Raw genomic sequence first — 57,138 nt, forward strand, 5'->3', positions numbered from 1 at the left:
CGGTCGTCGCGGCGCGCACCGGGCAGCGGCTGGTCGTGGACGACCGCGCCACGGTGTCGTCCTTCGTCGCCGCGCAGCATGTGGCGGAGCGGGTGCACCGGGGGCGCGTGGTGCTCCTGGGCGATGCGGCGCACGAGGTGAGCCCGATCGGGGGTCAGGGCATGAACCTCGGCTGGACGGCTGCGCTCCGGCTTGCCGCCGTCCTGCGCGACACCGAGCCGGGCGACAGGCCCGACCTCGACGCCTTCGCCCGTCGCACGCGGACGGCCGCCGCGCGGGCCCAGCGGCGCTCGGCGTTCTTCATGGCGATGGGCGCCCCCGCGCCGGTGCCGGTCGTCGCGGGCCGGGAGTCCCTGGTCCGCACGCTCGGCTCACCGGCGCTGCGCGCATGGACGACCGGCCTCCTCACGATGCACGGTCTCTGACGCACGAAGGCCCGGTCCGTGAGAGCGGACCGGGCCTTCGTGTGCGTGCGATCAGAAGTTGATCATGTGGCCGGCGAGGCCGTGGAAGCCCTCCTGCAGGGCCTCCGATAGCGTCGGGTGCGTGTGCACGTTGCGTGCCAGCTCGAGCGCCGTGAGGTCCCACTTCTGGGCGAGCGTGAGCTCGGGCAGAAGCTCCGACACGTCGGGGCCGATCATGTGCGCACCGATGAGCTCGAGGTGCTCGGCGTCGGCGATGAGCTTGACGAAGCCGACCGGCTCGCCGAGGCCGTGCGCCTTGCCGTTGGCCATGAACGGGAACGTCGCGACCTTGATCTCGCGCCCCTCGTCCTTCGCCTGCTGCTCGGTGAGCCCGAACGACGCGACCTGCGGCGAGCAGAACGTCGCGCGCGGCATCATCCGGTAGTCGCCCAGGGTCATCGTCTCCGCGCCGCCGATGGTCTCGGCCGCGACCACGCCCTGCGCCTCGGCCACGTGGGCGAGCTGCAGCTTGGCCGTCACGTCGCCGATGGCGTAGATGCCCTCGACGTTGGTGCGCATGTGGTCGTCGATGTCGATCGCGCCGCGCTCGGTGAGCTTCACGCCCGTGTTCTCGAGCCCGAAGCCCTCGACGTTCGGGGCGAATCCGACCGACATGAGCACCTTGTCGGCCTCGATCGAGCTCTGCTGGCCGTCCTTGCCCGTGTACGACACGGTGACGGACGAGCCGTTGTCGACGACCGACTCGACCTTGGTGGAGGTGAGGATGTCGACGCCGTAGTTCTTGTACTGCTTCGTGATCTCCTTCGACACATCGGCGTCCTCGTTGGGGAGCGCACGGTCGAGGAACTCGATGATCGTGACCTTCACGCCGTAGTTCGTCATCACGTAGGCGAACTCCATGCCGATCGCGCCGGCGCCGACGATCACGATGGACTTCGGCAGCTCACGGGAGAGGATCTGCTCCTCGTACGTCACCACGTTGTCGCTCAGCTGCACGCCCGGAAGCAGACGCACCTTGGAGCCCGTCGCGATGATCGCGTTGTCGAACGTGACCTCTTCGGTCGTGCCGTCGGCCTTGGCCACCGAGATGGCCTTCGGGCCGGTGAACGTGCCGCGCCCGTCGTACTCGGTCACCTTGTTCTTCTTCATGAGGAAGTGGATGCCCTTGACGCGCCCGTCGGCCACGACGCGGCTGCGGTCGAACGCCTTGCCGTAGTCGATGGTGAAGTCGCCGGAGATGCCGAAGAAGTCGGCCTTGTGCTTCAGAGTGTGCGCGAGCTCCGCGTTCTTCAGGAGCGCCTTGGAGGGGATGCAGCCGACGTTGAGGCACACACCACCCCAGTACTTCTCCTCGATGATCGCGGTGGACAGGCCGAGCTGTGCGCTGCGAACCGCAGCGACGTATCCGCCAGGACCTGCACCAAGGATGACGACGTCGTAGTGTGGCATGCCTTAAGCCTATCGCTCGGTGGGGGCGTCGGAATCGGACGGAGCGGTGCCGCCGCGACGGCGCATCGTCAGCCACACGGCGACGCCGATCACGATCAGGACGGCGAGGACCACGAGCACCCAGATCCACGCCGATGCGCCCGCGTCGTCGGGTGCCGTCGGGGCGGGGGATGCGGGCGTCGGGGTCTGCTCGGTCGGGGCCGCGGTGGCGGGAGCGGTGGTCGCGGGGGCGGTGGTCGGCGCGTCGGTCGCTGCCTCGTCGCCGGCGGTGACCGTGAAGGAGAACTCGCCGGAGGTGGGATGACCGTCGCTGGACACGACCTTCCACACCACGTGATAGGCGCCGGCGGGGCCGCTGCCGCTGAGCGGCTGCGTGACGATCGCGCCGTCCACGGTCGCCGGCCCTTCGGTGACCGTCGCGCCGGAGGGGTCGGTCACGACCACCTCGGTCGCGCCCTCGCCGTCGATCAGCTTCGCGCTGAAGGTGAGGGTGAGTTCGGAGGGAACCGTCTCGACCGAGGAGTCCGCTGCGGGCGACGACGACACCAGGGCGTCGTGTGCCGAGGCGGAGAGGGGGGAGAAGAGCACGAGGAAGGCGGCGAGGAGGGCCGCGGCGAGGGCGATCGGGGTGGCCGGGTGGCGCAGGGCTTTGGTCTTCACCCCTCCACCCTATGAATCACCGGTATGCGACGGCTGAGTGCGAAAGCGACCTCCCCGGGGGCCTGCGGCATCCGTTAGTCTGGACAGTCAGGAGGGCACAGTGACAGACAGCGACAGCCGACCGGCCGGTGAAGCCGCCATCCATCGCTCCGGCGACCAGAAGCACGATGTGACGCAGACGTTCGGACACGACTCCGACCTGTCGTTCGTGCCGTTCGGCGTGGAGTTGACAGATGTCGAGCAGTCGGCCATCTCGGCGCTGCCCTCCGGCTCGGCTTTGCTGCTGGTCCGTTCGGGCGCCCTGGCCGGGGCACGCTACCTGCTCGACACCGACGTGACCACCGTCGGCCGCCACCCCGAGGCCGACATCTTCTTCGATGACGTGACCGTGTCTCGTCGGCACGCGGAGATCACGCGCAACGGCGCCGCGTTCGAGATCATCGACCAGCGGTCTCTCAACGGCACCTACGTGAACGGGGAGCGCGTCGACCGCAGCACGCTCACCGACGGTGCCGAGCTCCGTGTCGGCAAGTTCCGGCTGAACTTCTTCGCCTCGCCCCTCGATCGTCCGGCGGCGAACGCCTGATGGCGGCGACTTCCGCCCGCGAACGCTCGTCGTCCGCGGGCCTGCTGAGTATCGGTCAGGTGCTCGCTCGCCTCACGCCGGAGTTCCCCGACCTGACCTCCAGCAAGCTGCGGTTCCTCGAGGTGCAGGGCATCGTGCGCCCGTCGCGCACCGAGTCGGGGTACCGCAAGTTCTCCACCGCCGACATCGAGCGGCTGCGCCTCGGGCTCACGCTCCAGCGCGACCACTACCTTCCACTGAGCGTGATCCGCGAGCAGCTCGACCAGGCCGAGGAGACCGGCGATGCCGCTGCCCTCGTCCCGCCGCCGTCGATCTCACCCGCGCCGCGTCGGTACCGCCGCGATGAGCTCCTCGCTGCCGCCGGCGCCGGCCCGCAGCTGCTCAACGACGCCATCAGCACCGGCGTCATCACCGCGCAGGAGACCTATCCGGAGAACACGGTGGCGCTCCTGCGGGGACTCGTGGCGCTCGACCGGCACGGCATCGAGCCGCGTCACCTGCGTTCGCTGCGCCAAGGGGCGGAGCGGGAGGTGTCGCTGATCGAGTCGGCACTGTCGACACTGCTCCGACGCACCGACGCGCCGTCGCGCGCGCGGGCGAGCGAACTGGCTCCGGAGCTCGCGTCACGGATCGACGACGTGCGGGCGCTGTTCGTGAAGGACGCGCTGTCGCGCATCCTTTCGTAACGAACTGATTGCGACACACCTTCGGCCCCGCGCGGATGTCGTTGCCGGTGCCGGGGCACTGCTCTACCGTGGAGATAACCGTTCCAGGGAGGATTTCAGATGAATGCGGATGAGCTCGCAGGCGACCCGCGGTTCGTGACCGAACTCCTCTTCACCGACGGTCTCCCGGCCATGGATGACGAGGTCGGCTACCGCGGCGCCGTGGCCGCTCGCGCCGCCGGCATCACGTATCGCCAGCTCGACTACTGGGCCCGCACCGAGCTCGTCGTGCCCACCGTCCGTGGCGCCAGTGGCTCCGGATCGCAGCGTCTGTACGGCTTCCGTGACATCCTCGTCCTCAAGCTCGTCAAGAGCCTGCTCGACACCGGCATCTCCCTGCAGCAGATCCGCACCGCGGTGGAGGAGCTGCGCCGGGCCGGTATCCGCGACCTCGCGGGAACCACCCTCATGAGCGACGGCGCCTCGGTCTACCTTTGCACGTCCAACGACGAGGTCATCGACCTGGTCAGTCGCGGGCAGGGCGTGTTCGGCATCGCCGTCGGCAAGGTGCTCCGCGAGGTGGAGTCGACACTGGTCGCATTCGACCCGACCGCACCGGACCCCGTCGACGAACTGTCGGCCCGCCGGGCGAAGCGCACCGCCTGAGCGGCGCCCCCGCACACCAACGAAGAACGGCCACCCTCGAAGAGGATGGCCGTTTCGTCGTTCGTGCGTGTGTCAGCTCTGCGGACCGCTCTCCGGGACGGGGATCCGTCCGGTGCGGATGATGCGGTCGAGCAGCTGATCGAAGTCGGCCGCAAGCTCCTGTGCGGAGTCGCCCGGCCAGATGTGCAGCGGCTTCGCCGCGCCCTGCGCCTGCTGCAGCGACGTGCGCTCGGGCAGCTGGGGGGAGAGCACGAGGGGACCGAACATGTCGCGCAGCTCCTTGATGCGGAACTGGTGCTCGATGGACTGCGGGCGCACGCGGTTCACCACGATGCCGAGCGGCTGGAGGCGAGGTGACAGGCCGCGACGGATCTCTTCGATGGCGCGCAGCGCGCGGTCGGCCGCCGCCACGGAGAAGAGCCCGGGCTCGGTCACCACCATCACGCGGTCGCTCGCCGCCCACGCGGTGCGGGTCAGCGCGTTCAGCGACGGGGCGCAGTCGATGAGCACGAGGTCGTAGTCGGCCTCCACGGCCGCCAGCGCCTCCTCGAGCTTCCAGACGTCGCGGACGCTCGGGTGCGGTCCGTCGAAGTTGATGGCGGACGGGCTGCCGATCAGCACGTCGATGGTCCCGGGGTGGACCTTGGCCCAGCCGCTGGAGGTGATCGCCTGACGGACGGTCTTCTCCTTCGGGTTGGCCAGGACGTCGGCGACGTTGAGTCGCCCGGCGACCTGGATGTCCATCCCGGTGGAGACGTCGGACTGCGGATCGAGGTCGACGACGAGCGTCCGGACGCCCCGAGCGAAAGCCGCGGAGGCCAGCCCGAGTGTCACGGTCGTCTTGCCGACGCCCCCCTTGAGAGAGCTGACGCTGAGTACGTGCACGGACACCACGTTACCTTCCCCTAGGCTGGGGGAACACTCAGCCCCGCCCATGCGCGTGCGTCGACGCCGCGCATCGAGCTCTCAGAGGTGTGCATGTTCCAGAAGATCCTTGTGGCGAATCGCGGCGAGATCGCGATCCGGGCATTCCGAGCGGCAGTGGAGGTCGGGGCCCGCACCGTCGCGGTCTTCCCTCATGAAGATCGCGGTTCGGTGCACCGGCTGAAGGCCGACGAGGCGTACGAGATCGGTGAACGCGGCCACCCCGTCCGTGCGTACCTGGACGTCGACGAGATCATCCGCGTCGCCCGCGAGTCGGGCGCCGACGCGATCTACCCCGGCTACGGCTTCCTGTCCGAGAACCCGGAGCTGGCGGAGAAGGCTGCCGCGAACGGCATCGTCTTCATCGGGCCGCCCGCGAAGGTCCTGGAGATGGCGGGCAACAAGGTCGAGGCCAAGCGCCACGCGATCGAGGCCGGGGTGCCGGTGCTCCGATCGACCGAGGCCTCCGACGACGTCGACGCCCTGGTGGCGCAAGCGGAGGACATCGGGTTCCCGCTGTTCGCCAAGGCGGTCGCGGGTGGCGGCGGTCGTGGCATGCGGCGCGTCGAGACCCTGGGCGACCTCGCTCCGGCGCTGGCCGAGGCGATGCGTGAGGCCGGCAGCGCCTTCGGCGACCCCCGCATGTTCCTGGAGCAGGCCGTCGTGCGGCCACGCCACATCGAGGTGCAGATCCTGGCGGACAAGACGGGCGAGACCGTGCATCTGTTCGAGCGCGACTGCTCGGTGCAGCGACGCCATCAGAAGGTCGTCGAGATCGCCCCCGCGCCGAACCTCGACGACGACGTCCGGCACGCACTGCACGGGTACGCCGTGGCCTTCGCACGCTCGATCGGCTATGAGAACGCCGGCACGGTGGAGTTCCTTCTGGAGACCGCGGGGGAGCGGGCCGGGGAGGTCGTGTTCATCGAGATGAACCCGCGCATCCAGGTCGAGCACACCGTGACGGAGGAGGTCACCGACGTCGACCTCGTGCAGAGCCAGCTGCGCATCGCCGCCGGACAGACCCTGGCCGAGCTCGGTCTGCAACAGGAGAACCTGCACCTGCGCGGTGCGGCGCTCCAGTGCCGCATCACGACGGAGGACCCGACGCAGGGCTTCCGTCCCGACACCGGGAAGATCACCACCTACCGTTCGCCCGGTGGCGCGGGGATCCGGCTCGACGGGGGAACCGTGCACCAGGGCGCGCAGATCAGCCCGCACTTCGACTCGATGCTGGCGAAGCTCACCTGCCGCGGCCGCGACTTCCCCGCGGCGGTGGCCCGTGCCCGTCGCGCGCTCGCGGAGTTCCGCATCCGCGGGGTGTCGACCAACATCCCGTTCCTTCAGGCGCTGCTCGACGACGCCGCGTTCGTGCGTGGCGACGTCAGTACCTCCTTCATCGACGAGCGCCCCGAGCTCCTGCGCGGACGCGTGTCGAAGGACCGTGGCACCAAGATCCTCAACTGGCTCGTCGACGTCACGGTCAACAAGCCGCACGGCGCGCATCCCGGGGTCGTCGACCCGGTGACGAAGCTCCCCGTGATCGACCTCGCCGCGACGCCGCCGTCCGGGTCGAGACAGCGTCTGCTCGACCTCGGCCCCGAGGGGTTCGCCCGCAGCCTCCGTGACCAGACGGCGCTCGCGATCACCGACACCACCTTCCGTGACGCGCACCAGTCGCTGCTGGCCACCCGGGTGCGCACGAAGGACCTGGTCGCCGCGGCGCCCTACCTCGCCCGGCTCACGCCCGAGCTGCTGTCGGTCGAGGCCTGGGGCGGTGCGACCTACGACGTCGCGCTGCGGTTCCTCGGCGAAGACCCGTGGGAGCGCCTCGACAAGCTGCGTGCCGCCCTGCCCAACGTGGCGATCCAGATGCTGTTGCGAGGACGCAACACGGTCGGCTACACCCCGTACCCGACCGCGGTGACACAGGCGTTCGTGGCGGAGGCGGCGGCGAGCGGCGTCGACATCTTCCGCATCTTCGACGCCCTGAACGACGTCGAGCAGATGCGTCCGGCGATCGAGGCGGTACGCAGCACGGGCACGGCCGTCGCGGAGGTCGCGCTGTGCTACACCGGCGACCTGCTCGACCCGGCGGAGGAGCTCTACACCCTCGACTACTACCTCGGCCTGGCGGATCAGATCGTCGCCGCGGGTGCCCACATCCTCGCGATCAAGGACATGGCCGGCCTGCTGCGACCGGCGGCCGCGGCGAAGCTCGTGACGGCGCTGCGCGATCGGTTCGACCTCCCCGTGCACCTGCACACCCACGACACCCCGGGCGGGCAGCTGGCGACGCTCCTCGCGGCCAGCGCGGCGGGCGTCGATGCGGTCGATGCGGCTTCCGCACCGCTGTCGGGAACCACGAGCCAGCCGTCGCTGTCGTCGCTGGTGGCCGCGCTCGCGCACACCGAGCGCGACAGCGGGCTGTCGCTCGCGGCGGTGTCCGACCTCGAGCCGTACTGGGAGGCCGTGCGGCGGCAGTATGCGCCGTTCGAGTCCGGGCTGCCGGGACCCACGGGGCGGGTCTACCACCACGAGATCCCGGGCGGTCAGCTGTCGAACCTGCGACAGCAGGCGAAGGCTCTGGGGCTGGCGGACGACTTTGAGCTCATCGAGGACATGTACGCCGCCGCCGACCGGATCCTCGGACGCGTGCCGAAGGTGACCCCCTCCTCGAAGGTCGTCGGAGATCTCGCTCTGCATCTCGCCGCGGTGAAGGCCGATCCCGCCGACTTCGAAGCAAACCCGGAGAAGTACGACGTGCCGGACTCCGTCGTCGGCTTCATGGCAGGCGAGCTCGGTGACCTGCCGGGCGGGTGGCCCGAGCCGTTCCGTTCCAAGGTGCTCGCCGGGAGATCGGTGCGTGCGGGGCTGACGGCCCTCACCGCCGAGGACGAGGCGGATCTCGCCGGATCGAGCGAGCAGCGCCGTTCGCGACTGAACACGCTGCTGTTCCCGGCGCCGACCGCCGAATTCCGTGAGCGCCGCGAGCTGTTCGGCGATCTGTCCGTGCTCGACACGAGCGACTACCTGTACGGGCTCGTTCCCGGGCAGGAGCACCTGATCGAGATCGACCGCGGTGTGCAGCTGTACGTCGGGCTCGAGGCGATCGGCGACGCCGACGACAGAGGCATGCGCACCGTGATGACGACGCTGAACGGTCAGCTCCGTCCGGTGTTCGTCCGCGACCGCTCCGTGGCGGTCGACGCGCACGAGGTGGAGAAGGCCGACACGTCCGTCCCCGGTCAGGTCGCGGCGCCGTTCTCCGGAGTGGTCACGCTCAAGGTCGAGGTGGGTGCGGCCGTCAGGGCCGGGGAACCGGTGGCATCGATCGAGGCGATGAAGATGGAGGCGGCCATCACCGCCCCCGTCGACGGCGTGATCGAGCGGCTTGCCATCGCCGAGACCCAGCAGGTCGACGCGGGTGATCTTTTGGTCGTCATCCGTCCGTCGCACTAATCTTGTGCGGGCGAGGCCGCGCACTGCGTTGCGCACCCGAGGCCCCGCACAGGCTTGGAGTGACACGTGACCACGAAGAAGACAGGCGACCCCGACGAGAATCCGCTGGGGGTGCTGGACGACACCGGGTCGATCGACACGGCGGGCATCGGCATCCTCGGCGGGACCGCCCAGGTGCGGGTGACGCTGCCGATCGAGGAGGACGACGACCTCGTCGATGACGGTGTCGTGGACGGCGAGGTGGTGGGCGACCTCATCATCGACGACGTCGCGGTCGAGGGCGCCCCTGTCCCGATCGCCGCTGCGGCGATCACGATCAGCTCGACGCCCGTGACTCCGCCGGTGGAAGAGGCGACGACGGCATCGCCGGTGTCGTCCGATACGCCGCCGCCCGCCCCGGCGCCGGAGAAGCCGATCGTGAAAGCAGCGATCGACGAGGGGGCTCAGCGACCCGCCGGGTCCGAGACCGATGCGGTGCGGGAGGCGATCGTGCTCGACGACTCGTCCGCGGGCGACGAGCCCGGCTCGGACGACGTCTCCTCCCCGCACGCCGAGGAGGAGGAGGCCGCCGCCCGCTTCCTCGCGAAGGCTGGTGCGGATGCGGGGGCTGCTGCCTCCCCGTCCTCCGTCTCGCCAGGTCCATCGCCCCGGAAGGAGCCACGGATGTCCACGTCCGACAGCCGATCCGTCACCCCGTCGCCGGTGCAGCCCGCACCCGCCGCCGAGGTCACCCTCGCCTCGAAGCGCCTCGGGGAGCTCAGCGAGTCCGCGCGTGAGTCCGCCGATCTGCTGACGGCCGACCGTCTGCTCGACCCGCACCACGTCACCAAGCCCGAGCCGGAGGGCGGCTGGAGCCACTTCCTCTATACGGTGTCCGGTCGACGGATCAACATCGGTGACAGCCGACGGGCCCGCGAACGCAAGGCGCTCACGGCGCGCATCGGCGCGCCGCTGACGGGCGGTGCGCGCTTCATCCCCGTGCTGTCCCGCAAGGGCGGCGTGGGCAAGACCACCATCACCGCGCTTCTCGGCATGGCCCTCGCCGATGCCCGCGAGGACCGCGTGATCGCCGTGGACGCGAACCCGGATCGCGGCACCCTCGCCGACCGGGTCGTCCGTCCGCAGCACGGCAAGTCCGTGCGCGATCTCGTCCGTATCCGTGACGAGGTGCGCGGCTACCACGACATCTCCGCGATCGTGGCTCGTGACGCGACCAGGCTCGACGTGCTCGCGTCCGACGCCGACCCCCACGTGGCCGAGGCCTTCAGCGACACCGACTACCGCGATGTCGCCGCGGTCGCCGCGCACTACTACTCGCTCGTCCTCACCGACACCGGCACCGGCATCGTGCACTCGGTGATGTCGGCCACGCTCGATCTCGCCGATCAGCTCGTGATCGTGTCGGGTCTCAGCGTCGACGAGGCACGCCTCGCGTCCGAGACGCTCACGTGGCTGGAGACCAACGGCTACACCGAGCAGGCGCGCAACGCGATCGTGGTGCTCAACCAGTCCACGCCGGGCAGCCCGCTCGTGCGCCTCAACGAGCTGCAGGCCCACTTCGCCACCCGGGTGCGCAGCGTGGTGCGGGTCCCGTACGACCCGCAGATCGCAGGCGGAGGGAGCATCGTGTTCGCGAACCTGCAGCCGGAGACCCGCACGGCCGCGCGGGAGCTCGCCGCCCTGCTCGTCGAGGGCCTGCGGGCGAAGGCCGCCTGATGGCCGTCCGCGAGATCCGCATCTTCGGCGACCCGGTCCTGCGAACGGCGTGCGCTCCGATCGATGAGATCGACGACGGCGTCCGCGCCCTGGTGGCCGACCTCGTCGACACGGTCGCGCTCCCCGGACGGGCCGGTGTGGCCGCGAACCAGATCGGCGTCGCCGTCCGGGCGTTCAGCTACAACATCGACGGCGACATCGGCTACGTCCTCAATCCCGTGCTGACCGAGGTCCGCGGGGAACCCCAGCCCACGGGGGAGGGGTGCCTGTCCGTGCCGGGCTTGTGGCACGACGCGCAGCGCCATCCGTGGGCCAGGGTCGAGGGCATCGATCTCGACGGGCAGCCTGTGGTGCTCGAGGGCGAAGGGCTGTTGGCCCAGGCGCTCCAGCACGAGACGGACCACCTCGACGGCAAGCTCTTCCTCACCCGGCTCGACCCGGAGACGCGCAAGGTCGCGATGCGGCAGGTGCGCGAGAGCTCCTGGTTCTAGCCGCATGAAGAAGGGCCCCGCCGCGGCGGGGCCCTTCTGCGACTGAGGTGCCGCTCAGCCGCCGATGGCGACGTTGGTGGTGGCGACCGGCTCGTCGTAGATCGCGGAGATCTCGTCGGCGAAGTCGTTCATGATGACGTTGCGCTTGATGGAGAGCTTCGGGGTGAGGTGGCCGGAAGCCTCCGTCCACTCCGAGTCGAGGATCGTGAACTTGCGGATCGACTCGGCCCGCGAGACCCGCTGGTTGGCCGCGTCCACCGCGCGCTGCACCTCGGCGCGCACCGCCGGGTTGGTGGAGGCGTCGGCGAGCGACATCTTCTCGTCCAGTCCGTTGTTGGCGAGCCAGGTGGGCAGCATCTCGGGGTCGAGGGTCACGAGCGCGGAGATGAACGGGCGCTGATCGCCGACGACGACCACCTGGCCGACGATCGGGTTCGCGCGGATGGGATCTTCGAGTGCGGCGGGTGCGACGTTCTTGCCGCCGGCGGTGACGATGATCTCCTTCTTCCGGCCGGTGATGGTGAGGAAGCCCTCGGAGTCGAAGCTGCCGATGTCGCCGGTGTGGAACCAGCCGCCCTCGCTGAAGGCTTCGGCGGTGGCCTCCGGGTTGTTCCAGTACTCCTTGAAGACGTTGATGCCGCGGACCTCGATCTCGCCGTCGTCCGCGAGCCGGATGCCGACCCCGGGAAGAGCGGGGCCGACGGTGCCGATCTTGGACTTGTCCGCGAGGTTCACGGTGGCAGGTGCCGTGGTCTCGGTGAGGCCGTAGCCCTCAAGAATGACGACGCCGAGGCTGTGGAAGAAGTGGCCGAGGCGGGCGCCGAGGGGAGCCGAGCCCGACACCGCGTAGACCACGTTGCCGCCCATGGCCTCGCGCAGCTTGCTGTAGACCAGCTTGTTGAAGAGCGCGAACTTGAGCTTCATGCCGAACGGGATCTTTTTGCCCTCTTCGAGGAGGCGCGAGTGCTCGATCGCGACGTCGGCGGCTGCGCGGAAGATCTTGCCCTTGCCGCCCGCTTCGGCCTTCTGCTCCGCCGAGTTGTAGACCTTCTCGAACACGCGCGGGACGGCGAGGAGGAACGTGGGCTTGAACGAGCCGAGTGCCGGCAGCAGCTGGCGCGTGTCCGGCTGATGACCCGTGCGCACGCCGGCGTGGATGTTGAGGATCGAGATGAAGCGTGCGAACACGTGCGCGGTGGTGATGAACAGCAGCGTGGAGGAGCCGGGCGTCTGCACGACCTCGTCGAGCGCCTTCGCGGCGTTGCGGGACAGCTCGACGAAGTTGCTGTGCGTGAGCACACACCCCTTGGGGCGCCCGGTCGAGCCGGAGGTGTAGATGAGGGTGGCGATGTCCGAGGCGACGGCGAGGTTGCGGCGGCGGTCGATCTCCTCGTCGGAGAGGGACGCTCCCTGCGCGGTGAGGGTGTCGATCGCGCCGAGGTGCAGCTGCCAGACCTCGCGCAGCAGGGGGAGGTCGCTGCGCACCTCGTCGACGCGTGCGAAGTGCTCGGGAGACTCGACGATGAGCGCGATCGCACCGGAGTCCTCCAGGATCCACTGGATCTGGGAGGGGGAGCTGGTCTCGTAGATGGGGACCATCACCGCGCCCGCGTAGAACAGGGCGAAGTCAACCAGCGTCCACTCGTAGGTCGTCCGGGCGAGGAAGCCGACCTTCTCGCCGGGCTGGATGCCGGCGGCCGCGAAGCCCTTCGCCAGGGCGATGACCGCGGTCTGGAAGTCGGCGGCGGAGATGTCGCGCCACCCGTCGCCCTGGGGGACGGAGAAGAGGGGGCGGTCGGGCGTGGCGCGCACGCGCTCCGCGAGAAGGTCGGCGACGTTCGCGTCGGGATCGGCGGGGACGATCGCGGGGACTTCAAACTGGACCACGGCAGCTCCTTCGGTACCGGTCGGGCACGGGCGTTGGTCCGAGTCTAGGGCATGGCACCCGGTCGCGCTCAGGGTGAAACTGAGTCGCGCACGGCCTGTGCGAGCGGGGCTGGGGCGGACACCGGAGCGGCGCTAGACTTCACCTCGATGTTCTACTGGCTGATGAAGTACGTCGTGATCGGCCCCGTGGTCAAGGCGGTGTTCCGCCCCTGGATCGTGGGCCGGAAGAACGTGCCCGCGAGCGGTGCGGCGATCCTCGCCAGCAATCACCTCTCGTTCGCCGACTCCATCTTCCTTCCCCTCGTGATCGATCGGCCGATGTCGTTCCTCGCCAAGAGCGACTACTTCACCGGTCGCGGCCTCAAGGGCTGGTCGACGAAGTTCTTCATGAAGGCGACAGGACAGCTGCCCATCGACCGCTCGGGCGGCAAGGCCTCGGAAGCTTCGCTCAACACGGGACTGCAGGTGCTCGGCGGCGGCGAGCTGCTCGGCATCTATCCGGAGGGGACGCGCAGCCCCGACGGCAAGCTCTACCGCGGACGCACCGGCATCGCGCGGATGGCGCTCGAGGCGAAGGTCCCCGTGGTCCCCGTGATCATGGTCGACACCGACACCGCGATGCCGATCGGTCGACGCATTCCCCGCATCATGCGGGTCGGGATCGTGATCGGCGAGCCGCTCGACTTCTCTCGCTACGCGGGCATGGAGAACGACCGCTACATCCTGCGCTCCGTCACCGACGAGATCATGGTGGCGCTGCAGCGACTGGGTCAGCAGGAGTACGAAGACGTCTACGCGTCGACCGTGAAGGACCGCCTGCCCACCCGCGTCACATAGCCTCCGCAGCGCATCTCGGCACCGTCGCCGACCAGTAGGCTTGACGCATGCTCCCGCACCACATCGATGCCCTTGATGCCTGGCGCTCGCTTCCCATCAAGCAGCAGCCGCAGTGGCCGGACGCCGACCGCGTCGCCGACGTCTCCCGGCAGATCGCCGCTCTCCCGCCGCTGGTCTTCGCGGGCGAGGTCGACAATCTTCGCGACCGCCTCGCGCGTGCCGCCTCCGGCCAGGCTTTCCTGCTCCAGGGCGGCGACTGCGCCGAGACCTTCGCGGGCGCGACCGCGGAGCAGATCCGCAACCGCATCAAGACGGTGCTGCAGATGGCGGTGGTGCTCACCTACGGGGCGTCGATGCCGATCGTGAAGATGGGGCGCATGGCCGGGCAGTTCGCCAAGCCGCGCTCGAGCGACACCGAGACCCGTGGCGAGGTCACCCTGCCGGCGTACCGTGGCGACATCGTCAACGGCTACGACTTCACGGAGGGCTCGCGTCAGGCCGACCCCGGTCGTCTGCTGCAGGGCTACCACACGGCCGCGTCGACGCTGAACCTGATCCGCGCGTTCACGCAGGGTGGTTTCGCCGATCTGCGCGAGGTGCACTCGTGGAACAAGGGGTTCGCGCAGAACCCGGCCAACCAGCGCTACGAGCGCATGGCCGCCGAGATCGACCGGGCCATCAAGTTCATGGAGGCTGCGGGCGCCGACTTCGACGAGCTGAAGCGTGTCGAGTTCTTCACCGGCCACGAGGGCCTCCTGATGGATTACGAGCGGCCGATGACGCGCATCGACTCGCGCACGGACACCCCGTACAACACGTCCGCCCACTTCCTGTGGATCGGGGAGCGCACGCGCGAGCTCGACGGCGCGCACGTCGACTACTTCTCGAAGATCCGCAACCCGATCGGCGTCAAGCTCGGCCCGACGACGACGCCGGAGACGGCTCTCGCGCTGATCGACAAGCTCGACCCCGAGCGCGAGCCCGGACGACTGACCTTCATCACGCGCATGGGTGCCGGCAAGATCCGCGATGCGCTGCCTCCGCTGCTCGAGGCGGTCCGCGAGTCCGGCGCGCAGCCGCTGTGGGTCACCGACCCCATGCACGGCAACGGCATCACGACGCCCACGGGGTACAAGACGCGGCGCTTCGATGACGTGGTCGATGAGGTGCGCGGGTTCTTCGAGGCGCACCGCTCCGTGGGCACGTTCCCGGGCGGCATCCACGTCGAGCTCACGGGCGACGACGTGACCGAGTGCCTCGGCGGCTCGGAGCAGATCGACGAGGCCGCCCTCGCGACGCGCTATGAGAGCCTGTGCGACCCGCGCCTGAACCACATGCAGTCCCTGGAGCTGGCGTTCCTCGTGGCCGAGGAGCTCGAGAAGCGCTGACGCCGCGGACACTGCATGACGAAGGGGCCGGAACATCGTTCCGGCCCCTTCGTCATGCGCCGACTCAGCCGGCGAAGCCCATCGTGAGCGTGATCGTCGCGCCCTTCCGCTGCGGGTCCGTCGGACTGTACGACTCGACGCGCGTGTTCTGATTGGCCAGCAGATCCCACACCGAGTCCGGGAGACCGGTGCCGCTCGTGTACGCCCACTTGAAGCCGGCGTCACGTAGTGCCTTGGTCGCCTCGTCGCGGGACAACCCTGACACGTCGGGGACGTCGAACAGCGGCGGACCCTGGGAGACGATGAGCTGCACGGTCTCGCCCGGACGCCAGGACCCCTCCTCGCCACGCTCAGCGATACCGATGACGCGGTCCTTCCCGATCGTGTCGCTGGGCTGGTACTGGCTCTCGGCGTTGACCTTGAGGCCCTTGCTGGTGAGGGCGTCGGTCGCCTGGCTCACGGTCATATCGCTCACATCCGGCACGGGGCCGCGCGAGATCTGGATGGTGGCGGTGTCCTTCTCGAAGACCGTGCAGCCCTCGTCGCAGCCGTAGGCGTCGCCACCCGCGCGGGGGGTGATGCGCACGTTGATGACCGAGCCGTCGGCGACGTCGGTGAAGTACTCCTCGTCGTCGGTGATCTCCAGGTTCGCCCCCTCCAGGGCCGCGCGCACCTCGTCGGCAGGCACCCCGGCCACGGCGGCGATGTCGTGCGACGCGGGTCCGGCGGAGACGACGACCGCGACCGTCGCCCCCTTGTCGAGGCGTGAGCCCTCGCCCGGATCGGTCTCGATCACGGTGCCCTTGTCGACATCGACCGAGAACTCGTCGCGCTGCGTCGGCACGAATCCGGCATCGGTGAGCTCGGCGGCGGCCTGGTCGTACGTCTGACCCGCGACGGCGGGTACGGCGATGAGCGAGCCGGGGCCGGAGCCGAACCACCAGCCGACGCCGCCGGCGAGCACGGCCAGCAGCAGCACGAGGGACAGGAGGAAGGCTCCGCGGGCGCGGCGCTTGGACGCACGGCGCCGCAGGATCGTGGCGTTGTCGACCGTGCCGGCGGTGGGCGCGACAGCGTCGGGGATCACCATCGTGCCCGGCATCACCTTGGTCAGGTCGCCCGAGTCGGCGGCGCTCTGCGGGGGAACGGTCGCCCTGGTCACCGCGGGGGAGATGCCGAGCTCGCGCTCGATGTCGCGAAGGCGCTCGAGCATCTGCTGTGCATCGTCCGGCCGCTCGTCCGGCGACTTCTCGGTCGCCCACAGCACGAGCTCGTCCAGCTGCTCGGGAACGGCGGGGTTGCGCACGCTGGGGCGCGGCACCGACTCCGTGGCGTGCTGGAACGCGATCTGCATCGGCTGCTCGCCCTTGTAGGGCTGCTCGCCCACGAGCATCTCGTACAGCATGATGCCGAGCGCATAGATGTCGCTGCGTGCGTCGGCCGTTCCGCGGGTGACGAGCTCCGGCGCGAGGTAGGCGATGGTGCCGAGGAGCTGCTGTCCGGTCGCGGTGTTCGCGGTCGTCGCGCGGGCCAGTCCGAAGTCGCCGATCTTGATGCGGCCGTCCTCGGCGAGCAGCACGTTCTCGGGCTTCACGTCGCGGTGCACGATCCCGGCACGGTGCGCCGCGGAGAGCCCGGCGAGCACGGCGTCCATGATCGTGATGGTCTGCGCGACCGTGAGGCGTTTCTGCTCCCGGAGGAGTTCGCGCAGGGTGATGCCGGGCAGGTACTCCATCACCAGGTAGGCGAGCTCGCCGTCCTGGCCCTGGTCGAAGACGTTCACGACGTGCGGATCGGCCAGTCGTGCCGCGGCGCGCGCCTCCTGGATGAAGCGGCTCTGGAACGCGGAGTCGTCGCTGAGGTGCGCGTGCATGACCTTGAGGGCGATGCGGCGTTCGAGGCGGAGGTCCGTGGCGACGTATACCGTGGCCATCCCGCCGCGTGCGATTCGAGCTCGGACTCGGTACCGACCGTCGACGAGCCGCCCGATGAGGGGGTCGGCCTGCTGATTGGTCGTCACGTCAGAATTCTAGGGAGGATTGCCTGAAAGCCCCGGGAGCGCCTCACCCCTGGACCCCGTATTCCCCGGACATCTCAGCCGTACAGCGCGAGCCAGGCGTAGGCCTGAGTCTCCCACTGCCCGTACTTATCGGGGTAGGCGGAGATCTGCACGGCCTGCGCTGCCGCGGTGAACGACAGGCTCTCCCACCCGGGGATGTCGAGCAGGCCTCGGGTGACCGTGCCGTTCGGATCGCTCGGGCCGCCATAGAACACGCGGGTGCTGCGGTCGGCGTCCATGATCTGCTCCGGCGTGCCCCACCCGGTGCTCGGGCGCTGCTGGAAGATGCCGAGCGAATCCCGATCGCCCCAGTCCAGGTTGCGCAGCCCGGACTCGACCATGCCGGTCGCGAGCGCCGTCGCGATGGCGCGATCGGACACGCCGAGCTCGCGACCGATGCGGATGATGAGGGCGGCGGTGCCGGCCTGCTCCGCGGTGAGAGCGGCGCTGAGATGACCTCCCGGTGCGGGAGCGGCCGCCGGGGCTGTGGCCGGCGCAGGAGCGGCGGCCGCCTGCACGGCGATCTTCTGCCCGGGGTAGATGATCGACGACGGCCCGAGACCGTTCAGTGCGAAGAGAGCCTGCGTCGTGGTGACGTAGGACTGGGCGATCCCGTACAGCGTGTCACCGGCAGCGACCGTGTGCGTCGTCGCCGCGGGAGCGGGCGCCGAAGCCGGAGCCGGAGCGGCAGCGGGTGCCGCGGCGGGCGCAGCCGCGGGCGCGCCGATGGCGAGGCTCTGCCCCGGGTAGATGATCGAGGCGCGGGTGAGCCCGTTCGCGGACAGGACCGCATCGACGCTCGTGCCGTAGCGCTGCGCGATGGCGTAGACCGTGTCTCCCGCGACGACGGCGTGCACGGTGGTGGCGGCCGGTGCGGGCGCCGGTGCCGGAGCAGGCGCCGGAGCGGCGGCAGGATGGAGCACGAGCGTCTGCCCCGGGTAGATCACGGAGCGCCAGGACAGGCTGTTCCAGGTCAGGACATCGACCGTGCGCAGCCCGAAGCGACCGGCGATGGCCGCCACGGTGTCGCCCGGCTGGACGACATAGGTCGCCGGCGCCACCTGGGCGGGCACGCCGCGCGGGGGAGCGGTGCGCTGCCGTTCGAGCGGCGCGACCGAGGCGTCGGTCACGGCGACGGCCGGCGCGGCTGTCAGCGTTGCGGCGAGAGCGCCGGCGATCGCGGCGGGCAGCCCCAGCTGCAGGGTTCGAGCGCGGCGAGCAGCGGTCTGAAGGTTCACGACGGGCCCCCTTTTCGAGCACTTCACGCTGACACGGATGTATAGAGATGTCAACAGAAGTGACACATGTGAACAGTGTGACGCGAGTGCTGAAATGCGTCAGGGACGCCGAGGTGAGATAGTGGGCATCGTGTCTGAGAACGTTGCCGCCTCACCCGAAGCCGCCCCCGTCGAGTGGTTGACGCTGTCCGACCTCGTCGAGGTCCTCGGTGAGCCCCTGGGACGCGTGCGTCGACTGATCGACGACCATCACCTGGTCGGATCGCGTCGTACCGGTGTCTTCGCCGTCCCCTCCGTGTTCATCGTCGATGGGCACCCGCTGAGTTCGCTGCGCGGCACGGTCATCGTGCTGCAGGATGCGGGCTTCAGCGATGACGAGCTCATCGACTGGCTTCTGGCGGAGGAGGAGAGCCTCGGCCGTTCGCCCATCGCGTCGCTGCTGGCCGGCCACAAGAGCGAGGTCCGCCGACTCGCGCGCACCCTGGCCTGAGCGGGCTTCAGGCAGAGCGCACCGTCGCGGCTCGCCCGAGGTCGCGGAGCTCGCCCACGGCGGCGTTGTCGAGCGGAGCTCCGGTCAGCGCCCTGTCCGCCTCGTGGGCGTACGCGGAGATCATGTCCTCCACCCGTGCGAGCGCGCCGGAGTCCGCGATGGTCGACTGCAGAGCGGCCACCTGCTGCGCACTCAGCGCCGGGTCGCCGAGCAGCTCATCGAGGATGGTGCGTGCGGGCGCGTCGAGCGCCTCGCGGGTCAGCGCGACCAGAACCGTCCGCTTGCCCTCTCGCAGATCGTCGCCGGCCGGCTTGCCCGTCACGGTGCTGTCGCCGAAGACGCCCAGCACGTCGTCTCGGAGTTGGAACGCCATCCCGACCGGGTGACCGAAGCGTCGCAGCGCTGCGAGCTGCTCGTGGTCTGCGCCGGCGAAGGCGGCACCGAGGACGAGCGGCTGCTCGATGCTGTACCTGGCCGACTTGAGCGAGGCGATGCGCAACGCGCGTTCCGCGTGCTCCTCCGCCGGGTTGACGCTCCAGGCGGACTCCTCTGCGATGTCCAGGAACTGGCCCGTGGTCACATCGCGTCGCATGCGGGCGTACTCCCCGCGCACGGCGCTCGCGTGCGGATGGCCGTCGAGGGCGGCTTCGAGCAGGTCGTCGCTCCACGCCACCAGGAGGTCGCCGAGCAGAACGGCCGCCGCGCGACCGAAAGCCTCCGCGTCTCCGCTCCAGCGGGCGCCGCGGTGCGACGCCTCGAGGGCGCGATGGGCCGCGGGGCGACCGCGCCTGGTGTCGGAATTGTCGATCAGGTCGTCGTGCACGAGGGCGGCGGATTGGAAGATCTCGAGGGCCGCGCACAGATCCCACAGGCGGTCGTCCTCGGTGGCCGTGCGCTCGTGGAAACGGGCGACGGCACGCCACCCGGCATGACAGAAGCGCGCGCGCAGTCGCTTGCCACCCGCTAGCGTGCTCGCCGCCATGTCGAGGAACGCGCCCGCATCCGGCCCGTAGGCCGATGACTCCTCCCGCATGCGTGCGAGGAAGCCGTCCAGTCGGGCGGCGACGGCGTCGGGGACGGGAGAGGCTGACGGCACGACTCCCAGCATACGTAAAGGAAGGGAGGGGCCTGACGCTGGCCCCGGACGCCCGTCGAGCGTAGACTGGAGTGCACCATACCCGAGGGGGACGAGATGCCACTCTCCGAACAGGAGCAACGTCTGCTCGACGAGATGGAACGCCATCTCCTTCACAATGACGCCGATGTGGTGAGCGCGCCGTCCGGTGACCGCGCACTCAGCTATCGCAACCTCGTCTACGGGGCGCTCCTGCTGCTCGCGGGCGTCGGCGGTCTCGTCGTCGGTGTCATCCTCGGCGATGTCTGGGGTGTGGTGGTCGGGGTCATCGGGTTCGCGGCCATGCTTGCCGGCGTCATGCTCGCGGTCACCCCCGTGCGTCGCTCGGCGCCGGCCGAGCCGCGTCAGCGCTCGACCGCGAAGCGACAGGACTCCTCCTCCTTCATGGATCGCATGAACGATCGCTGGGATCGCCGCCAAGACGGACGGTGACCCGCCTCACCTTCTCTGAGAAGCCCGGATGCTCTGCATCCGGGCTTTTTCCGTGTGTGGACTCTTTCCTCCACTGGGCCTCCACGACCCTCCACTGACGCTCCACCCCGCTCCACCGCGTAATCACGCGGTTCTCTGGCGCGCCCGGAGCCCTTCAAGCAGAATCTACGGGCATTCGTCATAGAAAGTGGAGCAAAGTGGAGTAAAGTGGGGCGCACCTCGAGTTGGCCGGACGGAGAGGGGGTGAAGGCCGATGCTGCTGGGCACGCACTCACCGAAGCTGGACGACAAGGGACGGGTCATCCTTCCCGCGAAGTTCCGCGAGGACCTGGGCGGCGGCATCGTCGTCACCCGCGGTCAGGAGCGCTGCCTCTACGTCTTCAGCACGGCCGAGTTCGAGGCGATGCACGAGCGGATCCGTCAGGCGCCGCTCGCGAACAAGCAGGCACGTGACTTCATGCGCCTGTTCCTCTCCGGAGCAAGCGCGGAGATGCCCGACAGCCAGAACCGCATCACCATCCCCGCCCACCTGCGTCAGTACGCCGGTCTTCAGAAGGAGCTCATCGTGACCGGAGTGGGTGCTCACGCCGAGATCTGGGACGCCGAGAGCTGGAACGCCTACCTCGCCGCTGGTGAGGAGTCCTACGCCGAACTGGAGCAGGAGGTGATTCCGGGACTGTTCTGACCACGGCTGTGATGCCCCGCCGCTCCCGCCCCGACACACTTCCCCGGTGCCGGGTCGCGAAGCGGAGGGGGATCAGAGCCGAAGGTCGGACCCGAGAGAGATCATGAGCCTCCGCGACATCCACACCCCCGTCCTGCTCGACCGCTGCGTCGAGCTGCTCGCGCCCGCCCTGCAGGAGGACGGCGCCGTCCTGGTCGACGCGACCCTCGGAATGGGCGGCCACTCCGAGGCGCTGCTCGAGCGGTTCCCCGGCATCCGCCTGATCGGGCTCGACCGCGACACCGACGCGCTGCGGATCGCGGGGGAGCGGCTCGCCCGGTTCCGCGATCGCCTCACCCTGGTGCACGCCGTCTACGACGAGATCGGCCTGCATGCTCAGGGGGCCGCGGGCATCCTGTTCGACCTCGGGGTCTCCTCGCTGCAGCTCGACGAGGCCGAGCGCGGTTTCGCGTACGCCAAGGACGCTCCGCTGGACATGCGGATGGACCAGACGAAGGGCATCACCGCCGCCGACGTCATCGCCACCTACAGCGAGGGCAACCTGCGGCGCATCTTCGAGCGCTACGGCGAGGAGAAGCTCGCGGGCCGATACGCCCGATTCATCATCGAGGCGCGGCAGAAGCAGCCGATCCTGCGGTCGGGCGAACTCGTCGACATCCTCGTCGCCGCCACGCCCGCGGCCGCCCAGCGCGCTGGACACCCCGCCAAGCGGGTGTTCCAGGCGCTGCGCATCGAGGTCAACGCGGAGCTGAACGTGCTCGCCGACGCGATCCCGGCCGCGATGGACGCCCTCGCCGTCGGCGGGCGCATCGTCGTGATGTCGTACCAGTCGCTGGAAGACCGCCTGGTCAAGCAGGCGTTCGCGGCCGCGTCCGCGTCCACGGCCCCGGCGGGGCTGCCGGTCGAGCTCCCGGAGCACGCCCCCCGCTTCCGCATCCTGACCAAGGGCGCGGAGCTCGCCGACGACGAAGAGCGCGCCCGCAACCCGCGGGCGATCCCGGTGCGCCTGCGCGCCGCTGAGAAGGTGCGGGAGAGCGCATGAGCATGAACGCAGTACGCACGGCGGCCCGTCCGCTGCCCTCCGAGGCGCCGCAGCGCGCACCGAAGCGGCGACTGCAGCCGGTCACCACCCCCGCGGTCCGCCGCAAGCCGAAGCTGGCCTATGCGCTCGTGGCCCTCGCGGGCGCCGTCGCCATCGGCGCGGCCCAGGTCGGACTGTCCCTTGCGATCACGCAGGACTCGTTCACCCTCGCGGGCCTGTCGTCCCAGCAGCGGGAGCTAGATCTGCACACGCACGCCCTGCAGGAGGAGCTCACCGGCCTGAGCTCGCCGCAGGTGCTCGCCAGCAGCGCAGCCGCGCTCGGGATGGTCGTCGCCGGTTCCCCCTCGTACCTCCGGCTCAGCGACGGCGCGGTCTTCGGCACGGGGTCGGGAGCCGACTGGACCTCGACCGTCGACCCGAACGGCGCGGCGGCCGTCGGGAACGTGCTGATCACCGAGAACGCACCGCCCGCGGAGCAGACCGCGCAGGGCGAGGACGGCGTCGCGCCGCCCGCGCAGGATCTTCCGCCGGCCATCACCGACGGCCTCCCCAGCCCCACCACCCACTGATCGCAACGACCACGGAGAGATCCCATGACGACACGAGCCACGCGCGGACCGCGGCGACGCACTGTCGTCGCTCTGGCGGTCATCCTCTCGGTCCTGGTGGCGTTCGTCGTCCGCCTCGTCGACATCCAGGTCGTGAGCGCCGACGAGCACGTCTCGCAGTCGCTCGAGCACATCGGGGCGGGTTCCGCCATCCCCGGCCAGCGCGGCTCGATCGTCGACTCCGGGGGCACCGTGCTCGCATCGAGCGTCATGGTCTACGACGCCCAGCTGAGCCCGCAGGTGATCATGCTCGTCGAGGAGAAGAACCCGAAGCTGCCGTGGGCCGAGGCCTCGGACAAGATCGCCGCGATCACCGGTCAGACCGGCGAGGAGGTGCGGGCGCTGGTCTCCAACGCCCTCGCCGAGAACCCGAACAGCCAGTACGCGCCGCTCAAGAAGGGCCTGAACACCGAGCAGTACATCGCCCTGCGCGACCTCGGCATCGGCTCCTACCTGTCGCTCAAGCCGCGGGAGACGCGGGTCTACCCGAACGGTGCGGTCGCCGGGAACATCCTCGGCTTCCTCGACAACACGGGGGAGGCGAAGGCCGGCGTCGAGCAGCTCGAGGAGACGTGCCTCGCGCCGGTCGACGGTGAGGAGACGTACCGCAAGGGCAAGGATGGCGTCGTCATCCCGGGCAGCGAGAAGGTCGTCGACGCCGTGGACGGCGGCACCGTGCAGCTCACGATCAACAGCGACCTGCAGTGGTACCTCCAGCAGATGATCGGCGAGGAGGCGCAGAAGCAGGGCGCCAAGGGCGGCACCGTGACGGTCGTCGAGGTGGCGACGGGCAAGATCCGCGCTGCGGCCGAGTGGCCGGCGATGGACCCCAACGACCTCGACTCCTCCACGCCCGAGACGCGCTACAGCCAGATCTTCCACCGAGACTTCGAGCCGGGATCCACGTTCAAGGCGATCACCGCCGCGGCCGCGATCGAGGGCGCGGGTCTCACGCCCCTGAGCACGGTGACCGCCTCGTCGCGCGAGACGTTCCCGAACGGTGCCGTCATCAACGACGCCTTCTCGCACCCGGCCTACAACTACACGCTCGCGGGCGGCCTGATCGACTCGTCGAACGTCGCACTGTCCAAGTTCGGCACCATGGTGTCGCCCGAAGTGCGCTACGACTACCTGCAGCGGTTCGGCGTCGGCCAGAAGACGCTCGACTTCCCGTCCGAGGTGTCCGGCCTGCTGCACCCCGTCTCCGACTGGGACAGCCAGTCGCTGTACACGACCACGTTCGGCCAGTACTTCACGGTCACCGCGCCGCAGCTCGCCGGCGCATACCAGGCGATCGCGAACGGCGGCGAGAAGATCGACCTGTCGCTGGTCGAGTCCTGCACCGGTGCGGACGGCACGGTCTCCGAGCTGAAGAAGCCCGAGCACGAGCAGATCGTCGCACCGCAGACCGCGGCCGACCTCACCCGCATGCTCGAGAACGTCGCCGTCCAGGGCGGCAACGCCGATCGCATCCAGGTTCCCGGCTACCGCGTGACGAGCAAGACGGGTACCGCACAGGTCTCCGACGGCAACGGCGGATACAAGGCCGGCGTGTACTACACGAGCATGGTGGGCTTCGCTCCGGTCGACGATCCGCAGTACGTCGTCGTGGTCACTCTCGACGAGCCGACTAAGGTTGTATCGTCCGCGGCCACCGCATCCGCCTTCCAGAAGGCGATGACGCAGGTGATGAAGACCTATCGCGTGATGCCGTCCTCTGTCCCGATGGACGCGCTCCTCCCCAAGTTCGGATAGTCGGCGAGAGCCGCGCATGGAGATGACATGATCGCCCTGACGCTCGCTGAGATCACCGCCGCTGTCGGCGGTGATCTGCGTGTGGCCGGAGAGCACACCCCCGAGACCGTCGTCGACGGCCTGGTCGACACCGACTCGCGCACCATGCGGCCGGGATCGATCTTCGTGGCGAAGCCCGGCGCGGAGACCGATGGACACCGTTTCGTCGGTGCGGCGGTCGAGGCCGGTGCCGTGCTCGCGATCGTGGAGCATCCGGTCGACGTGCCCGTCAGCCAGATCGTCGTCTCCGACGCCGTGGTCGCACTCGGCGAGCTGGCGCGCGAGGTCGTGGGCCGCGTGCGCGCGGGCGGTGGGCTGCGTATCGTCGGCATCACCGGGTCCAACGGCAAGACCACGACCAAGAACTTCCTCGCACGCATCCTCGCCGACGAGGGGGAGACCGTCGCCCCGATCAACTCCTTCAACAACGAGGTCGGTGCCCCCGTCACGATGCTCCGCGTGACCCACGACACCCGGTACCTCGTGAGCGAGTTCGGGGCGGCCGGCCCGGGGAGCATCGCCCGCCTCGCCGGGCTCGTCGAACCCGACCTCGTCGTCGTGCTCATGGTCGGACTCGCGCACGCGGGCGGCTTCGGCGGCATCGAGGCCACGGCCAAGGCGAAGTCCGAGCTCGTGTCGGCGGCGCGGGTTCCGGGCACCGCCGTGCTCAACGCGGACGACCCCCGGGTGTGGGCGATGCGCGAGCTCGCCGAGCACCGCGGCCTTCGCGTCGTCGGCTTCGGTCAGTCCGACGCGGCCGAGGTTCGCGCCCACGACATCGTCGTGTCCGCCTCCGGGACGACCTGCACGATCGAGGTCGCGGGGGAGCGCCGCCCGCTGCGGCTCCGCGTGCTCGGCGCTCATCACGTGACCAACGCGCTGGCCGCTCTCACCGCGGCCGTGCAGCTCGGCGTGGCACCGGCCGATGCGATCGCCCGCCTGGAGACCGTCGAGATCGCCGAGCGCTGGCGCATGCAGCCGATGGGCAACGATCGCGTGCGCATCATCAACGACGCCTACAACGCGAGCCCCGACTCGATGGCCGCCGCTCTGCGCACGCTCGCGCAGATCACCGGCCCGGACGAGCGCACGGTCGCCGTCCTGGGGGCCATGAGCGAGCTGGGCGACAGCGCGGGCGAGGAGCACGACCGCATCGGCCTGCTCGCGGTGCGTCTCAACATCCGCCGCATCGTGGTGGTGGGCCCTGAGGCGCGCCGCCTCTACCTGGCCGCGGTCGGCGAAGGCTCCTGGGACAGCGAGGCCGTGCATCTGCCCGACCAGGATGCGGCGTTCGAGTACCTGCGCACGGAGCTGCGCGACGGCGACCGCGTGCTGGTGAAGTCATCCAACTCCGTGGGCCTGCGGCATCTCGGCGATCGTCTGGGAGAATTGTTCTCGTGAGGTCACTCATCATGGCGGCGGCGATCTCGCTCGCCTTCACCCTGTTCCTGACCCCCGTCTTCCTCCGGCTCTTCCGGAAGTGGGGCTGGGGGCAGGTCATCCGCACCCCCGAGTCCGTGCACAACCCCAGCCACGAGGCCAAGCGCGGCACCCCGACCATGGGCGGCGTGATCTTCATCCTCGGCTCCATCGTCGGCTACTTCACGGGCGTCCTGGTGAGCGGGGAGACGCCCGCGCTGTCCGCGATCCTGGTGATCTGGCTCATGGTGGGCTTCGGCGCGGTGGGCTTCATCGACGACTACATGAAGGTGCGCAGTCAGCGCAGCCTCGGCCTCTCCGGCTGGCGGAAGGTGATCGGCCAGCTCCTGGTCGTCATCCCGTTCGGCATCGTGGCGTTGAACTTCCCGAACCGGTGGGGACAGACGCCCGCGAGCGCCTCGATCTCGCTGTTCCGCGACATCACCTGGCTCAACCTCTTCGCCTTCGGTGTGGTCCTCGGCTGGATCCTGTACCTGGCGTGGATCGCGATCATCGGCGTGGCCACGTCCAACAGCGTCAACCTCACCGACGGCCTCGACGGGCTCGCGGCCGGTGCCGGCGTGCTCGTCGTCGGCGCCTACAGCGTGATCGCGTTCTGGCAGTTCAAGCAGCCCTGCATCGGCGGCGACCCCGGCGCGCTCGGCGGATGCTACGAGGTGCGCGACCCCTTCAACCTGGCGATCATCTCGGCCTCGTTCGCCGCGAGCCTCATCGGCTTCCTGTGGTGGAACGCCCCGAAGGCGAAGGTGTTCATGGGCGACGTGGGCTCGATGGCGATCGGCGGCGTCGTGACCGCGATGGCGATCCTGACGCGCACCGAGCTGCTGCTCCTCGTGATCGCGGGCGTCTTCGTCCTCTCGTCCGGCTCGGTCATCCTGCAGCGGGCGTACTTCAAGGTCACGCGCGGCAAGCGGCTGTTCCTCATGAGCCCGTTCCACCACCACCTCGAGATGCGCGGCTGGTCGGAGGTCACGATCGTCGTGCGCATGTGGATCATCGCCGGCCTGCTCGCGGTCTCGGCGATCGGACTGTTCTACGTGGAGTGGCTGACCCGTGTCGGCTGAGCGTCTGGCCGGACTGACCAGCTGGAACGCGGACTGGTCGGGGCTGCGCGTCGCCGTGCTCGGACTGTCGATGACCGGCTTCTCGGTCGCGGACACCCTGGCGGAGCTGGACGCCGACGTGCTCGTGCTCAGCGAGTCGGCGGACGAGGAGTACGCGCGCCTGCTGCCCGTGATCGGCGCGGCCCTCGAGCTGGGGTCGCTCGCCGAGGTGCCGGAGGCCCTGCGCGCGTTCGAGCCGGAGGTGGTGATCGCGTCGCCGGGCTTCTCGCCGTCGCACCCCGCGATCCGCTGGGCGCAGGACGCCGGCGTCGCGCTCTGGGGGGACGTCGAGCTCGCGTGGCGGGTGCGGGACAAGGTGCTCCGCGCCGACGGGACCCCGGCCGACTGGGTGCTCATCACCGGCACCAACGGCAAGACCACGACCACGCAGCTCACCGCGACGCTGCTGGTCGAGGGCGGCCTGCGTGCGGCCCCGTGCGGCAACATCGGGGTGCCCGTGCTCGACGCGGTGCGCGACCCGGCCGGCTTCGACGTGCTCGTGGTGGAGCTGTCGAGTCATCAGCTCTGGTACCTCGGGCTGTCGCAGCCGGAGGGGGAGCTGTTCCCGTACTCCGCCGTGTGTCTGAACCTCGCCGACGATCACCTCGTGTGGCACGGCAGCGCGGAGGCCTACCGCGACGCGAAGGCCCTGGTGTATCGCAACACGCGCGTGGCCTGCGTCTACAACAAGGCCGACGTGGCCACGCGCCGCATGGTCGAGGAGGCCGAGGTCGTCGACGGCGCCCGCGCGATCGGCTTCGACCTGGGCATCCCCGGCCCGAGCGACCTCGGCGTGGTCGAGGGGCTGCTGGTCGACCGGGCGTTCCTCGATGACCGCGCCCGCAGCGCCCTCGAGCTCACCACCGTCGCCGAGCTCGAGTCCGCTGGACTCTCGGCGCCGCACATCGTGCAGAACATCCTCGCCGCCAGCGCACTCGCCCGGTCGCTCGGCGTCGAGCCGGAGGCGATCCACTCGGCCCTGCAGGGCTTCCACCTCGACGCCCACCGCATCCAGGTGGTCGCGCGCCACGCCGGCATCACCTGGGTCGACGACTCCAAGGCGACGAACCCGCACGCGGCAGCCTCCTCGCTGCGGGCGTACCCCGGAGCGGTGTGGGTCGTTGGCGGTGATCTGAAGGGTGTGGACATCTCCGAGCTCGTGGCCGATGCCGGGGCGTCCGCCCGCGCGGCGGTCGTGATCGGTGTGGAGCGCGGCGATGTCGTGGCGGCATTCGGGCGACACGCGCCGGCGGTGCCGGTGTTCGAGGTCGACGCTGGCGACACTGGACAGGTCATGAACCGCGTGGTGGAGATCGCCGCGGGGATCGTCGAAGACGGGGGCACCGTGCTGTTGGCCCCGGCCGCGGCGTCCTTCGACCAGTTCTCCGGCTATGCGGAACGTGGCCGCCGCTTCGCCGAGGCGGTACGTGAGTGGATCGAGCGGGGGAGCGCCGATGACGCAGGTGGCTCGCCCTCCGCGCTCTGAGTCGGGCGGCCTCGCGGCCCGGGTGTCTCTGGGGCGCCGGTTCACGCCGGTGTCGACCGAGTTCCTCCTGATCGCGTCGACCGCGCTGCTCCTCACGATCTTCGGCCTGGTGATGGTGCTGTCGGCCACCAGCGCGACCGCCGTCGCGAACGACCAGAACCCGATGGACGGCGTGCTGCGCCAGGGCGTCTTCGCCCTGCTGGGCATCCCGCTGATGTTCCTCATCAGCCGTCTGCCGATCGCCTTCCTGAAGCGCATGGCCTGGCCCGCGCTGTTCGGGGCGGTCGCCCTGCAGCTGCTGGTGTTCACGCCTCTGGGCATCGCGGACGGCGGCAACCGGAACTGGATCCAGATCGCCGGGTTCCAGATGCAGCCGTCCGAGTTCCTCAAGCTCGCGCTGGCCCTGTGGATCGCCGCGGTGCTGCTGCGCAAGCAGACCATGCTGGGCACCTGGCACCACGTGTTCATCCCGGTCGTGCCGGTGGGCGCTCTCGCGATCGGGACCGTGCTGGCGGGCAAGGACCTGGGCACCGCGATGGTGATGGTCCTGATCCTGCTCGGCTGTCTGTTCTTCTCGGGCGTCAAGCTCCGGCTCTTCATCATCCCGATGATCCTCGGCGTGGTCGCGGTGCTCGCGTACGCACTGTCCAGCGAGGATCGGATGCGGCGCATCACCGCGACGTGCGACGACATGGCGCTCTACTACACCGACTGCTACCAGTCGATCCATGGCATCTGGGGCATGGCCTCTGGCGGCATCTTCGGGCTCGGCCTGGGCAACTCGCAGGAGAAGTACGGCTGGCTGCCCGCCGCGGGCAACGACTTCATCTTCGCGATCGTCGGCGAGGAGCTCGGCCTGATCGGCTGCATCGTGGTGCTGGCGCTGTTCACGTTCTTCACGGTCGGCGCGTTCCACATCATCCGCAAGACGCCGGACCCCTTCATCCGGGTCGCCGCGGGCGGCATCACGGTGTGGATCGTGGGCCAGGCGGTGCTGAACATCGGTGTGGTGATCGGTGTCTTCCCCGTGATGGGCGTGCCGTTGCCGTTCATGTCGCAGGGCGGGACGGCGCTGTTCGCGGTGCTCGTGGCCTGCGGTGTGCTGCTCGCCTTCGCCCGGACGATCCCCGTCTCGGAGAAGCAGTCAGGTGCGCGGGGTAGGGTCGCTCGGTGACCTCGTATCTTCTCGCCGGCGGTGGCACCGCCGGCCATGTCAACCCGCTGCTCGCGGTCGCCGATGCGTTGCGCGAGCGTGACCCCGAGGCCACGGTCCTGGTGCTCGGGACGGCTGAAGGCCTGGAGTCGCGGCTGGTGCCGGAGCGCGGGTACGAGCTGCTGATCGTCGACAAGGTGCCGTTCCCGCGCCGTCCGAACGCGCAGGCAGCGGCGTTTCCCGGTCGCTTCCGTCGTGCGATCGCTCAGGTGCGTCAGCACATCCGCCGTCACCGCATCGACGTGGTGGTCGGATTCGGCGGGTACGCGTCGGCTCCCGCGTACGTGGCGGCGCGCCGCGAACGGGTGCCGTTCGTGGTGCACGAGGCGAACGCCAAGCCGGGTCTCGCGAATGTGCTCGGCGCCCGGGCTGCCGCAGGGGTGGGCGTCGCGTTCGAGGGCACACCGCTTCGCCGTGGCGAGGTCGTCGGCATGCCGCTGCGACGTGAGGTGATCGCGCTCGACCGTGCCGCGACGCGTGCCGAGGCGGCGGAGCACTTCGGCCTCGACCCCGCACGACCCGTCCTGCTCGTGTTCGGCGGTTCCCTCGGAGCCCAGCGGCTGAACGACGCGATCGCCGATTCCTGGCGCGACATCCTCGACGCCGGGTGGCAGCTGCTGCACGTGACGGGGGAGCGCAGCGACCTCGAGGATCCCCGCGTGCCTGGCTATACGATGCGCCGCTACGTGGACCGCATGGACCTCGCGTTCGCGCTGGCCGATCTGATCGTGTCGCGGTCGGGTTCGGCCACCGTGAGCGAGGTCAGTGCTCTGGGCATCCCCGCGCTCTACGTCCCGTACTCGGTGGGCAACGGCGAGCAGCGGCTCAACGCCGGCTCGGCGGTGGCAGCGGGAGCAGCCGAGCTGCTCGACGACGCCACCTTCGACGGCGACGCGGTGCGGCGGCTCGTCGTGCCCCTGCTCGGCGATCCCGAGCGCATCGCGCGCATGGCGGCGGCCGCGGAGAACGTCGGTACCAGGAACGGTACGGAGAACGTGATCCAGCTGATCGACCGTGCCCTCGGTGCGGCGTGACTCCGGCGTCCCGACCGGAACGAAAAGTAGACTGAAGCGGACATGATCAGACCCGACCTCTCCCTCCCCCTTCCCGAGACGATCACCTCCGCGCACTTCATCGGCATCGGCGGCTCCGGCATGAGCGGGCTCGCCAAGATGTTCCTCGACGCCGGCATCCGGGTGTCCGGAAGCGACCGCGCCGACAGTGACAACCTGCGTGCCCTCGCCGCCGCGGGCGCGACCGTGCACGTCGGTCACGACGCCGCGCACCTGGGCGACGCCGACACCGTGGTGCACACCGGTGCCATCTGGCCGGAGAATCCGGAGTTCGTGACGGCGAAGGAGCGCGGTCTCCACGTCATCCACCGCTCGCAGGCGCTGCACTGGCTGATCGGATCGCGACGTCTGGTGTCGGTTGCGGGGGCCCACGGCAAGACCACCTCGACCGGGATGATCGTGACCGCGCTGCGCGAGCTCGGGGCGGAACCGCACTTCGTCAACGGCGGCGTGATCGAGCAGCTCGGAGTGTCCAGCGCCACGGGAAGCGGTGACCTGTTCGTGATCGAGGCCGACGAGTCGGACGGCACGTTCCTGCTTTACGACACCGCGGTCGCGCTCATCACGAACGTCGACCCCGATCACCTGGACCACTACGGGTCGGACGAGGCGTTCCACGACGCGTTCGTGCGGTTCGCCGACGCGGCCTCGGAAGCCGTCGTGATCTCCAGCGACGACCCCGGTGCGCTGCGGGTCGGGGCGGGGCTGTCCCACCCCCACGTGCTCACGTTCGGTGAGGCGGAGGACGCGGATGTGCGCCTGACCGACATCGTCACGGACGGACCGGTCGCGGCGACTCTGGTGTACGCGGGGGAGCAGGTGCGCATGCAGCTCGCCGTCCCTGGGGCCCACAACGCGATCAATGCGACCGGTGCCGTCGCCGTGCTCGTCGCGCTCGGCTTTCCGTTCGCCGACGCGGTGCACGCGATGGAGGGCTTCGCGGGGACCGTGCGTCGGCTCGAACGCCACGGGGAAGAGCGCGGCGTCACGGTGTACGACGACTACTCGCATCACCCGACCGAGGTCAGGGCGGCGCTGGAGGCGATGCGCACTCTCGCCGGCGACGGCCGACTGATCGCGATCCAGCAGCCGCACACCTACTCCCGCACGCAGCACATGTATCAGGAGTTCGCCGATGTGCTCGAGCAGCTGGCCGACCACACCGTGATGCTCGACGTCTACGGCGCCAGGGAGGATCCGGTTCCCGGTGTCACCGGTGAACTCGTGAGCGGTGCGTTCCACGACCCCTCGCGCGTGCACTTCGTGGCGGACTGGCAGCAGGCCGCCGACTACACGGCCTCGGTCGCGCGCGCGGGCGACGTGGTCGTCACGCTCGGCTGCGGCAACGTGTACCAGATCATCCCGCAGGTGCTGGAGTCGCTGCGTCGGACCGACGGGGCGTAGCGCATGCGCCGGCCCGCACCGCTTCCGAGCGCTCCGGATGCCCCGGAGCAGGCGCCCGCCGCGCCGGAACGGACTGCGCGTGCGCGTCGCCGTGATCCGGAGCCGCCGATCCCGCTCGTCGATGAGCCCGCGGGCGAGGCCGTGCAGGATGACGACGCGGAGCGTCCCACGTCGACGAGGGAGGTGTGGCGGGCGGCTCGCGCTCGTCGCAAGGCGCTGCGCGCGGAGATCCGCCGCTTCACGCAGCGGTCACGTCGGCGCCGGATCGTCTGGCTCAGCAGCCTGGGTGCCCTCGTGCTGCTGGTGGGCGGGAGCGTCGCGGCGGCGTACAGCCCGCTGTTCGCGGTCGAGCGGATCACGGTCGCGGGGGCGACGACGATCGATCCTGCCGTGATCGAGGCGGCGCTGAGCGACCAGGTCGGCACCCCCCTCGCGCTCGTGGACACGAGTGAGGTGAAGGCCGCTCTCCTGGCGTTCCCGCTGATCGAGACGTACTCCCTCGAGGCGCGCCCTCCGCACGACCTGACCGTGCGCATCGTCGAGCGGACGCCCATCGGGGTGATCTCGTCGTCGGCGGGCTACACGCTGGTGGATGCGGCGGGTGTGGCGCTGTCGACGACGGCGGAGCAGCCCGCGGGTCAGCCGCTCGTGGAGACCGAGGGCGGGGTGGATTCGGCCGCGTTCCGCAGCGCCGGTCTGGTGGTGCGTGCACTGCCGGAGGGGATCCGCACGGCGCTGACGGAGGTGAGGGCGTCGACCGCGGACGATGTGACGCTCACCCTCAGCACCGGGCTCACGGTCGTGTGGGGGAGTTCGGAGGAGTCGGGTCTGAAGGCGCTCGCGCTGTCGGCGGCGCTCACCGCGAACCCCGAGGCGTCGTCGATCGATGTGACCTCGCCGGACGTCGCGGTCGTCGGCTGACGGCTTTCGGCGGGAATGGGGCGACACGCCCGTGTCGCTGCGCGCGCGCGGCCGGGCGGCGCTTACCTTCGATCTGAGAGAACGCAATACCGGGAAATACTTTACACCTCTAGTTGAGGTTTAAGGTTCCCATCCAAGGCTCGACTAATCGGAGGCCGGCCATGAGCCAGAACCAGAACTACCTCGCCGTGATCAAGGTCGTCGGCGTCGGCGGTGGCGGCGTCAACGCCGTCAACCGCATGATCGAGCTCGGGCTCCGCGGAGTCGAGTTCATCGCCGTGAACACCGATGCGCAGGCGCTGCTCATGAGCGACGCCGACGTCAAGCTCGACGTCGGCCGCGAGCTCACGCGCGGCCTCGGGGCGGGTGCCGACCCGGAGGTCGGTCGCCGTGCTGCGGAAGACCACGCGGAGGAGATCGAGCAGGCGCTGACCGGCGCCGACATGGTGTTCGTCACCGCCGGTGAGGGCGGTGGCACCGGAACCGGTGGCGCGCCCGTCGTCGCCCGCATCGCCAAGTCGATCGGCGCCCTGACGATCGGTGTCGTGACCAAGCCGTTCTCGTTCGAGGGTCGCCGCCGCCAGAGCCAGGCGGAGGCCGGCGTCGCCAAGCTCAAGGAAGAGGTCGACACCCTCATCGTGGTGCCCAACGACCGCCTCCTGGAGATCAGCGACCGCGGCATCTCGATGATCGAGGCCTTCGCGACCGCCGACCAGGTGCTCCTCGCCGGTGTCCAGGGCATCACGGACCTCATCACCACCCCCGGTCTGATCAACCTCGACTTCGCCGACGTCAAGTCGGTCATGCAGGGTGCGGGATCCGCGCTCATGGGCATCGGGTCGGCGCGCGGCGCCGACCGGGCCATCAAGGCCGCCGAGCTCGCGGTCGAGTCTCCGCTGCTGGAAGCCTCGATCGAGGGTGCGCACGGCGTGCTCCTCTCGATCCAGGGTGGCTCGAACCTGGGCATCTTCGAGATCCACGACGCCGCGGACCTGGTGAAGGAGGCCGCGCACCCGGAGGCGAACATCATCTTCGGTACCGTCATCGACGACACGCTCGGCGACGAGGTGCGCGTCACGGTCATCGCCGCGGGTTTCGACGGCGGGGAGCCGTCGCTGCGCCTGGACCCGATGGTCGTCTCCCGGCCGTCCACCGCATCGCTGCCGGAGGTCGCCCTCTCGGACGAGGCCGAGAAGCCCGCGGAGACGCCCGCCACCGAGTCGGCCCCGGCACCGCAGCGCACGCCGGCCACCAGCATCGAGCCGGCATTCGCCGACGACGACATCGACATCCCCGAATTCCTGAAGTGACGGCTCCGATGGGTGCTCCGGCGCCATCGGAGCTCGCTGCGCGGCTGTCGGCGATCGACGAACGGATCGCCGACGCCGCGCGCGCGGCCGGTCGCGCACCGGAGGAGATCACCCGGATCGTCGTGACGAAGTTCCACCCGGCGGCTCTCGTGCGCGAGCTGCACGCCCTCGGCGTCTCGGCGGTGGGGGAGAACCGCCAGCAGGAGCTGACCGCGAAGGCCACGGAGCTCGCCGACCTCGACCTGCAGTGGCACTTCATCGGCCAGGGGCAGACCAACAAGGCGGGGGCCATCCGGCGCAGCGCCGACGTGGTGCACTCCGTCGACCGCGACCGCTTCGCCGACGCGTTGCATCGAGCGGCCGACGGCGACGATGTGGTCGACGTGCTCGTGCAGATTAATTTGACCGACGACCCGGGTCGCGGCGGTGTCGCACCCGACGCGGCGACCGCTCTGGCCGAGCACGTGCTGTCGCTGCCGTCGCTGCGGCTGCGCGGCGTCATGGCCGTCGCGCCGCTGGACGAGGAGCCCGCCTCCGCGTTCGCGCGGCTCCGCGGCATCGCAGAGGGCATCCGTACGATCGAGTCGACGGCCACGTGGATCTCGGCCGGTATGACCGGCGACTTCGTCGAAGCCATCGCCGCCGGCGCGACACACCTGCGCATCGGTTCCGCAATCACGGGACCGCGCCCCGACCGGGGTTAACCTGTGACAAGACCAGCCCGAGACGTTCGAACCGGAGGACACGATGGGTAACCCGCTGAAGAAGACCATGGTGTATCTCGGCCTCGCCGACGAGGAAGAGGTCTACGAGGAGGAGACGCAGGCACCCGCCCGAGCCCACCGTGAGCGTGAGCGCGAGCGCGAGGAGCCGACCCCGGCCCCCGTCACGCCCCTCCGTCGTCCCGTCGCCGTCCGTCAGCCCGCAGCAGGAGCCGTGAACGAGATCCTCACCGTCCACCCGAAGCAGTACCGCGATGCGCAGCTCATCGCGGAGAACTTCCGCGAGGGCGTCCCGGTCATCATCAACCTCTCCCAGATGAGCGACGCCGACGCGCGTCGCCTCATCGACTTCGCGAGCGGTCTCTCCCTCGGCCTGTACGGCCGTATCGAGCGCGTCACCTCCAAGGTGTTCCTGCTCTCGCCGGAGAACATCGCGGTGTCCGGGCACGGGGGAATCGCGCACGCGGACGCCGAGTCCGCGGGCTTCGACCACTCCTAACCCGTGCAGCTGGTCTCGGTCCTCGCCAGCATCGTCCACCTGGTGCTGCTGCTGTACATCTTCGTGCTCTTCGCGCGGCTCATCCTGGACTACATCCCCCTGTTCAACCGGGAGTGGCGTCCGAAGGGATTCGGCCTCGTCGCCGCGGAGGCCGTCTACACGGTCACCGATCCGCCGATCCGGTTCTTCCGGCGGATCATCCCGCCGCTGCGCATCGGGCAGCTGTCGCTCGATTTCGGGTTCGCGCTCACCCTGCTGGTGGTGCTGATCCTGATGAACATCGTCCGGCTCTTCATCCGCTGACGCCGTGGCGTGTCGCGCCTCAGGGCGCCGGTGAGTTCGCCGAGCCTGGGTGTCGCGGCGTCGCGAGGCCAAGGCTCGGGGGCTATGCTGGCACCCAGGTGCGCGCCCCGGGTTCGCGCCACATCACGAACACGCCATACATCGGTACTGGCAATCGAACTCATCGAAAGAGGAGCCACCCATGGCACTTACCCCGGATGACGTCGTCACCAAGCAGTTCCAGCACGTCCGCTTCAAGGACGGCTTCGACCCGGACGAGGTCGACGACTTCCTCGACGAGATCGTCATCGAGTGGCGCAAGGCCCTCGAGGAGAATGCCGAGCTGAAGGCCAAGCTGGCCGCGTACGAGTCCGGTGCCGCGCCCGCCGCCGCCGAGACCCCCGCCCCGAAGCCGGTGGCCGCGCCCGCCGCCGAGGCCACGCCCGCCGAGCCCGCTCCGACCGGTTCTGCCACGGCGACCGCCGGGATCATCGAGCTCGCCCAGCGTCTGCACGACGAGCACGTCGCCGAGGGTGAGGCCAAGCGCAACGCGCTCATCGCGGAGGCGGAGACCGAGGTCGCTCGCATCCGCACCGAGGCCGAGGCCAAGCAGCGGGAGGAGTCGGCGCGTCTGGAGCGCGAGCGCAACACGCTCGAGGCCCGCATTACCGAGCTCCGCAACTTCGAGCGCGACTACCGTGCTCAGCTGCGCGGCTACATCGAGGGTCAGCTCCGCGACCTCGACGAGAAGTCGGCTTCCACGGACTCCACGCCCGTCTCCGCGATCGGCCTGTAAGGCGTCGCGTTGACAGGACGTCGTCCCCTTCGTCGGTCGGCGGCCGGCGCGCTCGTTGCGATTCTCGCAGCGGTCGTGCTGGCCGCCGATCAGTTTGTGAAGTACCTCACCATCGAGCACCTTCCGCTGCACGAGGTCGTCCCCGTGCTCGGGGAGTTCCTGCAGCTGTATTACATCCGCAACCCCGGAGCGGCGTTCTCGCTCGGGTCCGAGGTCACGTGGATCTTCACGATCGCCCTCGCGGTCGTCGCGGGAGTGATCGTCTGGAAGGCCTTCGGCCTGAGGTCCCGGTTGTGGGCCGTCGTCCTCGGCTGCCTGCTCGGCGGTGTGCTCGGCAACCTCAGCGACCGGCTGTTCCGCGAGCCCGGGTTCCCGGTCGGCCACGTGGTCGACATGATCTCCATGCCGTGGATGATGCCCGCGATCTTCAACGTCGCCGACATCTTCATCGTCACCGGCATGATCTCGGTGGCACTGCTGGTGGTGTTCGGCCTGCGCTTCGACGGCACCCGCGAGCGCGACCACGCGCCGGTGGAGACCGATGAGGACGCAGAGGCCGTCGCGGCCGAGCACGAGGCTGCGGTGAGTGAGAGCGACCGTGTCGTCGACGGACGCGCGTCGGCCGAGGCGGGGTCGTCGTCTCCCGAGGAGCGCTGAGCGTGGAGTCGCGCTCTCTCCCCGTCCCGGACGGGCTCGACGGCACGCGCGTCGACGCGGCCCTCGCGAAGCTGCTCGGCTTCTCGCGGACGTTCGCGGCGGAGGTCGCGGCGAGCGGCGGTGTGCGGCAGGACGGCGCGACGCTCGACAAGTCGGACCGTCTGCACGGCGGGGCCTGGCTCGAGGTGGAGTGGCAGCCCAGGGAGGCGCCGAGGATCGAGCCGATCGCGGTGCCCGAGCTGGGCATCGTGTATGACGACGACGACATCGTGGTGGTCGACAAGCCCACCGGGGTCGCCGCCCATCCCTCGCTGGGCTGGGAAGGGCCCACGGTCGTCGGGGCTCTGGCCGCCGCGGGTTTCCGGATCGCCACGAGCGGGGCTCCGGAACGGCAGGGCGTGGTGCATCGGCTCGATGTGGGCACGAGCGGGCTCATGGTCGTCGCCAAGAGCGAGAGCGCGTACACCGCGCTCAAGCGCGCGTTCAAGGAGCGGACGGTCGAGAAGATCTATCACGCGGTCGTCCAGGGACACCCCGACCCGCTCGTCGGCACGATCGACGCGCCCATCGGGCGCCACCCGAATCACTCGTGGAAGTTCGCGGTCGTGCCGGACGGCAAGCCATCGGTCACGCACTACGAGACGCTCGAGGCGTTTCCCGGAGCCTCGCTGCTGGAGATCCACCTGGAGACCGGGCGCACGCATCAGATCCGCGTGCACATGGCCGCGCATCGTCACCCCTGCGTCGGGGACCCGCTGTACGGCGCCGACCCCACGCTGTCCGCACGGCTCGGGTTGACGCGACAGTGGCTGCACGCCCACCAGCTCGCGTTCGCGCACCCGACCACCGGCGAGTGGGTGCAGTTCGAGTCGCCGTACCCGGCGGACTTCCGGCACGCGCTGGACGTGCTGCGCGGGGAGTAGCGGCTGTCCCGGGGTGCCGCGCGCGCGGTGTCGGTGGTGTGCGCCACACTGACCGCATGAGCATCGTGGTGCGCCCCGCGACCGTCTTCGACGACGTCGCGACACTGGTGGGTCCGAAGAAGCCGACGTCGAACGTCTGCTTCTGCCTCAGCTATCGGATCGGCAACAAGGAGAACGTGTCCCTGCGCGGGCAGGCTCGTGCGGATCGCGTGCGCGAGCTGTGCCACCAGGACCCGCCGCCGGGCGTCATCGCGTATCTCGACGATGAGCCCGTGGGGTGGGCGGCTCTGCATCCCCGGCGTGACACCAGCTTCGCGCGCAATCGCCTCATCCCGCACGTCGACGATCTGGACGTCTGGTCGCTGTGGTGTTTCCGCGTGCGCCCGGGATTCCGCAAGCAGGGTGTCTCGCACGCGCTGATCGACGGCGCGGTCGCGTACGCCAGGGAACGCGGGGCTCCAGCGATCGAGGGATATCCGGTCGACAACGCGGGGGAGAAGGTGAACCTCACGATGGCGTACGTGGGGACCCGGTCCCTGTTCGAGGGTGCCGGCTTCACGAAGGCTGCCGACACCGGGTCCGTGCTCGACGGGTTCCCCCGGGTGCTCATGCGTCTCGACCTGCGGTGACGGGCCGTCGTGGAGTGACCGACCGGGTGAGTGAGGACCGGGGAACGCGCGGCGGATCGGTCGTCGCCGGGGCGCCGCGACGAGTTTCGAACCGGATCGTGGTTCTGAGGCAATACATAGTGTGAGCACAGACAGCGAGATCATTCAGCGGTCGCTCGGGCAACCCCGGGCGTTCGCCGAACTGTTCGACAGACACGCCGGCGCGGTGGGTGGCTATGCCGCCCGCCGCCTCGGGATGGATGCCGGAGAGGACGTCCTCAGCGAGACGTTCCTCGTCGCCTTCGCGCGGCGGTCGTCGTTCGACACGTCCTGGGACTCCGCACTCCCGTGGTTGTACGGCATCGCGTCGCGGCTGATCAAGAAGCACAGGGCGCGCGAGGCGAAGCACCTGCGGTCGGCGGCGCAGTCGGCGGCCCGTGAGGAGCACATCGCTCACGGCGACCTCGACGGGACGATCGCCCGGCTCGACGCCGAGCTCTCGACCCGTCAGCTCGCCCCGCTGATCGCCGCGCTGTCGGCGAAAGACCGCGAGACTCTTCTGCTCTACGCCTGGGGCGACCTGAGCTACGAGGAGATCGCGCTCGCCCTCGGCGTTCCCGTGGGAACGGTGAGGTCCCGCATGAACCGGGTGCGGACACGGTTGGATCCGGCGCGCGCCCGCGGTCGGAACACGATGGTCACGGAGAAGAAGGGAGAAGTCGATGGACGTTTTCGAGCGCGTGCGTGAGGTCAACCGGGGGGCCGGCCTCAGCGAGGAGCACCTGACGTCGGCCAGGGCACGGCTTCTCACGGGGATCGACGCGGGGGTGGCGGCCGAGCGGGCACGGAGGGTGCGCCGGCCGCTGTTCCTCGTCGCCGGGGCGGTCGCGGGGGTCGCGGCCGCCACGGCCGGGGTCGTGATGCTGAGCCAGCTGACGGCACCGGAGCCGCGCGTGGAGGCCGTGCCGGTGCAGACGCTCGATCCGCGCCCGCACGGCGACCCGCTGCCGCGTCCGTCGGCGACGTCGGGGACGGGTGCGACCGAGCCGTTCCCCGGTACGACCCCGCAGGCGGGGCAGTATCTGCAGATCCGCTACACCAGCGACGCGCTCTACTTCCGGGATGGTGTGGGGGGCGTGTTCCGCTGGCCGCGGAGCGGCGACCCGCAGACCATCTCGGCCGCCGTGATGCGCTCGCACGCAGTGGACTACGTGCCGGCCGACCGCGCCGGCACGTGGGTCAGCCGCTATGGGCCCTCGATGGAGCGCGTCGAGCTGTTCGGCACCGATACCGAGGTGATGCGATGGACGTGGGACAGCCTCGCGCCGTACCGGCCAGAAGTTTCTGAGCTGCAGTCGGTCGGCGGGCGGCAGTACGGTGACCTGCCTCCGGTCGGTGGCCCCGGCTACTACGACGCCGCGCCCCGGGATCCGCAGGGGCTGCTCGACTACTGGTCGAGTTTCTTCGCCGAGGCCGGCGGTGCGCGCGATGACTCGGTGCTCATGGAGATCCTCAGCCAGCTGAAGCAGAACATCGCGCCCCCGGACGTGCGGTCGGCGTATCTGTCCGCTCTGCAGCTCACGGGACGTGCCACGGTCGACTCGACGGCGGGTTCGGAGGTGACGTATCGCGTCGAGTTCACCGATATCGACGCGCGGACCGAGACGATCACGATCGACAGCACCACGGGATGGGTCGTCGAGTCCGCGATCTGGTACGTGAAGCAGTCCGGGCACGATCTCGTGCCGTCGGGTGTGCCGGACGAACGAACCACCTACGACGTGTCGATCGTCGACGCGATCCCCTGACAGCCACGGCGGCCCGGACACGGGCCCCGGCACCGATCTCGGTGTCGGGGCCCCGCCGTAGACTCGGAACATGGCATCCGATTCCTTCGTCCACCTGCATGTGCACAGCGAATACTCGATGCTGGACGGCGCAGCGAAGATCAATGCCATGACGCAGGCGGCGGCCGACTACGGCATGCCGGCGATCGCCGTGACCGACCACGGCAACACGTTCGCGGCGTTCGAGTTCTACCGGGCGGCGCAGGCCGCGGGCATCAAGCCGATCGTCGGGCTGGAGGCGTACGTCACCCCCGGCACGCACCGCAGCGACAAGACCCGCGTGCAGTGGGGCTCGCCCGATCAGAAGAGCGACGACGTCTCGGGGTCCGGCGCGTACACCCACATGACCATGTGGAGTCAGAGCACCGAGGGGATGCACAACCTCTTCCGGCTCAGCTCGCTCTCGAGCATGGAGGGCTACTACTTCAAGCCCCGCATGGACCGCGAGCTGCTGCAGACCTACGGCAAGGGCCTCATCGCGACGACCGGGTGCCCCTCGGGCGAGGTGCAGACGCGTCTTCGTCTTGGGCAGTACGACGCGGCGCGGGCGGCGGCGGCGGAGTTCCAGGACATCTTCGGCAAGGAGAACTACTTCGCCGAGATCATGGACCACGGCCTGTCGATCGAGCGCCGGGTGATGACCGACCTGCTGCGGCTGGCCAAAGACCTGGGCATCCCGCTGGTGGCCACGAACGACTCGCACTACACGCACCAGCACGAGGCCGACGCGCACGAGGCGCTGTTGTGCGTGCAGTCGGGGTCAACGCTCGACGACCCGAACCGCTTCAAGTTCGACGGCGACGGGTACTACATCAAGACCGCGGCCGAGATGCGGCAGCTGTTCCGCGATCACCCGGAGGCGTGCGACAACACGCTGCTGATCGCCGAGCGCTGCGAGGTGGAGTTCAACACCTCCGCCAACTACATGCCCCGCTTCCCCGTGCCGGACGGCGAGACCGAAGACAGCTGGCTCATCAAGGAGGTCGAGAAGGGCCTCCACTACCGCTACCCGAGCGGTATCCCCGACCGGGTGCGCAAGCAGGCGGAGTACGAGACCGGCATCATCCTGCAGATGGGGTTCCCTGGCTACTTCCTCGTCGTCGCCGACTTCATCAACTGGGCCAAGGACAACGGCATCCGCGTCGGTCCCGGCCGAGGCTCCGGCGCCGGATCGATGGTGGCGTACGCGATGCGGATCACCGACCTCGACCCCCTGGAGCACGGTCTCATCTTCGAGCGCTTCCTCAACCCGGACCGCGTCTCGATGCCCGACTTCGACGTCGACTTCGACGACCGCCGCCGTGGCGAGGTCATCGAGTACGTGACGGAGAAGTACGGCTCCGAGCGCGTGGCGCAGATCGTGACCTACGGCACGATCAAGTCCAAGCAGGCGCTCAAGGATGCCGGCCGCGTGCTCGGGTTCCCGTTCAGCATGGGGGAGCGTCTGACCAAGGCCATGCCCCCCGCCGTCATGGGCAAGGACATGCCCCTCGATGGCATGTTCGACTCCGCGCACCCGCGCTACAAGGAGGCGAGCGAGTTCCGGGCGCTGATCGAGACCGACCCCGAGGCGAAGACGGTGTTCGATCGCGCGCTCGGGCTCGAGGGCCTCAAGCGCCAGTGGGGCGTGCACGCTGCCGGTGTGATCATGTCGTCGGAGCCGCTGCTCGACATCATCCCCATCATGCGCCGCGAGCAGGACGGGCAGATCGTCACGCAGTTCGACTACCCGTCGTGCGAGACGCTCGGCCTGATCAAGATGGACTTCCTGGGGTTGCGCAACCTCACGATCATCTCGGACGCGCTCGACAACATCCGCATGAACCGAGGCGAGGAGCTCGACCTCGAGCACCTCGGACTCGACGACCCCGCGGTGTACGAGCTCCTCGCGCGCGGCGACACGCTGGGCGTGTTCCAGCTCGACAGCCCTCCGCTGCGGTCGCTCATGCGCCTGATGAAGCCGGACAACTTCGGTGACATCTCGGCCCTCATCGCGCTGTACCGCCCGGGCCCGATGGGCGCGAACTCGCACACGAACTACGCGCTGCGCAAGAACGGCCAGCAGCAGATCACGCCGATCCACCCGGAGCTCGAGGAACCCCTGGCCGAGATCCTGGAGGAGTCCTACGGCCTCATCATCTACCAGGAGCAGGTGATGGCCATCGCGCAGAAGGTCGCCGGGTTCAGCCTCGGTCAGGCCGACATCCTCCGTCGCGCGATGGGCAAGAAGAAGAAGTCCGAGCTGGACAAGCAGTACGAGGGCTTCGCCGGCGGTATGAAGGAGCGCGGCTTCGGCGAGGGCGCGATCAAGGCGCTGTGGGACATCCTCCTGCCCTTCTCCGACTACGCGTTCAACAAAGCGCACTCCGCCGCGTATGGTCTCGTGTCCTACTGGACCGCGTACCTGAAGGCGCACTACCCGGCCGAGTACATGGCGGCGCTGCTGACGAGCGTCGGCGACTCGAAGGACAAGATGGCGCTGTACCTGAACGAGTGCCGCCGCATGGGTATCCGGGTGCTGCCGCCCGACGTCTCGGAGTCGATCAACTTCTTCGCCGCCGTCGGCGACGACATCCGCTTCGGTCTGGGAGCGGTGCGCAACGTGGGCACCAACGTCGTCGACGGGATCGTGCAGGCCAGGAAGGATGAGCGCTTCACGTCGTTCCACCACTTCCTCGACAAGGTCCCGCTGCATGTCGCCAACAAGCGCACCGTGGAGTCGCTCATCAAGGCGGGCGCGTTCGACTCGATGGGCGACACGAGGCGTGCGCTGCTGGAGGTGCACGAGGACGCCGTGGAGGCCGCGGTCGACCGGAAGCGCAACGAGGCTCAGGGCGCGATCGGGTTCGACTTCGACAGCCTGTACGACGGGCTGGAGGAGGTCGCGCCGGCCAAGGTCCCCGCCCGACCCGAGTGGATCAAGAAGGACAAGCTGGCGTTCGAGCGGGAGATGCTCGGGCTGTACGTGTCCGACCATCCGCTCGCGGGCCTCGAGGTGCCTTTGGCGAAGCACGCGTCGATCTCGATCCATGACCTCAACAACTCGGAGGACCTACAGGACGGCGACCAGGTGACGGTCGCGGGCCTGGTCACGAGCGTGCAGCACCGGGTGGCGAAGGCCAGCGGAAACCCGTACGGCATGATCACGGTCGAGGACTTCAACGGCGAGGTCACCGTGATGTTCATGGGCAAGACGTACACGGAGTTCCAGCACACCCTCCAGCAGGACGCGATCCTGGCCGTGCGGGGGAGGGTGTCGCGCCGCGACGACGGCCTCAACCTGCATGCCCAGTCGGCCTTCGCACCCGATGTGGGCTCGTTCGACGCCGCAGGCCCGCTGTCGCTCGTGCTCGCGGAGCAGCGCGCCACCGAGCGCGTGATGCACGAGCTCGCCGAGGTGCTGCGACGGCACAACGGCGAGACCGAGGTGCTGCTTCGGGTGCACCGCGGCGGGACCGCGAAGGTGTTCGAGGTCCCGATGCCGGTGAAGGTGTCGGCCGACCTCTTCGGTGACCTCAAGTCACTGCTCGGCCCGACCTGTCTGGGGTGAACGGGTAGGATCGGGAGCCGTCGACAGCACCGCCACGGCCAGAGTGCGCCGGTGATGAAAGGACCACTATGAGCACGGAACTTCCCGAGCCGGATGCCGCCGACGCGGTGTTCAGCGACGAGGACGGCGTCCTCTATGACGACGAAGTGACCCCGGAGTACGGCATCCTCGGCTTCACGCTGCGTGAGCTGTTGATCGTCGGCGTCTGGCTGGTGTCGTTCCTCGTCTCCTTCTTCCCCCTCAGCGGCGGCGTCTCGCTGTGGGGCATCGGCATCCAGTGGATCCTGCCGATCGGCGTCCCGACGGTGGCCGTGTTCCTGCTGGTGCTGCGTCGGTTCTCTCCCGACGGCATCCGCCGCGTGGGCTCGTTGGGCATCGATCAGTTCGCCTCCGTCTCCTTCGCCGTATCCGCGTGCGTGTGGGCGGGCAACCTCTGGCTGGCGGTGTCCGCCGCGATCGCCACGGGTCAGTGGGGTCTGCCGTGGAACGCGCTCGTGCAGGTCATCACGTCGGTGGCGCTGGTCGTCCTGACCGTTTTCGCACCGCTGATCCCGGGGCTGCGTGAAGACTTCCAGGGTCGGCTGGTGACTCTCGCGCACCGGAACGCGAATCCCGTCCGGCCGGTGATCGCCCGTCCGCGCCCGGAGTCGACGTCCGGGGAGACTCAGGACGAGGCGGCGGTGGGGTCGCCGGAGAAGTCCGACACGGACGCGGTCATCGACACCGGACCCCCCACCAGCCCGGACACCGCAACCGACGCCGTCACCGACGTGGTACCCGATGCGGTCGATGGCGATCGGCGTCACGCCGACACCGACTCGTACCCCGCCGACTACTCGGACCGGATCCCGCTCACTGCGCACGCGTCGGGCGGAGGCACGGGGACGATACCCGTGGCCGACGAGGAGGAGTACACGCCGAGCTACTCCCGGCGTTCCCGGGCCGAGCAGCCCGAGATCGTCTCCGACACCGGGAGCATCGAGTCCCTCCTCGGCACGACCGCTCGGGAGGAGACAGGAGCGGTCGATGTCCCCGACGATGCCACGGCCGTCCATCCGATCGTCGCGGACGAGCAGGACGACGACGTCGAGGCCACGATCCCCCGCCAGTACACGGAGGCGGCGCAACCGTTCTGGATCCTGGCGCCCACCGAGCGCGATGTGCACGACGAGCGCGGCGAGCCGATCTTCCGGGTGGGGCCGACCGCGTGGGCGCTGGTGATCGAGGATCGCGGAGGGGCCTACGTCGTTCGCCATGACGACGGCCGCATCGGATACCTCCACGACATCACCGACATCACGAAGGGCTGACATGCGCACGATCGATCTGCGGGGGCGCGAGCTCTCGCCCGCGGACATGCTCGCGGCCGTCCCCCGCGCCACGCAGGCGCGCGCGGAGGCGCTCGACACCGCGGCACGCCTCGTCGAGGAGGTGCGGGAGCGCGGTGAGGGTGCGCTGCGAGAGCAGGCGGAGCGGTTCGACCGGGTCGTCGGACACGAGGTTCGCGTGCCTGAGACGCACATGACGCAGGCCCTCGACTCGCTCGATCCGGCAGTGCGGGCGGCGCTCGACGAGGCGATCCAGCGCGTGCGCCTGGCCTCAGCCGCTCAGGTCCCGGCCTCGCAGGTCACGACCATCGGCGCGGGTGCCACGATCACTCAGCGGTGGCAGCCCGTGCACAGGGTCGGTGTCTACATCCCCGGCGGAAAGGCCGTCTACCCGTCGAGCGTCGTCATGAATGTCGTCCCCGCGCAGGTCGCCGGGGTGCAGCAGATCGCCCTGGCCTCGCCGCCGCAGGCGGATCAGGACGGTCGTGTCCACCCGACGATCCTGGCGGCCGCGGCTCTGCTCGGAGTGACCGAGGTGTACGCCATGGGAGGTGCGGGAGCGATCGGTGCCTTCGCGCACGGTGTCCCCGGTCTCGGCCTCGATCCCGTCGATGTGGTGTCGGGCCCCGGCAACAACTACGTCGCCTCGGCCAAGCGGGCCGTGGCGGGCGTCGTCGGAACGGACTCCGAGGCTGGAGCGACCGAGATCCTCGTGGTCGCGGATTCCACCGCCGATCCGCGTCTCGTCGCCGCCGACCTGGTCAGCCAGGCCGAGCACGACGAGCAGGCGTCGGCCGTGCTCGTCACCGATGCGGAGGGACTCGCGGACCGGGTCGTCGCCGAGGTCGAGCGGCTCACCGCGGCGACGCGCCACAGCGCACGTGTCGCTGCCGCGTTGGCTGGTCCGCAGTCCGCGGTCGTCCTGGTCGACGACCGCGCGATGGCGGTGGCGTTCAGCAACGCGTACGCGCCGGAGCACCTAGAACTGCACCTGTCCGACGCCGAGCAGGCAGCGGCGGCGTTCACCAGTGCCGGCGCGGTGTTCGTGGGCGACCACACCCCGGTGAGCCTCGGCGACTACATGGCGGGGAGCAACCACGTGCTGCCGACCGGCGGCCAGGCGCGCTACGCACCGGGCCTCGGCGCCTACACCTTCCTCCGCCCGCAGCAGGTCGTCTCCTACGATCGCGCCGCCCTGGCCGCGGTTCGCGAGGGGGTCGTCGCCCTGGCGAACAGCGAAGCGCTGCCCGCGCACGGCGAGGCGATCGAGGCGCGGTTCACCGCGTAGGATCGGTCAGATGCACTGCCCCTTCTGCCGTCACCCCGACTCCAGGGTCATCGATTCCCGCACCAGCGACGACGGACTCTCGATCCGCCGTCGCCGACAGTGTCCGGAGTGCGGAGGACGGTTCTCGACGACGGAGACGGCCAGCCTCAACGTGATCAAGCGCTCGGGCGTGATGGAGCCGTTCAGCCGGGAGAAAGTGATCTCCGGCGTGCGAAAGGCCTGTCAGGGGCGTCCGGTGACGGAGGCCGACCTGGCGATCCTCGCGCAGCGCGTGGAAGAGGCGGTGCGTCAGACCGGGGTGTCCCAGCTCGATACCAACGAGATCGGCCTGGCGATCCTGGGTCCGCTGCGTGAGCTCGATGAGGTCGCGTTCCTTCGATTCGCGAGCGTCTATCAGGCGTTCGACTCTCTGGAGGACTTCGAGGCGGCCATCGGCGATCTCCGCGCCGACCACGCGAAGGCGGAGGCGGGCGACCGGTAATCTGGCAGGGATGTATCCCCTCCTCTTCCGCGCCGTCCTGTCGCGCTTCGATCCCGAGTTCGCCCACCACGCCGGCATGGCCGTCATCCGTGCCGTCGGTGTCCCGCCGCTGTCCTGGGCGACCCGCGCGATGACCAGGCCGGATCCGTCACTGCGTGTGGAGGCGCTGGGCCTCACGTTCCCGTCGCCGTTCGGTATCGCCGCGGGCTTCGACAAGAACGCGGTCGGCGTACGAGGTCTCGCCGCGCTCGGCTTCGGACACGTCGAGGTGGGCACGATCACGGCGATCCCGCAGGACGGGAATCCGAAGCCCCGGCTCTTCCGCTTGATCGCCGACCGTGCCGTGATCAACCGGATGGGCTTCAACAACAGGGGAGCGGACGCCGCGGCCCGTCGTCTGGCCCGGCTCCGGCGGGGCGCGCCGGACACGGTCATCGGGGTCAACATCGGCAAGAGCCGCGTGGTCGATGTCGAGGACGCGACCGCCGACTACGTCGCGTCAGCCACCCGGCTCGCGCCTCTCGCCGACTACCTCGCGGTGAACGTCTCCTCTCCGAACACTCCGGGCCTTCGCGGGCTTCAGGCGGTGGAGACGCTGGCGCCACTGCTGCGCGCCGTCCGCGACGCTTCGGGCTCGACCCCTCTGCTGGTCAAGATCGCGCCCGACCTCGCCGATGATGAGATCACCGCGATCGCGCAGCTCGCCGTGTCGGAGGGACTCGCGGGGATCATCGCCCACAACACCACGATCAGCAGGGACGGGCTCGTCACCGATTCCGCGACGGTCGAGGCTGCGGGTGCCGGCGGGCTCTCCGGTGCTCCCCTCAAGCGGCGCTCTCTCGAGGTGTTGAGGGTCGTCCGTTCCGCGGTGCCCGAGGACTTCTGCGTGATCGCGGTCGGCGGGGTGGAGACGGCCGCCGACGTGCAGGAGCGTCTGGACGCTGGAGCGACCCTGGTGCAGGGGTATACGGCGTTCCTCTACCGCGGCCCGTTCTGGGGTCGCGAGATCAACCGCGGGCTGGTCAGTCGGGGTACTGCCCGCGCTTGACCTGCGGCTTCGGCAGGCGCATGAACCGCATCTGCAGTGCGCGCATGCCGGCGTACCATCCGAGGCCCTTCTCGACGCGGTCGGCGCCGAACTTCGCGGCCGCCTTGCGCTTGACCCGAAGGCCGAGCAGGATCATGCCGCCGATCGCGATGACGAGGTACGCCATCATGAACAGGTACGCGTAGAACGAGATCATGAGGTTCGTCGGCAGGAGTGACGCCAGGATCACCAGCACCATGACGCCCATGACGAACTCCGCCGGGTGCCAGCCCGCGTCGACGTAGTCGCGCACCCAGCGCCGCTGCGGGCCCTTGTCGCGCACCGGGAGGTACTTCTCCTCACCGGCGGCCATCCCCGCCTGGGCGCGTGCGCGCCGCTCGTTCAGCTCGGCCCGGGCGGCCGCCTTCGCCTCCTTGGTGTTGGCCACCAGCGGCCGACGTCGCGCGGCCTCCTGCTCGGCGCGGGTCGGCGTGGCGCGCCCCTTGCCGACGGCGGGCGTCTGCGGGGCGTCGTCGTTCGTCGAAGGGGAGACGGGGGTAGTGGCCACGGGTTTCCTCGGTTCGCTGAAGATGGTCACCTTAAGATTACTCGCATGACCTCACCTGCACTTCCCAGCGAGTCCGACGCCGCCGTCCTCGAGGCCGTGGCCACCGGCATCCCGTCCGCGCTGTCCGATCTGGGGCACCTGGTCCGCATCCCCGGCATGGCCTGGCCCGCGTTCGATCAGACGCAGCTGGAGCGCAGTGCGGACGCCGTCGCGACGCTGGCCAGGGACACGGGGGTGTTCGACGAGGTGCGTGTGCTGCGTGCCGCGATCCCGGGCACCGACGAGCACGGACAGCCCGCGGTGCTCGCGACCCGCGCTGCTCGCAACGGCAAGCCGACAATCCTCCTCTACGCCCACCACGATGTGCAGCCCCCCGGCGACGACGCCCTCTGGGAGACCCCGCCGTTCGAGCCGACGGTGCGCGACGGCCGCCTCTACGGACGCGGGGCCGCCGATGACAAGGCGGGGATCATGGCCCACATCGGTGCGATCCGCGCGGTGTCGTCGGTTCTCGGTGCCGACCTCGACCTCGGGATCGCGATGTTCATCGAGGGGGAGGAGGAGTACGGCTCCCGCTCGTTCGCCCAGTTCCTCGCCGACAACAAAGACGCCCTCCGCGCCGACGCCATCGTCGTGGCGGACTCCGGCAACTGGGATTCGGTGACGCCCGGGCTCACCGTGTCGCTCCGGGGGAACGCCCGGTTCACGATGAAGGTCCGCACGCTCGACCACGCGTCCCACTCCGGGATGTTCGGTGGCGCGGTGCCCGACGCGATGATGGCCACCGTCCGGCTGCTCTCGACGCTCTGGAACGCCGACGGATCGGTCGCCGTCGAGGGTATGACGAGCCGCGAGGCGGAGACGCCGGAGTACGCGGAGGCGACCCTGCGCGACGAAGCGGGTCTCCTTCCCGGCACGATGCCGATCGGCGACGGGACGATTCTGAGCCGCATCTGGAACAAGCCGTCGGTGACCGTCATCGGCATCGACGCGACGAGCGTTTCGGCCGCGTCGAACACGCTGCTGCCGGAGGTCACCGTCGTGATCAGCGCGCGGGTGGCACCCGGGCAGACGGGGCAGGAGGCGTATGACGCGCTGGAGCGGCATCTGCGTGACCACGCCCCGTTCGGCGCCGAACTGTCGTTCTCCGACGTCGACCTGGGCAACCCGTTCCTCGTCGACACCAGCGGCTGGGCGGTCTCGCTCACCCGCGACGCGATGCGCGACGGCTACGGCGTGGCGCCGGTCGACCTGGGAGTCGGCGGGTCCATCCCGTTCATCGCCGACCTCGTCCGCGAGTTCCCCGACGCGCAGATCCTCGTGACGGGAGTGGAAGACCCGCATTCCCGCGCGCACAGCCCGAACGAGTCGCTGCACCTGGACACCTTCCGTCATGCGGTCGCGACCGAGGCGCTGCTGCTGGCACGGATGAACGCCGTCGAGCTCTGAGCCCGTCGCGGGAAGCGGCGGTAGAATCGTCACAGAAGCCGTGTATCGCGGCCCGTCCCAAGGAGTGACATGACCGACACCACCCTGTCCGCAGAGACCACCCGCGCACACGGCGTCAGCCTGACGGACGCCGCGGCCACCAAGGTCAAGAACCTTCTCGAGCAGGAGGGCCGCGACGATCTGCGTCTGCGCGTGGCCGTCCAGCCCGGAGGCTGCTCCGGCCTGATCTACCAGCTCTACTTCGACGAGCGCTTCCTCGAGGGCGACGAGACGGTCGACTTCGACGGCGTCGAGGTCATCGTCGACAACATGAGCGTCCCGTACCTCGACGGCGCGTCGATCGACTTCAAAGACACGATCTCCGAGCAGGGCTTCACGATCGACAACCCGAACGCCGCGGGAAGCTGCGCCTGTGGAGACAGCTTCCACTGATCTGCGGATTTCCGGACCACGGCCGTCGTCACCTCGCGTGACGGCGGCCGTTTCGCGTGCGGAACCTGCGTGGATGGCATGAATCGGGTGTGAGGTTGCTCTAGACTTGAACGTGCCCTGTCCGCAATCTGAAAGGTGCATCGTGCCCTCGAAACGCCGCCTTCGTTGGGCCGCACTCCCTGTGGGAGTCGTGGCAGCTGTGGCTCTGGCGGGATGTACTCCCACCGAGCTGAACGGCTTTCTTCCGGGCTTCGTGGAGGGTGGCCCGGCAGCGACCAACCAGACGGAGCGCGTGTCGTCGCTCTGGGTGAACTCCTGGATCGTTCTTCTCGCCGTCGGCGTCATCACCTGGAGCCTCATGGCGTGGGCCGCGATCGCGTACCGCCGGCGCAAGGGGCAGACCGGTCTCCCGGTGCAGATGCGCTACAACATGCCGATCGAGATCTTCTACACGATCGTGCCGCTCATCCTCGTGCTGGGCATGTTCTTCTTCACGGCGCGCGACCAGACCGAGATCGAGACCAAGTGGGACAACCCCGACGTCGAGATCACCGCGATCGCCAAGCAGTGGGCGTGGGACTTCCAGTACAACGGCGACACCGAAGACGACACGGTCTGGACGATGGGCATCCAGGCCCAGCCCGATGCCGAGGGCAACATCGACAAGGCCGAGCTCCCGACGCTGGTGCTCCCCGTCGACAAGAAGGTCACGATCAACCTTCAGTCGCGCGATGTGATCCACTCCTTCTGGATCATCGACTTCCTGTACAAGAAGGACATGTTCATCGGCAAGGACAACTCCTGGTCCTTCATCCCGACGCGCGAGGGCGAGTACGCCGGCAAGTGCGCCGAGCTCTGCGGTGAGTACCACTCGATGATGCTGTTCAACGTGAAGGTCGTCTCCCAGGAGGAGTACGACGCCTACCTCGAGTCGCTCGAGGAGAAGGGCAACACGGGCGACATCACCGACGCGTACGACCGTCTCTCGAACCTCCCCGGCACCTCCGGGAAGACCGACACCGAGGAAGGAGAGGAGTAAGTCATGTCGACCACTGAAGCTCCTCGCACCGACGAGGCACCCCGCTCCCGTCCCACCACTCTGCCCGCACGTCAGGCGGCTCTCATGAGCTCCTCGCGTGTGGAGCAGAAGGGCAACATCGTCGTCAAGTGGATCACCTCCACCGACCACAAGACCATCGGGTACATGTACCTGATCGCGTCTGTGCTGTTCTTCCTCCTCGGCGGCGTGATGGCCCTGGTCATCCGCGCCGAGCTCTTCGCGCCGGGCATGCAGATCATCCCGACGAAGGAGCAGTACAACCAGCTGTTCACGATGCACGGCACGATCATGCTGCTGATGTTCGCGACGCCGCTGTTCGCCGGTTTCGCCAACGCGATCCTGCCGCTGCAGATCGGTGCGCCCGACGTCGCTTTCCCGCGTCTCAACGCCTTCGCGTTCTGGCTGTTCCTCTTCGGGTCGACGATCGCCGTCGCCGGCTTCCTCACCCCGCAGGGTGCCGCCTCCTTCGGCTGGTTCGCCTATCAGCCGCTGGCCAACGCCTCGTTCTCGCCGGGTGCCGGTGGAAACCTCTGGATGCTCGGTCTGGGCATCTCCGGCTTCGGAACGATTCTCGGTGCGGTGAACTTCATCACCACGATCATCACGATGCGTGCCCCGGGTATGACCATGTGGCGCATGCCGATCTTCTCGTGGAACACGCTGATCACCAGCCTGCTCATCCTGATGGCGTTCCCGGTGCTCGCGGCCGCGATCTTCGCCGCCGCCGCCGACCGCGTCCTCGGCGCTCACGTCTACGACCCGGCCAACGGCGGTGTGCTCCTGTGGCAGCACCTGTTCTGGTTCTTCGGTCACCCCGAGGTGTACATCATCGCGCTGCCGTTCTTCGGCATCGTCTCGGAGATCTTCCCGGTCTTCAGCCGGAAGCCGATCTTCGGCTACAAGACGCTGGTGTACGCGACGATCGCGATCGCCGCGCTGTCGGTCGCCGTGTGGGCGCACCACATGTACGTCACCGGTTCGGTGCTGCTGCCGTTCTTCGCGCTGATGACGATGCTCATCGCCGTCCCGACCGGTGTGAAGATCTTCAACTGGATCGGCACGCTCTGGCGAGGGTCGGTCACGTTCGAGACGCCGATGGTCTTCGCGCTCGGCTTCCTGGTGTCGTTCGTCTTCGGTGGTCTGACCGGTGTCATCCTCGCGGCCCCGCCGCTGGACTTCCACCTCAGCGACTCGTACTTCGTGGTGGCGCACTTCCACTACGTGGTGTTCGGCACGGTCGTGTTCGCGATGTTCGCGGGCTTCTACTTCTGGTGGCCCAAGTGGACGGGACGCATGCTCAACGAGCGTCTGGGCTACGTGCACTTCTGGATGCTGTTCGTCGGCTTCCACATGACCTTCCTGATCCAGCACTGGCTGGGTGTGGACGGCATGGTGCGTCGCTACGCGGACTACTCGGCGGCCGATGGCTGGACCTGGCAGAACCAGGTCTCCACGATCGGCGCGATCATCCTCGGCGCCTCGATGCTGCCGTTCTTCCTGAACGTCTGGATCACCGCGCGCAAGGCGCCCAAGGTGACGGTGAACGACCCGTGGGGTTACGGCGCCTCGCTCGAGTGGGCGACCTCGTGCCCGCCGCCGCGGCACAACTTCACGTCGATCCCGCGTATCCGCAGCGAGCGTCCCGCGTTCGACCTGAACCACCCGGAGGCGGCCGAGTTCGCGACCACCGCACCCGGCGAGCGAGAGGGCCACTGAGTCATGCGCGATAACGTCATCATCTGGTGGGTCCTGACCGCGTTCTTCGCCCTTGTGGGCGTCGTCTACACGGGCTGGAACATCCTCGCCCACCCCGGCCTGCCGCTCGTGAATCAGATCGAGTGGGTCGGCACCGTGGCGCTGTTCTTCTCCGCCTTCATGGGAGCGATGGTCGCGTTCTACCTCGACCGCACCCACAAGGCGCAGAACGGTGAGCTGCCGGAAGACATCCTGACCTCCGACATCGACGACGGTGACCCCGAGCTCGGAGAGTTCAGCCCGTGGTCGTGGTGGCCGCTCGTGCTCGCCGCTTCGGCAGGCGTGTTCGTTGTCGGGCTCGCGGTGGGGCACTTCCTCCTGCCGATCGGTCTCGCGATCTTCGTGGTCGCGATCGTCGGCTGGGTCTACGAGTACTACCGCGGGAACTTCGCCCGCTGAGCGCTGTACCTGCGAAAGGCCCCCCGGATCGTTCCGGGGGGCCTTTCCCGTGTGTGTGAGCGCGGCGTTCAGGCGCGCGTGCGGATCCGTGGAATCCCGGTGAGGGGATCGACGGGGCGGAGGTGCACGCCATCGGCATCTTCGACCGGGTAGCCCTCTCGCACCCAGTACTCGAACCCGCCGATCATCTCGCGGACCCGATACCCGAGGCTGGCGAACTCGGCCGCGCCCCGCGTACCGCCGTTGCAGCCGGGGCTCCAGCAGTACACGACGACCTCGGCGTCGGGGGAGATCTCCTGCGGCGCCCGGGCGGCGATCTCACTGTGGTGCATGTGAACCGCGCCCGTCACGCGCCCCTGGGTCCACGCCTCCGAGGACCGGACATCGACCACGACGAGCTGTTCGCCCGCGGTGCGCGCGGCGTGCACGTCGGCGGGATCCGTTTCATAGGCGAGCTTGGCGGCGAAGTAGTCGGAGCGCGAGATCATGTCTCCACGCTAGTTCCCGCTGTGGCCGCGTGGCGCAGTGAGACGGACGTCGGTCGTGCGGATTCTGCCGTTGGCCCTCGCTGTCAGTGGCGCCGCGTCATCTGCACGCGCGTTCCGTATGCGTCCAGCCCGAGGGCGTGCTCGATGCTCACGAGGGACTCGAGGAACGGCGTATCGGGAGTGCTCACGGCGAACCCGCACGTGGCGTAGAACGGGGCGTTCCAGGGAACCTCGGCGTAGGTGCGCAGAGTGATGCGCTGATTCCCCCGTCGAACGCTCTCGTCCAGCGCGGCATGCACCAGCTGCCGACCGATACCCCGGCGACCATGATCAGGGTGGACCGACAGTTGCTCGAGATGCCCATCTCCGTCGATCTGCAGGACGTGGGCGAAGCCGACGACGGTGAGCGCAGATCGGGCAGGATGCGCGGCACGGCGCGAATCGGCCGCCTCGGCGACCAGGACGTAGCCATCATGGGCGGCGCGCTCGGCTGCCGTTGCCGGGGGCGGCCAGTCCTGCGCGCGGAAGCGTTCGACCAGGAGACGATCGGCCGCGAGCTCGATCTCCTCCAGAGCAGCGATGTCCTGCGGCTCCGCCGGCCGGATACGCACGCGTGTCATAGCGACGCCGCCGAGCCGCTGACCGCGGGGGTGCTCCGTGTCGTTTCGTCCTGGGCCGCGTGCCCCATGTCCAGCGTGATCGGGAACGGGTCGGTCGTGGCTGATGCAGGGGTCGATGGGTTCGGCATGGACCGCGTGACAGACGCGAACCAGGGGTGCACGTCACGGGCTCCATGTCCAACCATGTGGATGCCGGTACGGGCTTCGGCGATGGGCTCAGCAGCGCCGGCGTGAGTGCCGTCAGGGGGAGCGGCGGGGGCAAGGGGCCCGGCGGCGGCGGGGAGACCGGCGAGGGGTCCAGGAGCGACGACGTGAGTGCTGCCGGTGGGAGCTGCGGCTGTAGAGGCGGCGGTGACGGGTCCTCCGGCGTCGTTGAGATCGTCGAGGAATAGGGATCCAGCAGCGCCGTGGGGACCGGCGAGGGGGCCAGCAGCGACGTGGGGACCGGCGGCAGACTCAGCGGCGAGATGGAGCGCGCGTCGGGGCGAAAGCGCGCGCGAGCGAGCTGACCGAGCACTGGATGACATGAAGTGATCCTCTCATCGGTGAGACGACGAAGGCCCCGTCCGACGCGACGGGGCCTTCAACGGGGGAGTGGCGACTACTCGTCGTCCTCCGACTTCTTCTTGCGCGGACGCTTCACGGGCTCGGTCGAGATCACCGTGCTGGGCGTGTTCGGCGTCTCGTCGACGTGAGTCTCGTCCACCGTGAGCGGGGCGTCGGGGAAGCCGGCGCGCTCGTGAGCGCCCTGGATCTCCGCGGCCTCGGCCGCCTCGTTGTCCGCCGTGACGTGGTGCTGGTGTGCATCGGCGGCGTCAACCTCGGCCTGCGTGAGCGGAGCCAGACGGTCCTCGAAGAACCAGCGCGACATCGCCGAACGGAGGTTCTCCGTCCACGGGATGCGGCCCTTGGCGTTCGGGCGCACCACGAGGGGCTCGTAGCCGTCGATGTCGATGAGCTTCCAGCGGTCGTACTTGTCGACCGGCTGGTGCACCTCGATGTACTCGCCGCCGGGGAGGCGGACGATGCGGCCCGACTCGAAGCCGTGCAGCACGATCTCGCGGTCCTTCTTCTGCAGCGCGATGCAGATGCGCTTGGTGACGAAGTAGCCGATGATCGGGCCGAGGAACAGCAGCACCTGGAGCGTGTGGATCACGCCCTCCATCGTGAGCATGAAGTGCGTCGCGATGAGGTCGGACGATGCCGCCGCCCACAGCACGGCGTAGAAGATGACGCCCGCGACACCGATCGCCGTGCGCGTGGCCGCGTTGCGGGGACGCTGGGCGATGTGGTGCTCGCGCTTGTCGCCCGTGACCCACGCCTCGATGAACGGGTAGATCGCCACGATCACGATGAACAGGCCGAGCACTGCGACCGGAGCCAGGATGCCGAACGACCACGTGTGGTTCAGGAACACGATGTCCCAGTTCGACGGGGCGAGGCGCAGCGCGCCGTCCGCGAACCCGATGTACCAGTCGGGCTGCGTACCCGCCGAGACGGGGGACGGGTCGTACGGGCCGTAGTTCCAGATCGGGTTGATCTGGAAGAACGTCGCGATCAGCACGATGGTGCCGAAGACGATGAACAGGTAGCCGCCCATCTTGGACATGTACACCGGCATCATCGGGTAGCCCACGACGTTGTCGTTCGAGCGGCCGGGGCCGGCGAACTGCGTGTGCTTGTTGATGACCATGAGCATCAGGTGCAGGACGATGAAGGCGATCACCAGCATCGGGAGCAGCAGGATGTGCAGCGTGTAGAGCCGTCCGA

General features: G+C 69.3%; 53 protein-coding genes. 42 read left to right on the top strand and 11 right to left on the bottom strand.

Going from position 1 to position 57,138, the window contains the following annotated elements; all coding sequences use genetic code 11:
• A partial coding sequence (locus tag DW299_RS16850) for an FAD-dependent oxidoreductase (protein ID WP_205814436.1) occupies nt 1-425 on the top strand: 425 nt, incomplete at its 5' end.
• A 51-nt stretch (nt 426-476) separates the two neighbouring features.
• On the opposite strand, the gene lpdA is transcribed toward DW299_RS16850, so the two are convergent.
• Nucleotides 477-1,874, bottom strand: coding sequence for a dihydrolipoyl dehydrogenase (gene lpdA, locus DW299_RS16855; protein WP_136031272.1), 1,398 nt, complete (start codon nt 1,872-1,874; stop codon nt 477-479).
• Nucleotides 1,875-1,883: 9 nt separating this feature from the next.
• Nucleotides 1,884-2,534 (bottom strand): copper resistance CopC family protein, encoded by a 651-nt coding sequence (locus DW299_RS16860; protein ID WP_136031274.1) that lies wholly within the window; start codon nt 2,532-2,534, stop codon nt 1,884-1,886.
• A 100-nt stretch (nt 2,535-2,634) separates the two neighbouring features.
• On the opposite strand from DW299_RS16860, the gene DW299_RS16865 reads away from it, so the two are divergent.
• The 3 genes from DW299_RS16865 to DW299_RS16875 all read left to right on the top strand — a co-directional run bounded on the left by DW299_RS16865 (nt 2,635) and on the right by DW299_RS16875 (nt 4,451).
• A complete protein-coding gene (locus tag DW299_RS16865) occupies nt 2,635-3,120 on the top strand; it encodes an FHA domain-containing protein (protein WP_136031276.1) in 486 nt (161 codons plus the stop codon).
• Complete coding sequence (gene ftsR / locus DW299_RS16870) at nt 3,120-3,806, top strand: transcriptional regulator FtsR (protein ID WP_136037276.1); 687 nt, start codon at nt 3,120-3,122, stop codon at nt 3,804-3,806. The genes DW299_RS16865 and ftsR overlap by 1 nt, the downstream gene beginning before the upstream one ends.
• 99 nt (nt 3,807-3,905) lie before the next feature.
• A complete protein-coding gene (locus DW299_RS16875) occupies nt 3,906-4,451 on the top strand; it encodes a MerR family transcriptional regulator (protein WP_136031281.1) in 546 nt (181 codons plus the stop codon).
• A 72-nt stretch (nt 4,452-4,523) separates the two neighbouring features.
• Here the strand turns inward: DW299_RS16875 and DW299_RS16880 are convergent, their stop codons facing one another.
• Entirely contained in the window at nt 4,524-5,336 is an 813-nt protein-coding gene (locus tag DW299_RS16880) for a ParA family protein (protein WP_136031283.1), read from the bottom strand.
• A gap of 93 nt (nt 5,337-5,429) precedes the next feature.
• On the opposite strand from DW299_RS16880, the gene DW299_RS16885 reads away from it, so the two are divergent.
• The 3 genes from DW299_RS16885 to DW299_RS16895 all read left to right on the top strand — a co-directional run bounded on the left by DW299_RS16885 (nt 5,430) and on the right by DW299_RS16895 (nt 11,044).
• Entirely contained in the window at nt 5,430-8,837 is a 3,408-nt protein-coding gene (locus DW299_RS16885; RefSeq protein WP_136037277.1) for a pyruvate carboxylase, read from the top strand.
• 66 nt (nt 8,838-8,903) lie between these two features.
• Complete coding sequence (locus tag DW299_RS19570; protein WP_240745441.1) at nt 8,904-10,553, top strand: MinD/ParA family ATP-binding protein; 1,650 nt, start codon at nt 8,904-8,906, stop codon at nt 10,551-10,553.
• On the top strand, nt 10,553-11,044 hold the full coding sequence (locus DW299_RS16895) for a peptide deformylase (protein WP_136037278.1): 492 nt from the start codon (nt 10,553-10,555) through the stop codon (nt 11,042-11,044). Before DW299_RS19570 ends, DW299_RS16895 begins: the two co-directional genes overlap by 1 nt.
• A gap of 54 nt (nt 11,045-11,098) precedes the next feature.
• Here DW299_RS16895 and DW299_RS16900 read toward each other — a convergent pair whose 3' ends face one another.
• Complete coding sequence (locus tag DW299_RS16900; RefSeq protein ID WP_136037279.1) at nt 11,099-12,931, bottom strand: AMP-dependent synthetase/ligase; 1,833 nt, start codon at nt 12,929-12,931, stop codon at nt 11,099-11,101.
• A gap of 147 nt (nt 12,932-13,078) precedes the next feature.
• On the opposite strand from DW299_RS16900, the gene DW299_RS16905 reads away from it, so the two are divergent.
• Both DW299_RS16905 and DW299_RS16910 read left to right on the top strand, forming a co-directional pair.
• Nucleotides 13,079-13,768 carry a lysophospholipid acyltransferase family protein gene (locus tag DW299_RS16905; RefSeq protein WP_136037280.1) on the top strand — a complete coding sequence of 230 codons (690 nt, stop codon included), beginning with the start codon at nt 13,079-13,081 and terminating at the stop codon, nt 13,766-13,768.
• 47 nt (nt 13,769-13,815) lie between these two features.
• Nucleotides 13,816-15,156 (top strand): class II 3-deoxy-7-phosphoheptulonate synthase, encoded by a 1,341-nt coding sequence (locus tag DW299_RS16910; RefSeq protein WP_136031294.1) that lies wholly within the window; start codon nt 13,816-13,818, stop codon nt 15,154-15,156.
• Nucleotides 15,157-15,220: 64 nt separating this feature from the next.
• On the opposite strand, the gene pknB is transcribed toward DW299_RS16910, so the two are convergent.
• Nucleotides 15,221-17,176, bottom strand: coding sequence for a Stk1 family PASTA domain-containing Ser/Thr kinase (gene pknB / locus DW299_RS16915; protein WP_136037281.1), 1,956 nt, complete (start codon nt 17,174-17,176; stop codon nt 15,221-15,223).
• A 74-nt stretch (nt 17,177-17,250) separates the two neighbouring features.
• A complete protein-coding gene (locus DW299_RS16920) occupies nt 17,251-18,453 on the bottom strand; it encodes a LysM peptidoglycan-binding domain-containing protein (protein WP_136037282.1) in 1,203 nt (400 codons plus the stop codon).
• Between the two features lie 121 nt (nt 18,454-18,574).
• Here DW299_RS16920 and DW299_RS16925 point away from each other — a divergent pair, with 121 nt between their 5' ends.
• Nucleotides 18,575-18,943, top strand: coding sequence for an Rv2175c family DNA-binding protein (locus tag DW299_RS16925; protein ID WP_240745442.1), 369 nt, complete (start codon nt 18,575-18,577; stop codon nt 18,941-18,943).
• Between the two features lie 7 nt (nt 18,944-18,950).
• Here DW299_RS16925 and DW299_RS16930 read toward each other — a convergent pair whose 3' ends face one another.
• On the bottom strand, nt 18,951-20,039 hold the full coding sequence (locus tag DW299_RS16930; protein ID WP_240745443.1) for a polyprenyl synthetase family protein: 1,089 nt from the start codon (nt 20,037-20,039) through the stop codon (nt 18,951-18,953).
• Nucleotides 20,040-20,135: 96 nt separating this feature from the next.
• Here DW299_RS16930 and DW299_RS16935 point away from each other — a divergent pair, with 96 nt between their 5' ends.
• The 27 genes from DW299_RS16935 to DW299_RS17065 all read left to right on the top strand — a co-directional run bounded on the left by DW299_RS16935 (nt 20,136) and on the right by DW299_RS17065 (nt 48,618).
• A complete protein-coding gene (locus tag DW299_RS16935; RefSeq protein ID WP_136031304.1) occupies nt 20,136-20,510 on the top strand; it encodes an SCO2097 family morphological protein in 375 nt (124 codons plus the stop codon).
• A 253-nt stretch (nt 20,511-20,763) separates the two neighbouring features.
• A complete protein-coding gene (gene mraZ, locus DW299_RS16940; RefSeq protein WP_136031306.1) occupies nt 20,764-21,195 on the top strand; it encodes a division/cell wall cluster transcriptional repressor MraZ in 432 nt (143 codons plus the stop codon).
• Nucleotides 21,196-21,298: 103 nt separating this feature from the next.
• Entirely contained in the window at nt 21,299-22,237 is a 939-nt protein-coding gene (rsmH, locus tag DW299_RS16945) for a 16S rRNA (cytosine(1402)-N(4))-methyltransferase RsmH (protein ID WP_136037285.1), read from the top strand.
• The gene (gene ftsL, locus DW299_RS16950; protein ID WP_136037286.1) at nt 22,234-22,806 is read left to right on the top strand and encodes a cell division protein FtsL; all 573 of its coding nucleotides are present in this window, start codon (nt 22,234-22,236) and stop codon (nt 22,804-22,806) included. The genes rsmH and ftsL overlap by 4 nt, the downstream gene beginning before the upstream one ends.
• Nucleotides 22,807-22,830: 24 nt before the next feature.
• Nucleotides 22,831-24,600: a peptidoglycan D,D-transpeptidase FtsI family protein gene (locus DW299_RS16955; RefSeq protein ID WP_136037287.1), complete on the top strand. Its 1,770-nt coding sequence runs from the start codon at nt 22,831-22,833 to the stop codon at nt 24,598-24,600.
• A 27-nt stretch (nt 24,601-24,627) separates the two neighbouring features.
• On the top strand, nt 24,628-26,040 hold the full coding sequence (locus tag DW299_RS16960; RefSeq protein WP_136037288.1) for a UDP-N-acetylmuramoyl-tripeptide--D-alanyl-D-alanine ligase: 1,413 nt from the start codon (nt 24,628-24,630) through the stop codon (nt 26,038-26,040).
• The gene (mraY, locus tag DW299_RS16965; RefSeq protein ID WP_136031316.1) at nt 26,037-27,143 is read left to right on the top strand and encodes a phospho-N-acetylmuramoyl-pentapeptide-transferase; all 1,107 of its coding nucleotides are present in this window, start codon (nt 26,037-26,039) and stop codon (nt 27,141-27,143) included. Before DW299_RS16960 ends, mraY begins: the two co-directional genes overlap by 4 nt.
• Complete coding sequence (gene murD, locus DW299_RS16970; protein ID WP_136037289.1) at nt 27,133-28,668, top strand: UDP-N-acetylmuramoyl-L-alanine--D-glutamate ligase; 1,536 nt, start codon at nt 27,133-27,135, stop codon at nt 28,666-28,668. The genes mraY and murD overlap by 11 nt, the downstream gene beginning before the upstream one ends.
• Entirely contained in the window at nt 28,637-29,842 is a 1,206-nt protein-coding gene (gene ftsW, locus DW299_RS16975) for a putative lipid II flippase FtsW (protein WP_136031320.1), read from the top strand. Before murD ends, ftsW begins: the two co-directional genes overlap by 32 nt.
• Entirely contained in the window at nt 29,839-30,915 is a 1,077-nt protein-coding gene (locus tag DW299_RS16980; RefSeq protein WP_136037290.1) for a UDP-N-acetylglucosamine--N-acetylmuramyl-(pentapeptide) pyrophosphoryl-undecaprenol N-acetylglucosamine transferase, read from the top strand. The genes ftsW and DW299_RS16980 overlap by 4 nt, the downstream gene beginning before the upstream one ends.
• Nucleotides 30,916-30,957: 42 nt before the next feature.
• Nucleotides 30,958-32,358 (top strand): UDP-N-acetylmuramate--L-alanine ligase, encoded by a 1,401-nt coding sequence (gene murC / locus DW299_RS16985; RefSeq protein WP_136037291.1) that lies wholly within the window; start codon nt 30,958-30,960, stop codon nt 32,356-32,358.
• 3 nt (nt 32,359-32,361) lie between these two features.
• On the top strand, nt 32,362-33,279 hold the full coding sequence (locus tag DW299_RS16990) for a cell division protein FtsQ/DivIB (protein WP_136031326.1): 918 nt from the start codon (nt 32,362-32,364) through the stop codon (nt 33,277-33,279).
• 161 nt (nt 33,280-33,440) lie between these two features.
• Nucleotides 33,441-34,589 carry a cell division protein FtsZ gene (gene ftsZ / locus DW299_RS16995; protein ID WP_136031329.1) on the top strand — a complete coding sequence of 383 codons (1,149 nt, stop codon included), beginning with the start codon at nt 33,441-33,443 and terminating at the stop codon, nt 34,587-34,589.
• 8 nt (nt 34,590-34,597) lie between these two features.
• Nucleotides 34,598-35,293, top strand: a complete 696-nt coding sequence (locus tag DW299_RS17000; protein WP_136037302.1) for a YggS family pyridoxal phosphate-dependent enzyme — start codon at nt 34,598-34,600, stop codon at nt 35,291-35,293.
• Between the two features lie 43 nt (nt 35,294-35,336).
• Nucleotides 35,337-35,810 (top strand): cell division protein SepF, encoded by a 474-nt coding sequence (locus DW299_RS17005; protein ID WP_136031331.1) that lies wholly within the window; start codon nt 35,337-35,339, stop codon nt 35,808-35,810.
• Nucleotides 35,811-35,813: 3 nt separating this feature from the next.
• Complete coding sequence (locus DW299_RS17010) at nt 35,814-36,113, top strand: YggT family protein (protein WP_136031333.1); 300 nt, start codon at nt 35,814-35,816, stop codon at nt 36,111-36,113.
• Nucleotides 36,114-36,294: 181 nt separating this feature from the next.
• Nucleotides 36,295-36,888: a DivIVA domain-containing protein gene (locus DW299_RS17015; RefSeq protein ID WP_136031335.1), complete on the top strand. Its 594-nt coding sequence runs from the start codon at nt 36,295-36,297 to the stop codon at nt 36,886-36,888.
• A 96-nt stretch (nt 36,889-36,984) separates the two neighbouring features.
• A complete protein-coding gene (gene lspA / locus DW299_RS17020) occupies nt 36,985-37,545 on the top strand; it encodes a signal peptidase II (RefSeq protein ID WP_240744563.1) in 561 nt (186 codons plus the stop codon).
• A 2-nt stretch (nt 37,546-37,547) separates the two neighbouring features.
• Nucleotides 37,548-38,468: an RluA family pseudouridine synthase gene (locus DW299_RS17025; protein WP_136031337.1), complete on the top strand. Its 921-nt coding sequence runs from the start codon at nt 37,548-37,550 to the stop codon at nt 38,466-38,468.
• A gap of 56 nt (nt 38,469-38,524) precedes the next feature.
• On the top strand, nt 38,525-39,097 hold the full coding sequence (locus DW299_RS17030; RefSeq protein ID WP_136031339.1) for a GNAT family N-acetyltransferase: 573 nt from the start codon (nt 38,525-38,527) through the stop codon (nt 39,095-39,097).
• A 121-nt stretch (nt 39,098-39,218) separates the two neighbouring features.
• Nucleotides 39,219-39,824, top strand: coding sequence for an RNA polymerase sigma factor (locus DW299_RS17035; protein WP_136037292.1), 606 nt, complete (start codon nt 39,219-39,221; stop codon nt 39,822-39,824).
• Nucleotides 39,799-40,884, top strand: a complete 1,086-nt coding sequence (locus DW299_RS17040) for a hypothetical protein (protein WP_136037293.1) — start codon at nt 39,799-39,801, stop codon at nt 40,882-40,884. The genes DW299_RS17035 and DW299_RS17040 overlap by 26 nt, the downstream gene beginning before the upstream one ends.
• Before the next feature lie 70 nt (nt 40,885-40,954).
• Nucleotides 40,955-44,473, top strand: coding sequence for a DNA polymerase III subunit alpha (gene dnaE / locus DW299_RS17045; RefSeq protein ID WP_136031345.1), 3,519 nt, complete (start codon nt 40,955-40,957; stop codon nt 44,471-44,473).
• Between the two features lie 68 nt (nt 44,474-44,541).
• Nucleotides 44,542-45,783: a hypothetical protein gene (locus tag DW299_RS17050; protein ID WP_136037294.1), complete on the top strand. Its 1,242-nt coding sequence runs from the start codon at nt 44,542-44,544 to the stop codon at nt 45,781-45,783.
• A 1-nt stretch (nt 45,784) separates the two neighbouring features.
• A complete protein-coding gene (hisD, locus tag DW299_RS17055) occupies nt 45,785-47,089 on the top strand; it encodes a histidinol dehydrogenase (protein ID WP_136037295.1) in 1,305 nt (434 codons plus the stop codon).
• A gap of 10 nt (nt 47,090-47,099) precedes the next feature.
• On the top strand, nt 47,100-47,570 hold the full coding sequence (nrdR, locus tag DW299_RS17060) for a transcriptional regulator NrdR (protein ID WP_136037296.1): 471 nt from the start codon (nt 47,100-47,102) through the stop codon (nt 47,568-47,570).
• Between the two features lie 10 nt (nt 47,571-47,580).
• The gene (locus tag DW299_RS17065) at nt 47,581-48,618 is read left to right on the top strand and encodes a quinone-dependent dihydroorotate dehydrogenase (RefSeq protein WP_136037297.1); all 1,038 of its coding nucleotides are present in this window, start codon (nt 47,581-47,583) and stop codon (nt 48,616-48,618) included.
• Here DW299_RS17065 and DW299_RS17070 read toward each other — a convergent pair.
• Nucleotides 48,593-49,165, bottom strand: coding sequence for a DUF3043 domain-containing protein (locus tag DW299_RS17070; protein WP_136031354.1), 573 nt, complete (start codon nt 49,163-49,165; stop codon nt 48,593-48,595). The two genes, DW299_RS17065 and DW299_RS17070, sit on opposite strands and share 26 nt — an antisense overlap.
• A 45-nt stretch (nt 49,166-49,210) precedes the next feature.
• Between DW299_RS17070 and DW299_RS17075 the strand changes: the two genes are divergently transcribed.
• The 5 genes from DW299_RS17075 (at nt 49,211) to DW299_RS17095 (ending at nt 54,260) form a co-directional block, all read left to right on the top strand.
• Nucleotides 49,211-50,614 (top strand): dipeptidase, encoded by a 1,404-nt coding sequence (locus DW299_RS17075; RefSeq protein ID WP_136037298.1) that lies wholly within the window; start codon nt 49,211-49,213, stop codon nt 50,612-50,614.
• 69 nt (nt 50,615-50,683) lie between these two features.
• A complete protein-coding gene (gene erpA / locus DW299_RS17080) occupies nt 50,684-51,046 on the top strand; it encodes an iron-sulfur cluster insertion protein ErpA (protein WP_136031358.1) in 363 nt (120 codons plus the stop codon).
• Between the two features lie 142 nt (nt 51,047-51,188).
• Nucleotides 51,189-52,085: an aa3-type cytochrome oxidase subunit II gene (gene ctaC / locus DW299_RS17085; RefSeq protein WP_136031360.1), complete on the top strand. Its 897-nt coding sequence runs from the start codon at nt 51,189-51,191 to the stop codon at nt 52,083-52,085.
• A gap of 3 nt (nt 52,086-52,088) precedes the next feature.
• Nucleotides 52,089-53,822: an aa3-type cytochrome oxidase subunit I gene (ctaD, locus tag DW299_RS17090; RefSeq protein ID WP_205812734.1), complete on the top strand. Its 1,734-nt coding sequence runs from the start codon at nt 52,089-52,091 to the stop codon at nt 53,820-53,822.
• A 3-nt stretch (nt 53,823-53,825) separates the two neighbouring features.
• The gene (locus tag DW299_RS17095) at nt 53,826-54,260 is read left to right on the top strand and encodes a cytochrome c oxidase subunit 4 (protein ID WP_025105064.1); all 435 of its coding nucleotides are present in this window, start codon (nt 53,826-53,828) and stop codon (nt 54,258-54,260) included.
• A gap of 68 nt (nt 54,261-54,328) precedes the next feature.
• Here the strand turns inward: DW299_RS17095 and DW299_RS17100 are convergent, their stop codons facing one another.
• The 3 genes from DW299_RS17100 to DW299_RS17110 all read right to left on the bottom strand — a co-directional run.
• Nucleotides 54,329-54,748, bottom strand: coding sequence for a rhodanese-like domain-containing protein (locus DW299_RS17100; RefSeq protein WP_136037299.1), 420 nt, complete (start codon nt 54,746-54,748; stop codon nt 54,329-54,331).
• An 83-nt stretch (nt 54,749-54,831) separates the two neighbouring features.
• Nucleotides 54,832-55,368: a GNAT family N-acetyltransferase gene (locus tag DW299_RS17105; RefSeq protein ID WP_136037300.1), complete on the bottom strand. Its 537-nt coding sequence runs from the start codon at nt 55,366-55,368 to the stop codon at nt 54,832-54,834.
• A gap of 601 nt (nt 55,369-55,969) precedes the next feature.
• Nucleotides 55,970-57,138: cytochrome b (locus DW299_RS17110; RefSeq protein WP_205814437.1), on the bottom strand; the 1,169-nt coding region annotated here is incomplete at its 5' end.

Origin of the sequence: Microbacterium sp. K35 (genome assembly GCF_004794375.1) — a bacterium.
Taxonomy (GTDB): domain Bacteria; phylum Actinomycetota; class Actinomycetes; order Actinomycetales; family Microbacteriaceae; genus Microbacterium; species Microbacterium sufflavum.

Excerpts from the sequence above, each read along its gene's own strand:
- lpdA (WP_136031272.1), bottom strand. The coding sequence starts at position 1,874 with ATGCCACACTACGACGTCGTCATCCTTGGTGCAGGTCCTGGCGGATAC.
- ftsR (WP_136037276.1), top strand. The coding sequence starts at position 3,120 with ATGGCGGCGACTTCCGCCCGCGAACGCTCGTCGTCCGCGGGCCTGCTG.
- DW299_RS16875 (WP_136031281.1), top strand. The coding sequence starts at position 3,906 with ATGAATGCGGATGAGCTCGCAGGCGACCCGCGGTTCGTGACCGAACTC.
- DW299_RS16885 (WP_136037277.1), top strand. The coding sequence starts at position 5,430 with ATGTTCCAGAAGATCCTTGTGGCGAATCGCGGCGAGATCGCGATCCGG.
- DW299_RS16895 (WP_136037278.1), top strand. The coding sequence starts at position 10,553 with ATGGCCGTCCGCGAGATCCGCATCTTCGGCGACCCGGTCCTGCGAACG.
- DW299_RS16905 (WP_136037280.1), top strand. The coding sequence starts at position 13,079 with ATGTTCTACTGGCTGATGAAGTACGTCGTGATCGGCCCCGTGGTCAAG.
- DW299_RS16910 (WP_136031294.1), top strand. The coding sequence starts at position 13,816 with ATGCTCCCGCACCACATCGATGCCCTTGATGCCTGGCGCTCGCTTCCC.
- DW299_RS16935 (WP_136031304.1), top strand. The coding sequence starts at position 20,136 with ATGCCACTCTCCGAACAGGAGCAACGTCTGCTCGACGAGATGGAACGC.
- mraZ (WP_136031306.1), top strand. The coding sequence starts at position 20,764 with ATGCTGCTGGGCACGCACTCACCGAAGCTGGACGACAAGGGACGGGTC.
- rsmH (WP_136037285.1), top strand. The coding sequence starts at position 21,299 with ATGAGCCTCCGCGACATCCACACCCCCGTCCTGCTCGACCGCTGCGTC.
- ftsL (WP_136037286.1), top strand. The coding sequence starts at position 22,234 with ATGAGCATGAACGCAGTACGCACGGCGGCCCGTCCGCTGCCCTCCGAG.
- DW299_RS16955 (WP_136037287.1), top strand. The coding sequence starts at position 22,831 with ATGACGACACGAGCCACGCGCGGACCGCGGCGACGCACTGTCGTCGCT.
- DW299_RS16960 (WP_136037288.1), top strand. The coding sequence starts at position 24,628 with ATGATCGCCCTGACGCTCGCTGAGATCACCGCCGCTGTCGGCGGTGAT.
- ftsW (WP_136031320.1), top strand. The coding sequence starts at position 28,637 with ATGACGCAGGTGGCTCGCCCTCCGCGCTCTGAGTCGGGCGGCCTCGCG.
- murC (WP_136037291.1), top strand. The coding sequence starts at position 30,958 with ATGATCAGACCCGACCTCTCCCTCCCCCTTCCCGAGACGATCACCTCC.
- DW299_RS16990 (WP_136031326.1), top strand. The coding sequence starts at position 32,362 with ATGCGCCGGCCCGCACCGCTTCCGAGCGCTCCGGATGCCCCGGAGCAG.
- ftsZ (WP_136031329.1), top strand. The coding sequence starts at position 33,441 with ATGAGCCAGAACCAGAACTACCTCGCCGTGATCAAGGTCGTCGGCGTC.
- DW299_RS17000 (WP_136037302.1), top strand. The coding sequence starts at position 34,598 with ATGGGTGCTCCGGCGCCATCGGAGCTCGCTGCGCGGCTGTCGGCGATC.
- DW299_RS17005 (WP_136031331.1), top strand. The coding sequence starts at position 35,337 with ATGGGTAACCCGCTGAAGAAGACCATGGTGTATCTCGGCCTCGCCGAC.
- DW299_RS17015 (WP_136031335.1), top strand. The coding sequence starts at position 36,295 with ATGGCACTTACCCCGGATGACGTCGTCACCAAGCAGTTCCAGCACGTC.
- DW299_RS17030 (WP_136031339.1), top strand. The coding sequence starts at position 38,525 with ATGAGCATCGTGGTGCGCCCCGCGACCGTCTTCGACGACGTCGCGACA.
- DW299_RS17040 (WP_136037293.1), top strand. The coding sequence starts at position 39,799 with ATGGACGTTTTCGAGCGCGTGCGTGAGGTCAACCGGGGGGCCGGCCTC.
- dnaE (WP_136031345.1), top strand. The coding sequence starts at position 40,955 with ATGGCATCCGATTCCTTCGTCCACCTGCATGTGCACAGCGAATACTCG.
- DW299_RS17050 (WP_136037294.1), top strand. The coding sequence starts at position 44,542 with ATGAGCACGGAACTTCCCGAGCCGGATGCCGCCGACGCGGTGTTCAGC.
- hisD (WP_136037295.1), top strand. The coding sequence starts at position 45,785 with ATGCGCACGATCGATCTGCGGGGGCGCGAGCTCTCGCCCGCGGACATG.
- nrdR (WP_136037296.1), top strand. The coding sequence starts at position 47,100 with ATGCACTGCCCCTTCTGCCGTCACCCCGACTCCAGGGTCATCGATTCC.
- DW299_RS17065 (WP_136037297.1), top strand. The coding sequence starts at position 47,581 with ATGTATCCCCTCCTCTTCCGCGCCGTCCTGTCGCGCTTCGATCCCGAG.
- DW299_RS17075 (WP_136037298.1), top strand. The coding sequence starts at position 49,211 with ATGACCTCACCTGCACTTCCCAGCGAGTCCGACGCCGCCGTCCTCGAG.
- erpA (WP_136031358.1), top strand. The coding sequence starts at position 50,684 with ATGACCGACACCACCCTGTCCGCAGAGACCACCCGCGCACACGGCGTC.
- ctaD (WP_205812734.1), top strand. The coding sequence starts at position 52,089 with ATGTCGACCACTGAAGCTCCTCGCACCGACGAGGCACCCCGCTCCCGT.
- DW299_RS17095 (WP_025105064.1), top strand. The coding sequence starts at position 53,826 with ATGCGCGATAACGTCATCATCTGGTGGGTCCTGACCGCGTTCTTCGCC.
- DW299_RS17100 (WP_136037299.1), bottom strand. The coding sequence starts at position 54,748 with ATGATCTCGCGCTCCGACTACTTCGCCGCCAAGCTCGCCTATGAAACG.
- DW299_RS17105 (WP_136037300.1), bottom strand. The coding sequence starts at position 55,368 with ATGACACGCGTGCGTATCCGGCCGGCGGAGCCGCAGGACATCGCTGCT.